The 57671-nt window shown below is 61.3% G+C and carries 49 protein-coding genes, 1 rRNA gene and 1 pseudogene (1 of these 51 running past the window's edge); 16 read left to right on the top strand and 35 right to left on the bottom strand.

Features of this window, described 5'->3' with window-relative positions; all coding sequences use genetic code 11:
* Positions 1-1268, bottom strand: partial view of a DNA recombination protein RmuC gene (gene rmuC, locus BN1139_RS03330; RefSeq protein ID WP_005356196.1) — the 5' portion only. The gene continues 73 nt to the left of window position 1, outside the view; only the first 1268 of its 1341 coding nucleotides appear in the window; it begins with the start codon at positions 1266-1268; its stop codon lies off the left edge, out of view.
* On the bottom strand, positions 1265-1480 hold the full coding sequence (locus BN1139_RS03325) for a hypothetical protein (protein WP_005356194.1): 216 nt from the start codon (positions 1478-1480) through the stop codon (positions 1265-1267). Before BN1139_RS03325 ends, rmuC begins: the two co-directional genes overlap by 4 nt.
* Positions 1481-1620: 140 nt before the next feature.
* On the opposite strand from BN1139_RS03325, the gene BN1139_RS03320 reads away from it, so the two are divergent.
* Entirely contained in the window at positions 1621-2142 is a 522-nt protein-coding gene (locus BN1139_RS03320) for a ferredoxin-type protein NapF (RefSeq protein WP_005339657.1), read from the top strand.
* A 71-nt stretch (positions 2143-2213) separates the two neighbouring features.
* Here the strand turns inward: BN1139_RS03320 and BN1139_RS03315 are convergent, their stop codons facing one another.
* The 6 genes from BN1139_RS03315 to aptA form a co-directional block, all read right to left on the bottom strand.
* Positions 2214-2666 (bottom strand): Rrf2 family transcriptional regulator, encoded by a 453-nt coding sequence (locus BN1139_RS03315; RefSeq protein WP_005339654.1) that lies wholly within the window; start codon positions 2664-2666, stop codon positions 2214-2216.
* Positions 2667-3011: 345 nt separating this feature from the next.
* The gene (locus tag BN1139_RS03310) at positions 3012-3851 is read right to left on the bottom strand and encodes a PfkB family carbohydrate kinase (RefSeq protein ID WP_005356190.1); all 840 of its coding nucleotides are present in this window, start codon (positions 3849-3851) and stop codon (positions 3012-3014) included.
* 106 nt (positions 3852-3957) lie between these two features.
* Positions 3958-4929 (bottom strand): LysR substrate-binding domain-containing protein, encoded by a 972-nt coding sequence (locus tag BN1139_RS03305; RefSeq protein WP_005356189.1) that lies wholly within the window; start codon positions 4927-4929, stop codon positions 3958-3960.
* 183 nt (positions 4930-5112) lie between these two features.
* Positions 5113-5841, bottom strand: a complete 729-nt coding sequence (locus BN1139_RS03300) for a glutamine amidotransferase-related protein (protein ID WP_005356188.1) — start codon at positions 5839-5841, stop codon at positions 5113-5115.
* A gap of 83 nt (positions 5842-5924) precedes the next feature.
* On the bottom strand, positions 5925-7421 hold the full coding sequence (locus BN1139_RS03295; protein ID WP_005356187.1) for a CoA-acylating methylmalonate-semialdehyde dehydrogenase: 1497 nt from the start codon (positions 7419-7421) through the stop codon (positions 5925-5927).
* An 88-nt stretch (positions 7422-7509) separates the two neighbouring features.
* Positions 7510-8841, bottom strand: coding sequence for an omega-aminotransferase AptA (gene aptA, locus BN1139_RS03290; RefSeq protein WP_005356180.1), 1332 nt, complete (start codon positions 8839-8841; stop codon positions 7510-7512).
* A gap of 186 nt (positions 8842-9027) precedes the next feature.
* On the opposite strand from aptA, the gene BN1139_RS03285 reads away from it, so the two are divergent.
* The 6 genes from BN1139_RS03285 (at position 9028) to BN1139_RS03265 (ending at position 15542) form a co-directional block, all read left to right on the top strand.
* Positions 9028-9570, top strand: coding sequence for a cupin domain-containing protein (locus BN1139_RS03285; protein WP_005339643.1), 543 nt, complete (start codon positions 9028-9030; stop codon positions 9568-9570).
* A 124-nt stretch (positions 9571-9694) separates the two neighbouring features.
* On the top strand, positions 9695-11191 hold the full coding sequence (locus BN1139_RS03280; RefSeq protein WP_005356178.1) for an aldehyde dehydrogenase: 1497 nt from the start codon (positions 9695-9697) through the stop codon (positions 11189-11191).
* 126 nt (positions 11192-11317) lie between these two features.
* Positions 11318-11488, top strand: a complete 171-nt coding sequence (locus BN1139_RS21620; protein WP_005341999.1) for a hypothetical protein — start codon at positions 11318-11320, stop codon at positions 11486-11488.
* 125 nt (positions 11489-11613) lie between these two features.
* The gene (gene rarD / locus BN1139_RS03275; RefSeq protein ID WP_005356175.1) at positions 11614-12510 is read left to right on the top strand and encodes an EamA family transporter RarD; all 897 of its coding nucleotides are present in this window, start codon (positions 11614-11616) and stop codon (positions 12508-12510) included.
* Between the two features lie 180 nt (positions 12511-12690).
* Positions 12691-14310, top strand: a complete 1620-nt coding sequence (locus tag BN1139_RS03270) for a methyl-accepting chemotaxis protein (RefSeq protein WP_005356172.1) — start codon at positions 12691-12693, stop codon at positions 14308-14310.
* A 122-nt stretch (positions 14311-14432) separates the two neighbouring features.
* Positions 14433-15542: a YeeE/YedE thiosulfate transporter family protein gene (locus tag BN1139_RS03265; protein WP_005356170.1), complete on the top strand. Its 1110-nt coding sequence runs from the start codon at positions 14433-14435 to the stop codon at positions 15540-15542.
* 79 nt (positions 15543-15621) lie between these two features.
* Here BN1139_RS03265 and ompA read toward each other — a convergent pair whose 3' ends face one another.
* The 6 genes from ompA to ilvG form a co-directional block, all read right to left on the bottom strand.
* Complete coding sequence (gene ompA, locus BN1139_RS03260) at positions 15622-16716, bottom strand: porin OmpA (RefSeq protein WP_005356168.1); 1095 nt, start codon at positions 16714-16716, stop codon at positions 15622-15624.
* A gap of 301 nt (positions 16717-17017) precedes the next feature.
* On the bottom strand, positions 17018-18538 hold the full coding sequence (gene ilvA / locus BN1139_RS03255; protein ID WP_005356166.1) for a threonine ammonia-lyase, biosynthetic: 1521 nt from the start codon (positions 18536-18538) through the stop codon (positions 17018-17020).
* A gap of 3 nt (positions 18539-18541) precedes the next feature.
* Entirely contained in the window at positions 18542-20383 is a 1842-nt protein-coding gene (ilvD, locus tag BN1139_RS03250; RefSeq protein WP_005356164.1) for a dihydroxy-acid dehydratase, read from the bottom strand.
* A 143-nt stretch (positions 20384-20526) separates the two neighbouring features.
* The gene (locus BN1139_RS03245) at positions 20527-21471 is read right to left on the bottom strand and encodes a branched-chain amino acid transaminase (RefSeq protein ID WP_005356161.1); all 945 of its coding nucleotides are present in this window, start codon (positions 21469-21471) and stop codon (positions 20527-20529) included.
* Positions 21472-21483: 12 nt separating this feature from the next.
* Positions 21484-21762 (bottom strand): acetolactate synthase 2 small subunit, encoded by a 279-nt coding sequence (ilvM, locus tag BN1139_RS03240; protein WP_005342011.1) that lies wholly within the window; start codon positions 21760-21762, stop codon positions 21484-21486.
* Entirely contained in the window at positions 21759-23405 is a 1647-nt protein-coding gene (ilvG, locus tag BN1139_RS03235) for an acetolactate synthase 2 catalytic subunit (RefSeq protein ID WP_005356156.1), read from the bottom strand. The genes ilvM and ilvG overlap by 4 nt, the downstream gene beginning before the upstream one ends.
* A gap of 384 nt (positions 23406-23789) precedes the next feature.
* Between ilvG and BN1139_RS03230 the strand changes: the two genes are divergently transcribed.
* From BN1139_RS03230 to BN1139_RS03220, 3 genes are all read left to right on the top strand, one after another.
* The gene (locus BN1139_RS03230; RefSeq protein WP_013724195.1) at positions 23790-25304 is read left to right on the top strand and encodes a YifB family Mg chelatase-like AAA ATPase; all 1515 of its coding nucleotides are present in this window, start codon (positions 23790-23792) and stop codon (positions 25302-25304) included.
* A gap of 126 nt (positions 25305-25430) precedes the next feature.
* The gene (locus BN1139_RS03225) at positions 25431-26330 is read left to right on the top strand and encodes an acyltransferase (RefSeq protein ID WP_005339610.1); all 900 of its coding nucleotides are present in this window, start codon (positions 25431-25433) and stop codon (positions 26328-26330) included.
* A gap of 6 nt (positions 26331-26336) precedes the next feature.
* Positions 26337-27302: an acyltransferase gene (locus tag BN1139_RS03220; RefSeq protein WP_013724196.1), complete on the top strand. Its 966-nt coding sequence runs from the start codon at positions 26337-26339 to the stop codon at positions 27300-27302.
* On the opposite strand, the gene BN1139_RS03215 is transcribed toward BN1139_RS03220, so the two are convergent.
* Both BN1139_RS03215 and BN1139_RS03210 read right to left on the bottom strand, forming a co-directional pair.
* Complete coding sequence (locus tag BN1139_RS03215) at positions 27227-27733, bottom strand: 2-thiouracil desulfurase family protein (protein WP_005356145.1); 507 nt, start codon at positions 27731-27733, stop codon at positions 27227-27229. The two genes, BN1139_RS03220 and BN1139_RS03215, sit on opposite strands and share 76 nt — an antisense overlap.
* Positions 27730-28380, bottom strand: coding sequence for an NUDIX hydrolase (locus BN1139_RS03210; RefSeq protein ID WP_005339607.1), 651 nt, complete (start codon positions 28378-28380; stop codon positions 27730-27732). The genes BN1139_RS03215 and BN1139_RS03210 overlap by 4 nt, the downstream gene beginning before the upstream one ends.
* Positions 28381-28454: 74 nt before the next feature.
* On the opposite strand from BN1139_RS03210, the gene BN1139_RS03205 reads away from it, so the two are divergent.
* Entirely contained in the window at positions 28455-29090 is a 636-nt protein-coding gene (locus tag BN1139_RS03205; RefSeq protein ID WP_005356142.1) for a nicotinamidase, read from the top strand.
* A 101-nt stretch (positions 29091-29191) separates the two neighbouring features.
* Complete coding sequence (gene pncB, locus BN1139_RS03200; protein WP_005339605.1) at positions 29192-30370, top strand: nicotinate phosphoribosyltransferase; 1179 nt, start codon at positions 29192-29194, stop codon at positions 30368-30370.
* 71 nt (positions 30371-30441) lie between these two features.
* On the opposite strand, the gene BN1139_RS03195 is transcribed toward pncB, so the two are convergent.
* The 9 genes from BN1139_RS03195 to rph form a co-directional block, all read right to left on the bottom strand.
* Positions 30442-31050, bottom strand: a complete 609-nt coding sequence (locus tag BN1139_RS03195; RefSeq protein ID WP_005356138.1) for a thiol:disulfide interchange protein DsbA/DsbL — start codon at positions 31048-31050, stop codon at positions 30442-30444.
* Between the two features lie 137 nt (positions 31051-31187).
* Positions 31188-32177 carry a serine/threonine protein kinase gene (locus BN1139_RS03190; RefSeq protein ID WP_013724197.1) on the bottom strand — a complete coding sequence of 330 codons (990 nt, stop codon included), beginning with the start codon at positions 32175-32177 and terminating at the stop codon, positions 31188-31190.
* Positions 32178-32280: 103 nt separating this feature from the next.
* On the bottom strand, positions 32281-33732 hold the full coding sequence (gene ccoG / locus BN1139_RS03185) for a cytochrome c oxidase accessory protein CcoG (protein WP_005356121.1): 1452 nt from the start codon (positions 33730-33732) through the stop codon (positions 32281-32283).
* 155 nt (positions 33733-33887) lie between these two features.
* Complete coding sequence (locus BN1139_RS03180; protein WP_005339598.1) at positions 33888-34151, bottom strand: YihD family protein; 264 nt, start codon at positions 34149-34151, stop codon at positions 33888-33890.
* Positions 34152-34181: 30 nt separating this feature from the next.
* The gene (locus BN1139_RS03175) at positions 34182-35336 is read right to left on the bottom strand and encodes a GGDEF domain-containing protein (protein ID WP_005339596.1); all 1155 of its coding nucleotides are present in this window, start codon (positions 35334-35336) and stop codon (positions 34182-34184) included.
* Between the two features lie 127 nt (positions 35337-35463).
* Positions 35464-35853 (bottom strand): Cu(I)-responsive transcriptional regulator, encoded by a 390-nt coding sequence (gene cueR / locus BN1139_RS03170; protein WP_005356117.1) that lies wholly within the window; start codon positions 35851-35853, stop codon positions 35464-35466.
* Positions 35854-38283 (bottom strand): heavy metal translocating P-type ATPase, encoded by a 2430-nt coding sequence (locus BN1139_RS03165; protein WP_005356115.1) that lies wholly within the window; start codon positions 38281-38283, stop codon positions 35854-35856.
* A 179-nt stretch (positions 38284-38462) separates the two neighbouring features.
* Entirely contained in the window at positions 38463-39116 is a 654-nt protein-coding gene (gene pyrE / locus BN1139_RS03160) for an orotate phosphoribosyltransferase (RefSeq protein ID WP_005356114.1), read from the bottom strand.
* A gap of 341 nt (positions 39117-39457) precedes the next feature.
* A complete protein-coding gene (rph, locus tag BN1139_RS03155) occupies positions 39458-40174 on the bottom strand; it encodes a ribonuclease PH (protein WP_005339589.1) in 717 nt (238 codons plus the stop codon).
* A 147-nt stretch (positions 40175-40321) separates the two neighbouring features.
* On the opposite strand from rph, the gene BN1139_RS03150 reads away from it, so the two are divergent.
* Positions 40322-41185, top strand: a complete 864-nt coding sequence (locus BN1139_RS03150) for a YicC/YloC family endoribonuclease (RefSeq protein WP_005356103.1) — start codon at positions 40322-40324, stop codon at positions 41183-41185.
* A gap of 120 nt (positions 41186-41305) precedes the next feature.
* Here BN1139_RS03150 and BN1139_RS03145 read toward each other — a convergent pair whose 3' ends face one another.
* Positions 41306-42211: a LysR substrate-binding domain-containing protein gene (locus BN1139_RS03145; RefSeq protein ID WP_005356102.1), complete on the bottom strand. Its 906-nt coding sequence runs from the start codon at positions 42209-42211 to the stop codon at positions 41306-41308.
* Positions 42212-42331: 120 nt separating this feature from the next.
* Here BN1139_RS03145 and BN1139_RS03140 point away from each other — a divergent pair, with 120 nt between their 5' ends.
* Both BN1139_RS03140 and fghA read left to right on the top strand, forming a co-directional pair.
* Positions 42332-43459: an S-(hydroxymethyl)glutathione dehydrogenase/class III alcohol dehydrogenase gene (locus BN1139_RS03140; protein ID WP_005356101.1), complete on the top strand. Its 1128-nt coding sequence runs from the start codon at positions 42332-42334 to the stop codon at positions 43457-43459.
* A 48-nt stretch (positions 43460-43507) separates the two neighbouring features.
* The gene (gene fghA / locus BN1139_RS03135) at positions 43508-44344 is read left to right on the top strand and encodes an S-formylglutathione hydrolase (protein ID WP_005356100.1); all 837 of its coding nucleotides are present in this window, start codon (positions 43508-43510) and stop codon (positions 44342-44344) included.
* A gap of 50 nt (positions 44345-44394) precedes the next feature.
* On the opposite strand, the gene BN1139_RS03130 is transcribed toward fghA, so the two are convergent.
* On the bottom strand, positions 44395-45117 hold the full coding sequence (locus BN1139_RS03130) for a head GIN domain-containing protein (RefSeq protein ID WP_005356092.1): 723 nt from the start codon (positions 45115-45117) through the stop codon (positions 44395-44397).
* A gap of 363 nt (positions 45118-45480) precedes the next feature.
* Between BN1139_RS03130 and ovoA the strand changes: the two genes are divergently transcribed.
* Positions 45481-47631, top strand: coding sequence for a 5-histidylcysteine sulfoxide synthase (gene ovoA / locus BN1139_RS03125; RefSeq protein WP_005356091.1), 2151 nt, complete (start codon positions 45481-45483; stop codon positions 47629-47631).
* 79 nt (positions 47632-47710) lie between these two features.
* Here ovoA and BN1139_RS03120 read toward each other — a convergent pair whose 3' ends face one another.
* The 8 genes and pseudogenes from BN1139_RS03120 to rrf all read right to left on the bottom strand — a co-directional run bounded on the left by BN1139_RS03120 (position 47711) and on the right by rrf (position 57626).
* Entirely contained in the window at positions 47711-48661 is a 951-nt protein-coding gene (locus BN1139_RS03120; protein WP_005356089.1) for a bile acid:sodium symporter family protein, read from the bottom strand.
* A 295-nt stretch (positions 48662-48956) separates the two neighbouring features.
* Positions 48957-50402: an amino acid permease gene (locus BN1139_RS03115; RefSeq protein WP_005356086.1), complete on the bottom strand. Its 1446-nt coding sequence runs from the start codon at positions 50400-50402 to the stop codon at positions 48957-48959.
* 166 nt (positions 50403-50568) lie between these two features.
* On the bottom strand, positions 50569-50907 hold the full coding sequence (locus BN1139_RS03110; RefSeq protein WP_005356084.1) for a tRNA-binding protein: 339 nt from the start codon (positions 50905-50907) through the stop codon (positions 50569-50571).
* Positions 50908-50983: 76 nt separating this feature from the next.
* Positions 50984-52429 (bottom strand): annotated as a pseudogene (locus BN1139_RS03105) (amino acid permease).
* A 103-nt stretch (positions 52430-52532) separates the two neighbouring features.
* Complete coding sequence (locus BN1139_RS03095; protein ID WP_005356071.1) at positions 52533-52988, bottom strand: beta-galactosidase subunit beta; 456 nt, start codon at positions 52986-52988, stop codon at positions 52533-52535.
* Positions 52985-56059 (bottom strand): beta-galactosidase subunit alpha, encoded by a 3075-nt coding sequence (ebgA, locus tag BN1139_RS03090; RefSeq protein ID WP_013724199.1) that lies wholly within the window; start codon positions 56057-56059, stop codon positions 52985-52987. Before ebgA ends, BN1139_RS03095 begins: the two co-directional genes overlap by 4 nt.
* Positions 56060-56380: 321 nt before the next feature.
* Positions 56381-57346 carry a transcriptional regulator EbgR gene (ebgR, locus tag BN1139_RS03085; protein ID WP_005356066.1) on the bottom strand — a complete coding sequence of 322 codons (966 nt, stop codon included), beginning with the start codon at positions 57344-57346 and terminating at the stop codon, positions 56381-56383.
* Positions 57347-57511: 165 nt separating this feature from the next.
* A 5S ribosomal RNA gene (gene rrf, locus BN1139_RS03080) occupies positions 57512-57626 on the bottom strand.
* Positions 57627-57671: the final 45 nt, after the last annotated feature.

Genomic DNA, 57671 nt, shown 5'->3' with positions numbered 1-57671 from the left:
CCCAGCTCACGGAAACGCTCGACCTGCGCAATCAGGTTGCCACGGCCGTTGACCAGCCGCCCCATCGCCTTGTCGTAGCTCTCCTGCGCCTTGTGCAGGCTGCCGCCCATCTGCTGCATCTCCTCGACAAACAGCCGCAGCTTTTCGTAGAGACGACCGGCCCGCTCGGCGATCTGGCGGGCATTCTGGTTCTGCCGCTCATAGCGCCACAGATTCTCGATGGTGCGCAGCGCCACCATCAGGTTGGTGGGGCTCACCAGCAGGATGTTGTTGTCGAGGCCGTAACGCACCAGCGAGGGATCGGCTTCCATCGCGGTGAGGAAGGCGGGCTCCACCGCCACGAACATCAGCACATAGTCGAGGGTGCGCACCCCGGGCAACTGCTGGTAATCCTTGCGGCCCAGCTCGCGGATGTGGTTGCGCACCGAGGCGACGTGCTCCTTGAGCGCCACCGCCTTCTCCAGCTCGTCATCGGCGTTGTACCAGCGTTCGTAGGCGGTCAGCGACACCTTGGCGTCGATGATGATGTCTTTCTCTTGTGGCAGGTGGACAATCACGTCGGGCTGGTAGCGCTTGCCCTTCTCCACTTCGATATTGACCTGGGTGTGGTACTCGTGGCCCTCGCGCAGACCGCATTCGCTGAGGATCCGCGCCAGCACCACTTCACCCCAGTTGCCCTGCTGCTTGCTGTCGCCCTTGAGGGCGCGGGTCAGGGCGGCCGCCTCTTCGGTCATGCGGGCATTGAGCTCGGCGAGGCGCTCCAGCTCGAACTTGAGGCTGTGGCGCTGAGCCGTCTCCTGGGCGTGAGTCTCCCCCACCTGACGGCGAAAGCCCTCGAGCTGTTCCTTGAGTGGCGTGAGCAGCAGATCGAGACTGTTCTGATTCAATTCGCGGAAGTTGCCAGAGTTTTTCTCGAAGATCCGGTTGGCGAGATTCTCGAACTGCTGGCTGAGGCGCTGCTCCGCCTCCTGTTGCAGTTGCAGCTTCTCGACGGCGGCCAACCGTTCGCTGCGCAGGGTCGCTTCCGCATCCTTGAGGCGGGCGGTGAGCTTGATGAGCAGGGTCTGCTGCTGATCCAGCTTCTGCTGGCCCTGCATCCGCTCATCCTGCAGTTCGTCAAAACGCTCCTGCAGCGCCTGATAACGCTCCTGTGCCAGCAGCAGCTCCTGAGTCTGCGCCGTGCTGCTGCGCCGGCCAATCAGCCAGCCTGTTCCGAGTGCCAGCAGGGCGGCTGGCAGCAGGATGACCCAGAGCCCGGGCTCGATCATTTACGGCTCCGCTGGCGCAGGAAGAGTTCGAGATAGCGGTTAACCAGGATCCAGATCACCACGTAGATGAGGTAGGCGGCCAGCACCACCCACTTGTGGGTGTTGACGCCGGTATCGAGCTCGGCGAACTCGATGCCCTTGATGCGGCAGTAGGCCCACATCAGCAGGGGAAAGACATAGAGCAGGGACGCACGCCAGAGAAATAGCCACATATGTTTTCATTCAACCACGTAAAAAGACCCGCCTAGCTTACACAAGGGCAACTGCGCTTGCGATCCTGACGGCCGCTATTCTCTGGCCTGCTTCCCGAAACTTCGATAAAATTAACCCCTAATAGGTATCAGGGGCGAGCATGACTCACTATTTCCTCCGTTGGCTGACACAAGGTTGGCAAGCTTCGCGCAAGCCCGCCGTGGTTTGCCATGAAGCGCGCCCGCCGTGGGCCATCGAGGAGTCCCAGTACCTCTCCCTCTGCACCCGCTGTGGCGAGTGTTTCAAGGCCTGCCCGCGCGGTCTGCTCAAACCGGCCACCCAAGAGGAGTACGAAGGAAGCCCCATCGCTGGCACTCCGGTGCTAGATCTCGCCTGCGGCCAGTGCAGCTACTGCGGCAGCTGCGCCAGAGCCTGTCCCACCGGCGCCCTCGACCTTCAACTGGGCCGTCAGGTGCAGACCCGGGTGCAGATTGAAGAGAGCTGTCAGGCACGGCAGGGCTTCTACTGCCTGCTCTGTGAAGATGCCTGCCCGCAACAGGCGATCAAGGCCACAGCCGACGGCATCAACGTCAATATGGATGCCTGCAATGGCTGCGGTGCCTGTGGCCTCGCCTGCCTGCACGGCGCCATCACCCTGATCCGCCAGCCAGGCAGTCGCTAAAAACCACCTGCGTACAAAAGCAAAAGGGGCCATCAGGCCCCTTTCACATCTTGTTCGATATCCGCGCCCTGTCAGGCCATGGTCACAATAGTCTCTTGCTCGATACCCAGCAGGTGGCAGAGACGGTTGGGATCGCGCACCGCATCAGCCAGGGTGTACTCACCCAGCACTTCGAGGAAAGCGTTCATGGCGCGGCGCAGAATGCCCTGAATGCGGCAACCACCGGAGAGACGGCAGTTCTCGCGCTTGCAATCGACCGGACAGAGCACATGCTCCATGTCCATCACCACATCCCGCAAATTGATGGAGACTGCAGAGCGACCGAGGCGGATGCCACCGTGCTTGCCGCGTACCGTCTCGATGTACCCCTTGATGCCAAGCTGGTGCACAATTTTGACCACGTGGTTGCGAGAGATGCCGAAGGTATCGGCCACTTCGGTAATGGTCGACAGACGATCCCCCGGCTGAACCGCCAGGAAGGTCAGGGTACGCAGGGCGTAGTCGGTAAATCGTGTCAGTTGCATGGTCGCACTTGCCTCTTACTACAAGCCAGGAATCAGGACGACAACATTGAGCTAAGAGGCAGGAGACAACCGGTTCGCCTCTGTTTGCCCATTGGCTCGCCAGAGTGGGGCCTGTCTCTTAATCTGAGTTGCGGAGTGACAGGTTAAGAGCAGCACAACCGGGTGTCGATGAAGATGCACATAAATCGACACTTTCTTTGATTGATCGCAAACTTGCCGGGTTAGCCCGGCGTTTACCCGATTTATGGCGGGTAAATCTCCCGAACCATCCCCCTCACCAAGCCCCTTCGACCAGCAGCCAGATGGCCTGCGAACCGCCCCTCAATCGACAGTCAAGGAGGTGGTTCAGTGGGGTTGTTTCAGCCAGTTTTTCAGCGCGATCGAGGGGATGGAACTCTCGGAGGCGACGGCAAACGCCCCCCAGTCCACCGCGCACTGTAGCGAATCCTTGATCGCCATACCCCGCGCCAGACCATGGATCAATCCGCCAGCGAAGGCATCCCCTGCCCCCGTGGTATCGACCACAGATACTGGCCGGGCGGCGACCCGGATCTGCTCGTCGCCATGGATGGCCACCGCGCCCTCCTTTCCTTCGGTCAGCACCAGCCATTCGAGCTGCTCCCCCGCCAGCTGGCGGGCATGTTGCCAGGGGTCGCTCACCTCGCCGAGATCGGAGCGGGAGGCCACCAGCACATGACAGGGGCGGCGCGCTTGGCCGCCCTTGGGATACTGGGCCACCACGAAGCTCTTGCCGAGCATCTGGCGCATGTAGCTGATGATAGCGGTGCCGGGATAGTTCACATAGAGGCAGTCGATCCCCTCCAGTGGCAGATCGCCGGGCAGGTCGGGACGCCGCGGGCGGCGCAGTATGGTGCGTTCACCGGTGGAGTCCACCAGGATCAGCAGCTCGCCGGTCTCACCGCCAAAGCGCTCCACATGGCTGCAATCCAGCCCGTAACCGGCCGCCTGCTCCAGCAGCCAGTCGCCGGTCTCGTCCAGCCCGATACGGGAGGCGATGGTCACCTCGTGACCCGCCCATACCAGCCCTATGCCGGTATTGGCGGCGCCACCGCCGAGCCTGCGCCCCTGATCCACATATTGCAGCCGGGCCCCCGCCACCAGCGGTTCGGAGAGGGAGAGCACATGATCACAGTTGAGATTGGCAAGCAGCAGAATGCGGGACATAGAGACCTCGGACGATGGAGATAGCCCAAAAGAGACAGGCTGAACCCCGAGTAGAGCCCAGCCTGACAGAAGAGACAACCGGCAGCGATCGGGAATCCGATCGGGATCAATAGATGGGCAGCTCCACCCCGGCCAGCAGCTCGTCGATGCGCGCCTGACTCGGCTGCTGCATCACACTCTGGATCACCTCCTTAGTGAGGTGGGGCGAGAAGGAGCTGATGAAGTCATACATGTAGTTCTGCAGCAGGATGCTCTTGCTGAAACAGATCTGCGCCGGGCAGGGCTTGAACAGGTGCTCCAGATTGATGGAGACCAGCCCGGGGCTGTCGGTGTCGTTGGCTACCAGCGAGGAGATGATGCCGATGCCAAAGCCCAGCTCCACGTAGCGCTTGATCACCCCGGCATCCATCACCGTCATGTAGTAGCTCGGGGTGAGACCGGCGGCATGGAATACCTCGTCCTGCACCTGTCGGCCAGTGGCACCACTCTCGTAGCTGAGGATCGGGTAGTGGCAGAGCTGCTCCAGGGTCGGCTTCTTCACCTTGGCCAGCGGATGATCCTGCGGCACCACCAGCGAGAGGGTCCAGAGGTAGGCGGGCAGCGCGATCAGCTCCTTGTCGAAGCCAATTTCGTGGGCAACGATAGAAAAATCGGAGTAACCCTTGCTGATCTGCTCCTTGCTCGCCGACATCACCGGATGAAGGTGAAACGAGATCTTGGGGTACTTCTTGGTGAAGTAGGTGACCGACTTGGGCAGCAGGTAGCGGGCGATGGTGTGGGTGGTGTGAATATTGAGGGTGCCCACGGTCGGATCCAGATACTCGCGGGAGATCGCCTTGATCTTGCTCTCTATGTTGAGCATCGCCTCGGCACACTTGATGATCTCCTCACCCACCGGGGTGATGCGGTGCAGGTGTTTGCCACGACGCTCGAAGATCCGCACCCCCAGCTCGCTCTCCAGCAGGCCAATCTGCTTGCTGACCCCCGGCTGACTGGTGAAGAGCGCATCGGAAGCCACGGACACATTGAGGTTGTGGTCCCGGATCGCGATCAAATACTTCAATTGCTGTAGTTTCAAGGCGTCACACTCTCACACTGGTTTGGCTCAGACAGGTTTGGCTCAGGCCGGGACGGCAATCAAGCCAGACAAACAGGCCGCCACATGGGCGGCCAGTGTACCATCCGCTCCCGACATCTCAGCGCTTGATCCTTCATTTTGCTACAAAATCTAGCATCCGAAGGGGTGGCTGACAAACCTGGCTCAGGCCGCACCAGCCCGCAGCGGCAGGATCCCCAGAAACTGCAGCAGCCACTGCATCATGGTCGCCGAATCCACCTCCCCCTCCAACGAGGAGAGGCTGCTCTGGTAGCGCTCGTCGGGCAACAGGTCGCGGCGCCGCTCGATCAGCGCCCGGTTGTACTCCACCGAGAACTCCGGATGCCCCTGAATGGCGACGATGTGATCACCCTGCAAAAACATGAAGTTGGGACAAAAATCGTTGCCCGCCAGTCGGGTCGCCCCCGGCGGCAGCAGGGCCACCTGATCTTGATGGCTGGCCAGAATGCGGATCTGATCCCGCGCTGGCGCCATCCAGGGCTCATCTGCCAGCATGGGATGCACCGACACTCCCAGCCCCCATCCCTTGGTGGACTTCACCACCTCTCCGCCCAGCGCCTGGGCGATCACCTGATGACCGAAGCAGACACCGGCCAGCTTGACGTCGGCATCGTGCGCCTGACGGATCCACGCCCGCAGAGCCTGAATCCAGGGGATATCGCTGTAAGCATCGTGGCGCGAACCTGTGATAAGCCAGGCATCGCACTCGTGCAGATCCTCCGGCAGCTCCCCATCGAGAGCCGACCAAACCCGAAATTCCAGTTCGGGGGCCAGGGCCGCAAAGCCCCTGATAAACATCTCGGAGTAAACGGGGCCAAAACGATCCGCCAGATCGGGATCGAGCCGGTCACAATCGAGAATTCCCAATCGCATCTGTTGTTCCTTTACAGAGTTCGCCCCCGCCAATCAACGACCGGCGGGGGCAAGAGGTTAGGCCATGAGCACGCGCCAGCGCGTCACTTCATGGTCGGCATGGAGAACTCGGCACCACTGCGCAGGCTCTGGGGCCAGCGCGCCGTCACCGTCTTCATCCGGGTATAAAAGCGAACCCCGTCCGGCCCGTGCATGTTGAGCGGCCCGAAGATGGAGCGCTTCCAGCCGCCAAAGCTGTGAAACGCCATCGGCACCGGAATGGGAACGTTCACCCCTACCATACCGACCTGCACCCGCGCCGTGAAGTCCTGTGCGGTGTCGCCGTCGCAGGTAAAGATGGCGGTGCCGTTGCCGTACTCGTGCTCGTTGATGAGCCGCAGCGCCGTCTCGTAGTCCGGCACCCGTACGATGGAGAGCACAGGGCCGAAGATCTCCTCGCGGTAGATACGCATCTCTGGCGTCACCTCGTCAAACAGGCAGCCGCCGATAAAGTAACCCTCGTCGTGGCTCAGCGTACGGCCATCGACCCGCAGCGCGGCCCCTTCGGCCACCCCCTGATCAACGTAGCCGCGCACCTTGGCCAGATGTTCTTTGCTGATGAGCGGCCCCATCTCGTTTTCCGGGCTCTGGCCCAACCCCGGGCCCACCCGCAGTTTTTCCACAAGCGGCGTCAGCTTGGCTACCAGCGCATCGGCGGTCTCATCTCCCACCACCACAGCCACCGAGATGGCCATGCAGCGCTCGCCAGCGGCGCCGTAAGCAGCCCCCATCAGGGCGGAGACCGCCTGATCGAGGTCCGCATCCGGCATCACCACCATGTGGTTCTTGGCGCCGCCCAACGCCTGCACCCGTTTGCCATGGGCCGAGGCGGTGGCATAGATGTACTGGGCGATGGGGGTGGAGCCGACAAACGACACGGCACCGACCCGCGGATCAGTCAGCAGCACATCCACCACCTCCTTGTCACCGTTCACCACGTTGAGCACGCCATCCGGCAGACCGGCCTCCTTGAGCAGCTCGGCCATCCGCAACGAGAGGGAGGGATCCTTCTCGGAGGGCTTGAGAATGAAGGTGTTGCCGCAGGCGATAGCGACCGGGAACATCCAGAGCGGCACCATGGCCGGGAAGTTGAACGGGGTGATACCGGCGCAGACTCCTACCGGCTGCATCATGGAGTAGCTGTCTACCCCGCGACCGACGTTGAGGGAGTGCTCCCCCTTGAGCAGATGGGGAATGCCGCAGGCAAACTCCACCACTTCCAGCCCGCGGGTCAGCTCACCCTGCGCATCGGAGAAGACCTTGCCGTGTTCGCGACTGATGAGCTGGGCGAGCTCGTCCCTGTGCTGCTCCATCAACTCCTTGAAGCGGAAAAAGACCCGGGCCCGCACCAGCGGCGGGGTTTGCGACCAGTCGGCAAAGGCGCGCTCGGCGATGGCGATCGCCTCCTGACACTCGGCGGCGCTGGAAAGCCCCACGCTCCCCTGTTGCTTGCCACAGGCGGGATTGAAGATGGCCCCTTGCCGCTCGCTGCGACTCTCCTGCGGTTGGCCGTTGATGAAGTTGCTGACCCTGTATGTCATGTATCCTCCGTGATGAATATCGTGGTAGCACAGCGCTCGTCAAAACGAGGCTACGCAAGGCCCCGCCAGAGCGGGGCCACCAAATGGGTTAGGGTTGAGCCTGCAGGGCATCCTGCAGCAGGGTGAAGAGATCGTCGATCTGGCTGCGCTCGATGATGAGGGGTGGCGACAGGGCGATGATGTCGCCGGTCACCCGGATCAGCGCCCCCTTCTCGAAGCAGCGGACAAACACCTCATAGGCGCGTTTGCCCGGCGCATCCGGCACGGATTCCAGCTCGATGCCCGCCACCAGTCCATAATTGCGCACATCCTTCACATGCTTGCAGCCCTTCAGCGAATGGGCCGCCTCCTCCCAGTAGCCAGCCAGATCGGCGGCGCGGCTGAGCAGGTTCTCGTTGCGATAGATCTCGAGGGTCGCGAGCCCGGCGGCAGCAGCCACCGGATGGCCGGAGTAGGTATAGCCGTGGAACAGCTCGATGGCCCCCTTGCCTGCCGCCATCATGTCGTCATAAATGTGCTTCTGCACCAGCACAGCCCCCATGGGGATGGCGCCGTTGGTGAGCCCCTTGGCGCAGGTGATCATGTCAGGGATGACATCGAACTCCTGTGCGGCGAAGGGGGAGCCAAGGCGACCGAAACCGGTGATCACCTCGTCAAAAATCAGCAAGATGCCGTGCTTGGTACAGATCTCACGCAGCCGCTTGAGGTAGCCTTTGGGGGGCATCAGCACGCCGGTACTGCCGGCGATGGGCTCGACGATCACCGCCGCAATATTGCTGGCATCGTGCAGGAAGACGATCTTCTCCAGCTCGTCGGCCAGCGCCACATCCTCCTCGGGCAGCCCTTTGGTGAAGGCGTTCTTGGCGATATTGAGGGTATGGGGCAGATGATCCACCCCGGTCAGCAGGGAGCCGAACCACTTGCGGTTACCGGGAATGCCCCCCACCGAGATGCCGCCAAAGCCGACCCCGTGATAGCCACGCTCGCGGCCAATCAGCCGGGTGCGGGTGCCCTGACCGCGAGTCCGCTGCCAGGCCAGCGCGATTTTGAGCGCGGTATCGACCGACTCGGAACCGGAGTTGGTGTAGAAAACGTGGCCAAACCCCTTGGGAGCGATCTCCACCAGCTTGTTGGCCAGCTCGAACGGCAGGGGGTGGCCCATCTGGAATGTGGGGGCGAAATCGAGGTGGGAAATCTGCTGGGAGACCGCCTCGGCAATCTCGCGCCGACCATGGCCCGCGTTGCAACACCAGAGTCCGGCTGTGCCATCCAGTATCTTGCGGCCATCCTCTGAGTGATAATACATCCCCTCTGCCGACTTCAGGATACGCGGCGCCGCCTTGAACTGCTGGTTGGCGGTGAACGGCATCCAGAAGGCGGACATGTCGGAGGGCGTATTGATGTCGCTGATCGGTTTCATGGTCACCTCATCCTTAAGGTGTTTAGCAACTGTCGGCCAATGCCTATTAAATTAAACACCTGAATCCATAAAAAAGGGCCCGTTATCGCCCTGTCTGGTGCCACCCCTAGCTAGACGCATCAGCAGGGTGGTATAAGATATTTAACACAATTTTAATAATAGTAAACAGTCAAGGAGTGTCTATAGATGGATATCGGTCACCGCCTCAAGGCGGTTCGCACCAAGGCAGCCCTCTCCCAGCGCGAGCTGGCCAAGCGCTCCGGTGTGACCAACGGATTTATCTCCCAGATCGAGAAAAATCAGGTGAGCCCCTCTGTCGCCTCCCTGCGCAAGGTGCTGGAAGGGATCCCCATGTCGCTGGCCAGCTTCTTCACCGAAGAGACCGAAATGGGCACCGAAGTGATCTTCCGCGCCGCCGATATGCCGGATCTCGGCACCCATCCCATCAGCTACCGGCTGGTCGGGCACAGCCGCGCCAACCGCGCCATCGGCATGTTGCAGGAGGTGCTGCCACCTGGCGCCGACACCGGCGACGACATGCTGAGCCACGAGGGTGAAGAGTGCGGCATCGTCATCAAGGGCGAGGTTGAAGTGACCGTGGGCGAGCAGATCTACCTGCTGGGCGCCGGGGATGGCTACTACTTCGACAGCCGCACCCCCCACCGTTTTCGCAATAGTGGCGAACAGGAGTGCGTGCTGATCTCGGCCAACACCCCCGCCAGTTTCTGACATTCAGACGCGCATCGGCAGGGGAGCAATGTTTAATGAATTGTTACAAGGTGGATTTACAAGCGGCAGGATGTTTAGCATATTGATACGCGGAAACTGACTTTTGCCGGTTCAAGGAGTGAACATGAGTGACCTGACCCTGGCCCAGTGGCAACACAAGGCCGCCCATCTGACCCTGCCCTCGCAAGCCTTTATCAACGGCAGCTATCGGGATGCCGTCAATGGCGCCACCTTCGATTGCATCAACCCGGCCAACGGCAAGCTGCTGACCAAGGTGGCTGCCTGCGATGCCGCCGATGCCGAACTGGCGGTGCAGGCCGCCCGTGCCGCTTTCGAGGACAAACGCTGGTGCGGCCTGCCGCCGAAACAGCGCAAGCAGATCATGCAGCGCTTCGCCGAGCTGATGCGCCTCAACAAGGTGGAGCTGGCGCTGCTGGAGTCGCTGGATATGGGCAAACCCATCGGCGATGCCATGGGCTATGACGCTCCCGCCGCCGCCAACTGCATCGCCTGGAACGCCGAAGCGATCGACAAGATCTACGACCAGGTCGCCCCGGTCGAGGAGTCAGCACTGGCGCTGGTGACCCGCGAAGCGCTCGGGGTGGTTGCCGCCATAGTACCGTGGAACTTCCCGCTGGTGATGGCCTGCTGGAAGCTGGGCCCGGCGCTCGCTACCGGCAACTCGGTCATTCTCAAGCCTTCCGAGAAATCCCCCCTGACCGCCCTGCGTATCGCAGGTTTGGCCAAGGAGGCGGGTATTCCGGACGGCGTGTTCAACGTGCTGCCGGGCTTTGGCCACACCGTGGGCGAGGCGCTGGCCATGCATATGGACGTGGACTGCATCACCTTCACCGGCTCCACCAAAATCGGTAAACATCTGGTGGAGTGCTCCGGCAAGTCCAACCTCAAGCGCGCCTTTATGGAGTGCGGCGGCAAGAGCCCCAACATCATACTGGCCGACGCACCGGATCTGGACGCAGCGGCCAAGAGCGCCGCTGGCGCCATCTTCTACAACCAGGGCGAGGTGTGCACCGCCGCCTCTCGCCTACTGGTGCAAAACAGCATCAAACCGCAATTTATGGAGCGACTGCTGGCCCATGCCCGCGAGTGGATCTCGAGCAACCCGCTCGACCCTGCGACCCGTATCGGCGCCATGGTGGATCACATCCAGATGGAGCTGGTGCTGCGCTATATCGAAATTGGCAAGCAGGAGGGGGCCAAACTGCTGCTGGGCGGCAACCGCACCAACATGGAGAGTGGCGGCTTCTATATCGAACCCACCATCTTCGACGATGTGACCCCGCAGATGCGTATCTTCCGCGAGGAGATCTTCGGCCCGGTGCTGGCGGTGACCGGCTTCGATACCCTGGAAGAGGCCATTGCGCTGGGCAATGACACCGACTACGGCCTGGCCGCGGCGATCTGGACGGCGGATCTCAACAAGGCGGTGAAGGGCTCCCGCGCCCTGCGCGCAGGCACCGTGTTCGTCAACAACTGGGACGGTGGTGACATGACCATGCCATTTGGCGGCTTCAAACAGTCCGGTAACGGTCGCGACAAGTCACTTCATGCGCTGGAGAAGTACACCGAGCTGAAAAGCACCTGGATTCAGCTGGAATAACACGACAAAGCAGCAGTATCGGATCAAAAAGGGGGAGAAATCCCCCTTTTGCATTTTTGGCCTTCCATCACCGGGCTCAATCCTTATAATGATAAAAAAGCCAACATGTTAAATATAAAGACAAAAATGCTATTTTTTCTGGGAAGCGTACTTTTTCTGGTGATCGGTTTGCCCCTGCTGTTCTTCGTGCTGGGGCACGGCGAGGCCTACGTGACCTGGGGCCCCTGGATCTCCGCCATCGCCCTGATGTTGTGGCTGTTGATGGACGTCGACAAGATCCGCCGCGGTAAAGGCTGACCGGCCAGTCCCCCTCCCCCTTTCCCTCAAACTTCGTTTATTCGCTTCTTTCCCCGCAAAAGGATCGCTACACTGATTTTTTGCGATGTTTTCCCGCATCCAAAGCTTCAGTAAAGGTCATTCGCATGCCGCAACAGATCCAGCGTCAGGGCGTCATCTACGCCCTGTGCGCCTATACCCTTTGGGGCATAGCCCCCATCTATTTCAAGACCATCTCTGCCGTTCCGGCCGCCGAGATCCTGACCCACCGGATGATCTGGTCCTGCGTGCTGCTGATGGTACTCACCCTGGCAGGCCGTCAGTGGCACAAAGTGCAGGCGGTGCTGCGCCAGCCAAAAGTGTTGCTCACCCTGGCGTTTACCTCGGTCACCGTTGGCGGCAACTGGCTGCTGTTTATCTGGGCCATCAACAACGGCCATATGCTGGATGCCAGCCTCGGCTACTACATCAACCCGCTGTTCAACGTACTGTTGGGAATGGTGTTTCTGAGCGAGAAACTGCGCCGCCTGCAGTGGTGGGCGGTGGCGCTGGCCTTTGCCGGCGTAGCCATCCAGCTTATCGCCTTTGGCTCCTTGCCCTGGATTGCGCTGGTGCTGGCGTCGAGCTTTGCCATCTATGGGCTGGTGCGCAAAAAACTGGCCCTCGATGCCCTCACCGGTCTGCTGATCGAAACCATGATCATGCTGCCGCCAGCAGCCATCTATCTGTGGGGCTTTGCCGATAGTCCCACCAGCCATCTCACCCAGAACGACTGGCACCTCAACCTGCTGCTGATCGCCGCAGGCGCCGTCACCACGGCCCCCCTGCTCTGCTTCACCGCCGCCGCGACCAGGCTCAAGCTCTCCACCCTGGGCTTCTTCCAGTACATAGGCCCCAGCCTGATGTTCATCCTCGCGGTCACCCTCTATGGGGAAGCGCTGGCGATGGACAAACTGCTCACCTTTGCCTGCATCTGGAGTGCGCTGGTGCTGTTCAGTCTGGATGGGCTGCGCAGCGGCAAAGCCGCGCCAAGCCGAACCTGACACCGACTCACCACCATCGACCCCGGCTCATCAGCCGGGGTTCTTTTTCGTGCCACCAGTGACCTTCAGACTGCGACTTCCCCTTCTCCAGAGCCGACTCGCCATCAACAGACCACATCCGAGTCTCACTATCCCGCCAGAGAGCTATGCTATCCATGAACGGAGCCGAATGGAGGCAACATGCTCAAGCACATTCACGACAGATCCCTGCTTTTTGGTCAGATTCTGGGGATCATGGTCATTATCACGCTGATCTCCATCAGCTTTTTCGGGCTTTATTCGGTCCGGAGCGCAGCCGATCAGATGGGACAGGGGAAGGATGTGGTAGCCGATATTCTGCCGCCGCCCCTCTACCTCATCGAATCCCAGTTGCAGGTCTACACCCTGCTCCATGCCAAACCGGAGGAGCGGGAGCCCCTGCTGCAAACCCTCGCCCGACTGCAGCAAGAGTTCGAGAGCCGTAACCGTTTCTGGCAAGAGAGCAGCCTGAACGAGCCCCTCAGGGTGCTGCTGCTGGGGGAGCAAAAAGTGCAGGGGGAACTGTTCTGGCAGTTGCTCAACGACAAGTTTGTCCCCGCCATCAAGGCGGGGGATCTGGCGCAGGCGGGCGCGATTGCGGCACGCCTGCACACCCTCTATAACGCCCACCGGCTAGGGGTGGCCACCACCGTCATCCGCGGCAACCAGTATGCCGCCGAGCAGATGGCCCATCTCGCCAACACCACCCGACTCTGTTACGCCCTGCTGTTGTGCGCTGCGCTGCTGGGGGCAGGGCTCATCTTCTGGCTGGGACGCCCCACCCAACAGCGACTGCTGGCCGCTGGCAAGGCCACCGCCGCCATCGCCGAAGGGGAGTTGAACCGCCCCATGCCGGAGCCGGGGCTTGATGCCATCGGCGAGCTGATCCGCCAGATCGGGGCCATGCGTGACCAGCTGGCAACCCTGGTGGAGTCCCTGCAGCGCAGCGCCAGTACGCTGGATGATCGCGCCACCAGCCTGACCGCCATGGCACAACGGCACACCGATGACAGTCAGGCTCAGGTCGGGGCGGCCCACCATATCGAACAGGCCATCGAACAGCTCACCCACTCCATTGAACAGGCGGGTAGCCAGCTGCATCAGGTGGGGGAGCAAACCCTGCAGTCAGCAGAGCGGGCACAAGAGGCGACACTCGCCATCCACACAGTGGAACAGGTGATCGGGGAACAAGTCACGGGCGTGAAGCAGGTCTCCCATACCATTTCGGATCTGGCTGGCCTCTCGCAGCAGATTGCCGGGCTGGCGGGCGCCATTCACGATATTGCGGATCAGACCAATCTGCTGGCGCTGAACGCCGCCATTGAAGCGGCGCGGGCAGGTGAACAGGGACGCGGTTTTGCCGTGGTAGCTGATGAAGTACGCTCGCTGGCGACCCGCACCGGCAGCGCCACCACCGAGATCAACACCATCATCGGCAAGATCCAGGATGTCAGCCTGCGCGCCGCCAGCGAGATGGATACCGAGCTGGCCCGGGTCGAACAGGCGGTCACTCACACGATGACAGCGCGCCAGAGCGTCGCCCGGATCGCGCAGAGCTGCGAGGAGATCAATCAGCGCATCGCTCAGGTCGATCAGTTGATGAGCGATGAGACCCGGCTGGTGCAAGGGATCCACCATCAGGTCGGGGAGATGTCGCGGTTGGCGGCCGAGGCCAACCAGAGCGCCAGTCAGGCCGCCGAAGAGGCGACCATGGTCGCCCAGCACGCCCGCATCCTGAGCAGACAGACTCACCACTTCCATCTCGACACCACCCGCCATTGATCCCCAGCGCTGACGGGAGTCAGCGCTCCCCTTTTTCTCTGCACTGGTTAAATGGGTAGCATTAGACTCCATGAGGGAATAGGATCCGCCCCTCTAAAAACCAACTGCAAGGATCAACTGACATGACTCGAAAATGGTCGCTCCCCATCGTGGCAATCGCGGGGGGAGCGTTAATCTGGCTTGGCAACACCTTTGGTATGAAATGGGCTCTGATGGCCCTGATCGGATTCGGCTTCGGCTTCACCCTCTCCTTCAGTCGCTTCGGCATCGTATTCGGTTGGCGCGAAATGCTGACCAAGCGCAACAGCTACTACGTGCGGGTTCACCTGCTCACCATCGCCATCGAAATTCTGCTGTTCACCACCTTCCTCTCCTTTAGCCACGCCCTGTTTGGCGATGCCATGGTGGGTAACGTGATGGCTATCGGCATTCCTTTCATCGTCGGAGCCTTCCTGTTCGGCATCGGCATGCAGCTGGCAGGCGTCTGCGCCACCGGCACTCTTTACTGCTGCGGCGAGGGACAACCCCGCTTCTGGCTGGTGCTGATCTGCTACGGCATCGGCACCCTCATCAGCAACCAGTTCCGCCCCGAACTGGAGGCCACCTTCTCCAGCCATGTGGTATTGGCCCGGGATCTGACCGGCAATATCTGGAGCGGCATGCTGCTCAATCTGGCGCTGGTCGCCGCACTGTTCCTGCTGTTTCGCAACAGCGAACTCAAGCGCACCGGCGAACTCAAGCCCCTCTTCAGCGGCGGCAACCTGTTCTGGCGCGATGGCCGCTTCACCGTGCTGACCGGCGGCATCATCATCGCCCTGCTCAACTCGTCCGTGGTCGCTCTGCACGGCTCGGCCTGGACCATCACCGGCGCCGTCTATGACATGGCGCTGCGTGGAGCCTCCCTGTTTGGCCTGTTCGAGGGGAACCCGAAACTGGCCCAGCCGCTCTTTATCAACCCCATGGTCGGCATGTTCTGGCTCGGCATTCTGGGGGCCATGCTGGCGCGCTGCCTGAGCGGTGGCGGTAACTTCGCCCCGATGCGGATCGGCAACAGTCTGGCATCCATCATTGGCGGCCTGCTGATGGGGATGGGGGCCATGTACGCCGCCTGCAACCTCGGCGGCTTCTTCGATGGCACGGCGTCCGGCAGCCTGCACGGCTGGGTCTGGATGCTGATGGCCCTCGCTGGCAGCCTGATCGGCATCCGCCTGCGCCCGCTGTTCGGGCTCTGAGGCACGACATCGTAAACACCCCATAAGAAACGGGAGGCCAAGCCTCCCGTTTTTACATTTATTGCTCCCGTTGCTCTGCTTATTGGACAGGCTGGGAGACCCCTTCCAGATGGATTTCTACCCGGCGATCCGGTGCCAGACAGGCGATCAGCTCCTGCTTGGATCGGCTGGCACAGCTGCTGCCAGTGACCGGATTGGCCTTGCCACGTCCCTCGACTCGTACCTTGTCGGCATACAAGCCTTTGGATACCAGATAGCTGGCCACGCTCTGGGCCCGCTTCTCGGAGAGGGCCAGGTTGTAATTGTCGGAACCAATGCGGTCGGTATAACCGATAACAGTTGCGACACCATCTTTCGGATTGGCCGCCACAATCTGGCTGAACAGGGCATCGAGCGCCTGATTGGCAGCCGGTTTCAGGGTCGCTTTGTTGAACTCGAACAGCACATCGGAACTCAGACTGAAGGTCTTGGGCTCAACCACGGCTACAGGTGCCGGTTCGGCGGCCGGAGCGGGCGCCGGTGCTACGACCTCGCCACCTTGCTGACCGAAGCGATAGAGCATCCCGAACGAGATCAGGCCGTTATCCATCTCGATGCCGGAGCGATCGAGAGAGGCATCTCCCAGCGGCGTGGTGTACTGGTACTCCAGACGGGCGGCCCAGTCACGATCGATGGCATATTCGGCACCCAGCGCACCAACGAAGGCGGCGCCATGCTTTTTACCGGTCTCGCTGGTATTGGCGAAGCTGATCTCGCTATCCGTCCAGGCATAGGCGCCGCCCAGTCGACCATAAAGATCGAGCACATTTGTTGCCGGGAAGCTGATCTTCATGGTGGCCTGAATCATCTGGCTCTTGGCTTCGGTATTGAGGGTATTGGCGCCAGTGCCCGAAGTGGTGTCGTATTTGCCAAGCCAGTCATAACCCAGCTCGAAACCCAGGTTGGGGTTGAGCTGGTAACCGGCGAACAGGCCCAGACCCAGATCATCCGTGTTCTCGCTGGTATTACCCAACGTCTGGGCAATCGACTCGGCATACTGGTTGTGGTCAACGCCATAGTAATTGGACCAACCGGCCTTGCCACCGACATACCAGGTATTGTCCTGAGCGGCGGCCTGCACGGCTCCGGCCGCCAGCAAACCACTGACCAATACGGCAAGCATGGATTTATTCATATTTTCGCCTCTGCAATAAGTCGTTATGGGCGCCTGAGTGCGCACTTTCCCTGTGTGAAGCCGTCAGGCGGCCTCTCCGCTATTCAGGGTATCCCATCCGAACGCAGCCTCAAATGACCAAGCCATCAGGAGTGTGAGCTTGCCAGCAATATCCGGCGTAAAAATCACCTGTGTACCTATTCACACTGTTTTGCCAGTTAAACCATGACGTTGCGTCGTACGGAGTGGACCTATCCACACGCAGCAATAGCAAAGGGAGGCATAACGCCTCCCTCCTGATGAGTTGTTGAAGCCCCCTTACTCAACTGGCCAGAAACAGCCGGTAGGCGGGGTCGTCGCTCACCTCTTTCCAGCCGTAGCCAATCTCGTGCAGGTAGTCGTGGAAGGCGGCCACGTCCTCGTCCGGCAGCTCGAACGCACAGAGCACCCGGCCGTAGTCGGCGCCGTGGTTGCGGTAGTGGAACAGGCTGATGTTCCAGCGACAGCCGAGGGTCTCGAGAAAGCGCATCAGGGCGCCAGGCTGCTCCGGAAACTTGAAGCTGTAGAGGCGTTCACCGAGGGGCCGAGCCGGGCGGCCGCCAATCATGTAACGTACGTGGTTCTTGGCCAGCTCGCTCTCGGTCATGTTGACCACCGGATAACCGTTGCCGCCGAGTTGATCGATGATCTGGCCCAGCTCCTCGTCACCGCCGGTGAGGCGCACCGAGACGAACAGCGACGCCTGCTCGGCATCGGCATAACGGTAGTTGAACTCGGTCACCATGCGGGGCCCAAGCTGACGACAGAAGTCGAGGAAGGCCCCCTTGCGCTCGGGGATGGTCACCGCCAGCATGCCCTCGCGCTTCTCGCCGATCTCGCAGCGCTCCGACACATAGCGCAGGCTGTGGAAGTTGACGTTGGCGCCGGACAAAATGGCCGCCATCCGGCCACCCTTGACCTGCTCCCGCTCGCTGTAGGCCTTCAGACCCGCCAGCGACAGGGCGCCCGACGGCTCGGCAATGGCGCGGCAGTCGTCGAAGATGTCTTTCAGCGCGGCGCAGATCTGGTCGTTGGAGACGGTCACCACTTCGTCCAGATACTGGTTGCACAGCCGGAAGGTCTCCTCGCCGATGCGCTTGACCGCCACCCCGTCCGCAAACAGCGAGACTCGCTCCAGATTAACCGGCTCGCCGGCCGCCAGCGCGGCCTTGAGGCAGGCGGAGCCCTCCGCCTCCACCCCGATCACCTTCACATCCGGCAGCAGCTGCTTGATGTAGACCGCCACCCCGGCGGCCAGTCCGCCGCCGCCCACCGGCACGAACACGTGGGTGAGATGGGTATCCTGCTCCAGCAGCTCCTTGCCGATGGTGCCCTGGCCGGCAATCACCTCGACGTCGTCAAACGGCGGGATCAGGGTGTAGCCCTCAAGCATGGCGAGGCGGCGGCTCTCGCCATAGGCCTCGTCGAAACTGTTGCCAAACAGCATGACGTTGCCGCCCTGCCGGCGCACCGCATCGATCTTGATGTCCGGCGTGGTCTTGGGCATCACGATGATCGCCTTGATGCCAAGCTTGGCGGCCGACAGGGCGACCCCCTGGGCGTGGTTGCCGGCGGAGGCGGCGATGACGCCGCGCGCCTTCTGCTCCTCGGTCAGAGTGGCGATCTTGTGGTAGGCGCCGCGCAGCTTGAAGGAGTGGACCGGTTGCAGGTCCTCCCGCTTCAGGCTGACGTGATTGCCGAGCCGCTCGGAGAGTTTCTTCAGGGTTTGCAGGGGGGTGACCCGCGCCGCCTCGTAGACGGGGGAGAGCAGCACCTTGCGTAGATAATCCGCTGCAGAGACCATGATTTATTCCCCCAGCATCGAACGATCGCGCACCGCACCTTTATCGGCGCTGGTGGCGAACATGGCGTAGGCGCGCAGGGCAAAGGAGACCTGACGCTGGCGATCGAGCGGCTTCCAGCCACGGGCTTCGACGGCGACGCGGCGGGCAGCCAGCACGCTGTCGGCCACCTCCAGCACCATGCTGCGAGCCGGGATGTCGATGTTGATGATGTCGCCATCCTCCACCAGACCGATAGTGCCGCCGGAGGCCGCCTCCGGCGAAACGTGGCCGATGGAGAGGCCCGAGGTGCCGCCGGAGAAGCGGCCATCGGTGATCAGGGCGCATGCCTTGCCGAGTCCCATGGATTTCAGATAGGTGGTGGGATAGAGCATCTCCTGCATGCCGGGGCCCCCTTTCGGGCCCTCGTAGCGGATCACCACCACTTCACCGGCCTTGACGGTGCCATCCAGAATGCCGGCGACCGCCGTGTCCTGGCTCTCGAATACCCGGGCCGGGCCGCGGAAGGTGAGGTTCTCCTCATCCACCCCGGCGGTCTTGACGATGGCACCGTTCAGCGCCAGGTTGCCGGCGAGCACGGCCAGGCCCCCTTCCAGGCTGTAGGCGTTGTCCAGCGAGCGGATGCAGCCTTCGGCTCTGTCCAGATCCAGCTCCGGCCAGCGGCAATCCTGGCTGAACGCCTTGGTGGTGCGGATCCCGGCTGGCCCGGCGCGATAGAAGTCCACCACCTCCTGACTGGGCTGGCGGCTGACGTCATATTCATCGAGCTGCTCGACGAGAGAGCAACCCAGCACGGTACGGGTATCCCCATGCACCAGACCCGCTTTTTCCAGCTGGCCCAGAATGGCGACCACGCCGCCGGCGCGGTGCACATCTTCCATATGGTATTTCTGGGTGGAGGGCGCCACCTTGCAGAGCTGCGGCACCTTGCGGGACATGCGGTCGATATCGGCCATGGTGAAGTCGACACCTGCCTCCTGCGCCGCCGCCAGCAGGTGCAGCACGGTATTGGTGGAGCCGCCCATGGCGATATCGAGCGCCATGGCGTTCTCAAATGCCGCCTTGGTGGCGATATTGCGCGGCAGTGCCGAGGCATCGTCCTGCTCATACCAGCGCTTGGCCAAAGTCACGATGCGCTGACCCGCCAGCTTGAACAGTTGCTCGCGGTCGCTGTGGGTTGCCAGCATTGAGCCGTTGCCCGGCTGGGAGAGGCCAAGCGCCTCTGTCAGGCAGTTCATGGAGTTGGCGGTAAACATGCCGGAGCAGGAGCCGCAGGTGGGGCAAGCACTGCGTTCCACCTGTTCGCTCTGGGCATCGGAGACCTTGGGGTCGGCGCCCTGGATCATGGCGTCTACCAGATCCAGCTTGATGATCTGGTCGGAGAGCTTGGTCTTGCCCGCTTCCATCGGGCCGCCGGAGACGAAGATCACCGGAATGTTGATGCGCAGGGCGGCCATCAGCATCCCCGGGGTAATCTTGTCGCAGTTGGAGATGCAGACCATGGCGTCGGCGCAGTGGGCGTTGACCATGTACTCCACCGAATCGGCGATCAGCTCCCGCGATGGCAGGGAATAAAGCATGCCGCCGTGGCCCATGGCGATGCCGTCATCCACGGCGATGGTGTTGAACTCCTTGGCAACACCACCCGCTGCTTCGATTTCGCGCGCCACCAGCTGGCCCAGATCCTTGAGGTGAACGTGGCCCGGCACGAACTGGGTGAAGGAGTTGACCACGGCGATGATGGGCTTGCCGAAATCCTGATCGGTCATTCCGGTGGCGCGCCACAGGGCGCGGGCCCCGGCCATGTTACGTCCGTGGGTGGTGGTGGCGGATCTCAACTTCGGCATGTCTCTACTCCCTGAATGCCCATATGGGCTCGATGCGTTATGCGGTGATGATACGAGTGGATCGGAATCGATCCTGGTGAAGACTCCTCAGGGAAGCGCTCACCGGAAGCGACTCGGGGAGGCATGACGCCTCCCCTCTCTCATCAGTCGTTGACTGGGGTCAGCCAGCCCCACTTGTCTTCGGTCTTGCCGTTAAACAGGCCGAAGAAGGCGTTTTGTAGCTGCTCGGTCACCGGACCACGGCTGCCAGCGCCCACCGTCATCCGATCGACGGAGCGCACCGGGGTCACTTCGGCGGCGGTGCCGGTCATGAAGATTTCGTCGGCGACATACAGCGCCTCACGGGGCAGCGCCTGCTCGCGCACCTCGTAACCCAAGTCACGCGCGAGCGTCATGATGGTGTCGCGGGTGATGCCGGGCAGGATGGCGGCGGTAGCAGGCGGGGTGAACAGTACGCCGTTCTTCACCAGAAACAGGTTCTCCCCCGCCCCTTCGCTCAGATAGCCGTTCACATCCAGCGCCAGCCCCTCGGCAAAGCCGTTGCGCTTGGCCTCGCGACTGATCAGCTGGGACGACAGGTAGTTGCCCCCGGCCTTGGCGCCTGTGGGTATGGTGTTGGGAGCGAGCCGATTCCAGGAGGTGACGCACACATCCACCCCGTTTTTCAGCCCCTCTGCCCCCAGATAGGCACCCCACGGCAGGGCGGCCACCATCAGGTCGGCCTTGGCATCCAGCGGCGGATGCAGCCCCAGCCCCACATTGCCGACAAAGGCCAGCGGGCGCAGGTAGCCGCTCTTCAGGCCGTTCTCGCGCACCACGGTGCGGCAGGCTTCATTCACTTCGGACTCGCTGTAGGGGACGTCCATCCAGTAGATCTTGGCGGAGTCGAACAGGCGGCGAGTGTGCTCCTGCAGACGGAAAATGCAGGTGCCTTTGGGGGTATCGTAGGCACGCACCCCCTCGAACACCGAGGAACCATAGTGCAGGGCGTGGCTCATCACGTGCACCTGGGCATCCTGCCAGGGCACCAGTTTGCCGTTGAACCAGATGTATTGCGGGTGAGTGGCGGATTGGGAAGGCTGTGACATTGGCTTGGCTCCTTAAGCTCTGATCCGGGGTTGCTGTTCCAGTGCATCGACCCGGGAGACGTCCACCAGCTTTACCAGCTGGCTCCACAACTGCTGGATGGGACGCACCGACTCGACAGTAACCGTGATCCGCAGCTGTTGGCAATCCTGCTCCATATTAAGGGCGCAGAGATTGAAGCCGCGGTGACGCACCACCCGCAGCACCCGCTCCATCACTTCCGGTCTGGGCTGGGCGTGGATATGCAGGGTGTGTTGTGCAAATGCTGGCTGGGCAAGGGTGTGCGGATTCATGGGCGTTGCTCCATCATCTGGTGGTTGGCGACTCCCGGCGGAACCAGGGGCCAGACGTTTTCTTCCTCTGAAATGGCCACATGCAGCAGGTAGGCACTCTCGCTTGCCAGCAGGCGATCGAGGGCACCGGCTATCTGTTCCTTGCATGTGATGGTCTCGCCCGGAATGCCGAAAGCGGCAGCCAGGGCGACGAAATCGGGGTTGTCGGAGAGGATGGTCTCGCTGTAGCGGCCGTCGAAGAACAGCTCCTGCCACTGGCGCACCATGCCGAGGCGCTGGTTATCCAGCAGCACCATCTTCACCTTGAGCTGGGCCCGGCGGATGGTGCCGAGCTCCTGCACGTTCATCATGAAAGAGCCATCACCGCTCACCAGCACCACTTCATCCTCCGGGCGCGACATCTTGGCCCCGATGGCGGCCGGCAGACCGAACCCCATGGTGCCGAGACCGGCGCTGGAGAGGTGGTTGCGCGGGCTGGTGAAGCGCATGTGCTGGGCCACCCACATCTGATGCTGACCCACGTCGCAAGCCACCACGCTGGTCTCCGGCAACTTGGCAGAAAGCTGCTTGAGCAAGGCCGGGGCATAGATGGCCTGACCCGGGTGGTCGTAGCGAAACGCATATTCGCGAGCCATGGCGGCGCAGTGTTCACGCCAGGGGGCGATGTCGAGAGTCATGGCGAGGCGCGGCAGCACCTGTTTGAGATCCGTGGTGATACCCACCTCGGCGGCGCGGCGCTTGCCGAACTCGGCGGCATCCACATCGAGATGGATCACCTTGGCCTCGGGGGCGAACTCCTCCAGCTTGCCGGTCACCCTGTCGTCGAAACGGGCACCCACCACCAGCAGCAGATCGCACTGCTGCACCGCGTAGTTGGCCGCCTTTGTGCCGTGCATGCCTAGCATACCGAGGTAAACGGGACTATCGGGGTCGAGCGCGCCAATCCCCTTGAGGGTGGTGACAGCAGGCATGCCGGTTGCGGCAGCAAAGTCACGCAACTGCTGCTCGGCATTGGCCATGCCCACCCCGCCACCGACGTAGAGTACCGGGCGCTCGGCAGCGGCTAGCAAGGAGCGGGCAGCAGTCAACTCCGAGGGGTTGAGCACCTCCGGCTCTTCCACTGCAAACAGCGGGCTCTGGGCAGGCACCGCGGCCAACTGCACATCCTTGGGCAGATCGATCAGCACAGGGCCGGGGCGACCTTCGGTGGCGATGGCGAAAGCTTCTGCCAGCACGCGCCCCAGATCGGCGGCATCGGTCACCATGAAGGAGTGCTTGGTACAGGAGAGGGACATGCCGAGCACGTCGACCTCCTGAAACGCATCGGTGCCGATGGCGGCACAGGGCACCTGACCGCTGATGGCCACCAGCGGCACCGAATCGAGCAGCGCCTCTGCCAGACCGGTCACCAGATTGGTGGCGCCGGGGCCGGAGGTGGCGATGCAGACCCCCACCTGACCGGAGGCGCGGGCGTAGCCCACCGCCGCCATGGCGGCGCCCTGCTCATGGCGGCAGAGCTGATGGGCCAGACCACCGTCATACAGGGCATCGTAGACCGGCATGATGGCCCCGCCCGGGTAACCAAACACCTGGGTCACACCCTGTTTCTTGAGAGCCTGTACCAAAAACTGCGCGCCGTTCATGTGGAAAATCCTGTCCTTTGGTCGAAAAAAAACCCCCGAGCTGTGAGGCTCGGGGGTCGCTTGTTTCGTTCTGTCCGGTGGTGGGTCTATCCCTTGTTCCGTACAGCTAAACGAGCCCCGAGCGGTGAGATAATAATCACCACTAGGACCACAATAATGCTGACGAAACGGGAGGCCATGTTCATAGTTACAACCGGAAATCCTGTGAAATTGGGGCGGTTTCTACCGCGAATGGCTATTAGAACTAGCACGGTGATTTTTATTGGGCAAGCCTTTTTTCTGTGACAACCCACTGATTTTGGCTATTCCCCAGCCGGAACTCTGGAATAAAAAACCAACAACAAGCAGTTAGTCAGAACATATATCAACTCAAGGACGGGATTTATGTCATTAGCTGTGGTTTATAGCCGTGCCAGCCTCGGGATCGCGGCCCCGCAAGTTACGGTGGAAGTTCACCTCTCCAACGGCCTGCCCGCCTTCAATATGGTCGGCCTGCCGGAAACCTCGGTGAAAGAGTCGCGAGATCGGGTCCGCAGCGCCCTGCTCAACGGCAATTTCGAGTTCCCGAGCAAACACATCACCGTCAATCTGGCTCCCGCCGATCTACCCAAGGAGGGGGGCCGTTTTGATCTGGCCATCGCCATCGGTATTCTCGCTGCTTCCAAGCAGATACCGGCAAAATATCTGCTCGATCACGAATTTTTGGGGGAATTGGCCCTGACCGGAGAGATCCGCCCTGTGCTCGGGGTGCTGCCCGCCGTGCTCGCCTGCCGGGATGCGGGGCGCACCCTGCTGGTACCGCGAGAGAACGGCCCGGAAGCCTCTCTCATTCAGGATGCCGAGGTGCGCACCGCCCATCAGCTGCTGGCCGTCACAGCTTGGCTGGCAGGCCAGTACGAACTGCCACTGCCGGCTCCCCAAAGCGCGGAGAGCCTGCCAGATGTGCCGGACCTGCAGGATGTGATCGGCCAGTCACAGGCCAAGCGGGCGCTGGAGATCGCCGCCGCTGGCAGCCACAACCTGCTGTTCATCGGCCCACCCGGCACCGGCAAGAGCATGCTGGCGAGCCGTCTGCCCGGCATTCTGCCGCCGCTGAGCGAACAGGAGGCGCAGCAGACCGCCGCCATCCACTCCATCGGTGGCCTCACACCGCGCGCTGGTCACTGGCACCACAGGCCATACCGCACGCCGCACCACAGTGCCTCGGCAGTGGCGCTGGTGGGAGGCGGCAGCCACCCGCGGCCCGGCGAAATTTCGCTGGCCCACAACGGGGTGCTGTTTCTGGATGAATTGCCCGAGTTCGAGCGCAAGGTGCTCGACTCCCTGCGCGAGCCGCTGGAGACGGGCCACATCACCATCAGTCGGGCCGCCCGTCAGGTGGATTTTCCCGCTCGCTTCCAGCTGGTCGGCGCCATGAACCCCAGCCCCTGCGGCCACTATGGTGACGGCCAGACCCGCTCCAGCCCGGATCAGATCTTGCGCTACCTCGGCAAGCTCTCCGGCCCCTTTCTCGACCGCTTCGATCTGACTGTGGAAGTGCCACTGCTACCCAAGGGGAGCTTGACCGGCAAGGCGGAGCGGGGGGAGTCTAGTCAGCAGATCCGCGATCGGGTACTGGTGGCGAGAGAGCGCATGCTGAGTCGCAACGGCAAGCTCAACAACCTGCTAGATAGCCGTGAGATAGAGGATATTTGCCGCCTATCACCGCAAGATGCCGAATTTTTGGAGAACGCCATCCAGAAGCTGGGGCTCAGCATCCGGGCCTGGCATCGCATCCTGCGGGTGTCACGCACCATCGCCGATCTGGCCGGGCAACCCGCCATCGGCAAGGAGCATCTTATCGAGGCGCTCGGTTATCGCGCCATGGACCGGCTGCTGTCGCGACTGCGCAGCAGTTGACAGAAGGGAAAGGGTGAGTCCGACCCCGTAACGGCTCTGAATGGTCTCACGGGCAATCGGCTGATATTATGGCCACAGATCTGACCACTTGATGGCCCTTTATCGACAGCAAGACGGACCCGACTCATGCCCAACAAGCTGACAGAGCGACTGCGCGGCAGCCTCTCCACCCTGCTCTATTTTTTCAACACCCTCTTCTGGTTTGTCCCCATCTTTTCGCTGGGTCTGCTCAAGCTCCTGCTCCCCCTCAAGGGGTGGCGCACCCTCTGCAACTGGCTGCTGGATGGCTGTGCCAGCTGCTGGATCGGTTTCAACAATCTGATCCAGAAAACCATCATCAAAACCCCTTTCGAGGTGGTCGGAGTGGACAAAGGGCGCCGGAATGAGTGGTATATGGTGATTGCCAACCATCAATCCTGGGTCGACATACTGGTACTGCAGCGGGTTTTTAACCAAAAAATCCCCTTCCTGAAGTTTTTCCTCAAGAAAGAGCTGATTTGGGTACCTTTTCTCGGTCTGGCATGGTGGGCGCTCGACTTCCCCTTCATGCGGCGATATTCCAGGAAATTTCTGGAAAAGCATCCCCATCTGAAGGGAAAAGACATAGAAACAACCCGTAAAGCCTGTGCCAGGTTCCGCCACATTCCGGTGAGTGTGATGAACTTCGTCGAAGGCACCCGCTTCACCAAGGGCAAACATCAGAAGCAGGGTTCGCCCTATCGTCACCTGCTCCACCCGAAAGCAGGCGGCATCGCCTTTACCCTGGCAGCCATGGGTGATCAGTTGCATCAACTGGTGGATGTCACCATCGCCTATCCGGACGGCATTCCCAGCTACTGGGACTTCATGTGTGGCCGGGTCGGGCAAATCAAGGTTCAGGTCCGCTATTTGCCGATCGACCGCAAGCTGGTGGGGGATTACTTCAATGACCCCGAGTTCCAACAAGAGTTTCAACAGTGGTTGAACGGGATCTGGCACGAAAAGGACCAGACCCTGAGCCAACTGCTGGCAACCAAGGCGCAGTAAACATTCATGCTATCCCTGCTTCCCGGCCCGCTGGTGCTGATCATCAGCACGGGCCTGACCATCCTTTTCACCGCCTTGTGCGCCAGTCTGATCCTGCTGGTGTCGCTGGCCAAACTGTTGCTGCCGATCCCGGCCTTTAGCCGCGCCTGCAGCCGGCTCAACAACCGCTTCATGCGTCTGTGGCTGGCCTGCAATGCGCTGGTGATCCGCCTCACCACCCGTATTGACTGGCAGGTGGAGGACAATACCAAGCTGCGCAAGGATGGCTGGTATCTCATCATCAGCAACCACATGAGCTGGACCGATATCGTGGTGCTCGGTCACCTGTTCAGGGATAGGTTGCCGGTGCCCAAGTTCTTCATGAAGCACGAGCTGATCTACATCCCGCTGCTGGGGCTCGCCTGCTGGGGGCTCGATATGCCCTTTATGCGCCGCTATTCGCGAGAATTTCTGTTAAGAAATCCGCACCTACGCGGCAAGGATATCGAGACCACCCGCAACGCCTGCGAGAAGTTTCGCCACATCCCCACTACCGTCATCAACTTCGTGGAAGGAACCCGCTTCACCGAGCAGAAACGGGATGCGGCCCGCTCCCGCTACCGCCATCTGATGCCCCCCAAAGCGGCGGGGCTAGCCTTTACGCTGGCAGCCATGGGCGAGCAGTTCGACAGCCTGATCAACGTCACCATCCGCTATCCGGACAACGCCGAGACCCCGTTCAAGGACTTCCTGATGGGACGGGTAAAACGCATTCAGGTGCGGATTGAGGAGCTGCCGGTGAATGAACAGCTGATAGGAGATTACTTCAACGACAAGCAGTTCAAGCGCGGTTTTCAGGAGTGGCTAAACCAGCGCTGGCAGGAGAAGGACGAGGTGCTGGAGGGGTGGCAGAGCGGTCAGGTGCCGCTGCCTGTTGCCGCCAAATCCGGGGAAGAATCCAAAGAGAGCGCAGAAGCCAACTCGGCCAACTGATCTTCGGAAAAGACTGCAATCCCGTGGCGGCGCAGCAGGGCAGTGGTCTTGCCCTCGCCCGCTACAGAAACACCTTCAAAGCGGCCGTTATAGATACGGCCGCTGCCACATGAGGGGCTCCCCTCTTTCAGCAGGGCGAAGCGAATGCCCTGCGCCTGACAAATAGCCAACGCCAGCTCGGCGCCGCGATCAAACTCTTCAGTCACATCCAGCCCGCTCGCCGTCACTACACGCTCGCCCTGCCGCTCGGCAGGAGGACGCGGGGTCGGCAGACCGCCCGCCACTTCGGGGCAGAAGGCCAGCGCCCGCCCCTCGGCACCCAGTGCACTCAGCCAGTCGCTGACGATCCCCTTGCTCTGACCGTCGTAACGCACCGGCTGACCCAGCAAGCAGGCACTCACCAGCACCTTGTGCACGCCGGTCTCACTCATGCTTCCGCTCCATGCATCACCTGATCGAACATCACGCAGCAGGGACTCTCCAACCGGTAGAGAATAGCGGGGCGCTGTTTGCCGGTGCGCTTGCGGCCGGTGTCTACAAGAATGTCGGCGCGATGGATCCGCTTGCGAAATGCCGCCGTATTCATGGGTGTTTGCAGGATGATTTCGAAGGCGCGCTGCACCTCGGAGAGGGTGAACTCGGGCCCCAGCAGTTGCAGCGGCAGGGTGCTGTAGCGGCTCTTGATCCGCAGCCGCTCCAACCCCTTGGCGATGAGCTGGACATGGTCGAAAGCGAGGCTCAGCCCCGGCAGGTTGGCGAGCGGATGCCAGCAGCCGTGGATCGCTTCCACTTCCGGATCCACCAGACAGAGATAGACCAGGGTCGTGGACCAGCCGCGGGGATCCCGCTCCAGATTGCCGAGGGTGCAGACCTGCTCACTGTAGCAGTGACCGAGCCCCCACTCCGCCAAAAGACGGCGCTGGGCGGCATCCAGATCCCGATCCCGGGTCTCGTCGATGCGCAGCGCAGGCAGTTGCCAGCAGTGGGCAAAGGGGGGGCGATCGCGGGTCTCGAGCAGCAGTTCGAGCCGCTCCTCATGCAACCGCAGCACCACCATATCCAGACTCATTCTCAGCATGCCGATCGCCCTGCTCGCCTTCGATTAATGTTTGGTAGATAATATCACACGAATAGTATGTGCAGGAGCCAATCATGGGAACCGTCGCCAGCCTGGATATTGATGCGCAGAAGGGCTTTACCCCCCTCTGCCCGAACGAACTGCCCGTCGCGGGCGGTGATGATATTGTGGCTGCGCTAAACGCTCAGGCCACCCTCGCCACGCTGCGGATCGGCAGCAAGGACTCTCACCCTGCCAATGCCGACTGGGCCGTTTCTGACCCCGCAGGTATGCTGCTGCCGCTGGATCTGCCCAACGCCGACCTCACCTGGCCGGTTCACTGCGTACCGGGCAGCAAGGGCTTCGAGCTGCTCGACGGCCTGCCCGCCCCCATCGACTATGACTTCTTCGTCTGGAAGGGGGTCGAGCCTGATCTGCATCCCTACGGCACCTGCTTCCACGACCTGGCTGAACGGCGCAGCACCGGACTCATCGAATTCCTGCAAGCCCGCCAGGTCGATACCGTACTGGTCGGCGGCCTCGCCACCGACTACTGTGTCAAAACCAGCGTGCTGCAACTGCGCCGCGCCGGTTTCCGGGTGATCGTCCATCTCGATGCCTGCCGTGGCATCGCCCCCGCGACGGTTGCCAGCGCCCACACCCAGATGATCGAGGCAGGGGCCGAACTGGCCCAGACCCTGATCGATGTACAACGCCTGCTGGACGCCTGATATGCCACCGATTCTTACCAGCCTGCTCGACACCGATGCCTGCACGTTACATATGCGGCAGGGGAGCACCATCGTGCTCACCAGTCTGCGAGGAGCCTGATATGCCCCCAATCCTCACCAGCCTGCTCGACACCGATGCCTACAAGTTGCATATGCAGCAGGCGGTGTTCCATCGCTATCCGGATGCCGAGGTGGTGGCCGAGTTTCACAGCCGCAATGAAGAGGATCTGCTGCCCATGATGGGGCAGATCGAGGAGCAACTGCGCCTCGCCGGATCCCTGCGACTGACCAAGCCAGAGCTCGATTTTCTGGCCGAGCGTCCCTTCTTCACCCCTGACTACCTCGACCACCTGCGCCGCAAGCCGCTCGACGCCTCGCTACTCAAAGTGTTCGAGCAGGATGGCCGCATCAATGTGCGGGTCGAGGGCCCTTGGCAGGATGTGATCCTGTGGGAAATCCCGGTGCTCGCCATCATCAGCGAGATGCGCAACCGCTTCCGCTATCCCCAGTTCGGCGTCAGCCACGCGCTGGAGCGGCTCGATCAGAAGATCGACAAGCTGGAGAAGGAGCTGAGCAGCGACGAGATGAGCGAGTTCAACCTCATCGACTTCGGCACCCGCCGCCGCTTCTCTCACGCGGTACAGGATGCGGTAGTGGGTCGCCTCAAGGAGCGGCTGCCGGCGTTTCGCGGCACCAGCAACTACATGCTGGCCCAGAAGTACAAGCTGCCCGCGGTCGGCACCCAGGCCCATGAGTGGTTCCAGGCGCACCAGCAGCTCGGCTTCCCGCTGGAGCACAGCCAGCGCGCCGCCCTCACCAGCTGGCTGGACGAGTTCACCGACCATCTCGGCATCGCCCTGACCGACTGCATCACCATGGATGCCTTCCTGCGGGACTTCGACTTCGAGCTGGCCAGCAGCTACCAGGGCTTGCGCCACGACTCCGGCGATCCCGTAGTGTGGGGCGAGAAGGCGATCAGCCACTATCAGCGCCTCGGCATCGACCCCACCGACAAGACCCTGGTCTTCTCCGACGGGCTCAACCTCGACAAGGCGGTGCAGCTGTTCCGCCACTTCCGTGGCCGCATCAATACCAGCTTCGGCATCGGCACCAAGCTCACCTGCGATCTGCCCGGCGTCAGCCCGATGAACATCGTCTTCAAGCTGATCGAGTGCAATGGCGGCCCGGTTGCCAAGATCTCCGACAGCCCGGGCAAGACCCTCTGCCGGGATGCGGAGTTTATCCGCAACCTCAAGCAGGCCTTCCACGTCGGGGTCTGACCTGCCAGATTGCCAGAAAACAAAAAGCCCGCCGGTTCACACCGGCGGGCTTTTTATCGACTCAAGGGGTATCAGTCTTTCTTGGCCAGCAGGAACTGCACCAGCTTGTTGAACTGCTCTTGAGAGGTGATGGATTCAATCTTCACCATGTACTTGCCGTTCACCAGGAAAGCCGGTACACCGCGAATGTTGTAGCTCTCGGTGTTGCGATCGAACTGGGAGACCATGCCGGAGACGGCAAAGCTGTCGACGGCACCGTCGAACTCTTCAGCCGGTACGCCGTTGTCCACGAAGATCTTCTTCACGTCATCACGGCTCATCGGCGGCTGACGCTGGGTGTGGATCTTGTTGAAGATGGCCGGAGTCAGCTTGGCTTCGGCATTGAGCAGGCTGGCAACAGCGTAGGCACGCTGCATCTCGGGGCCCATCTCGCGACCGAGGAAGGCAACCGGGTTCTTCTTGAGGGGCACACCCTCTGGCAACCCGGCCTTCAACTGTTCAACGATCGGTTCGAAGGTAGCGCAGTGCGGGCAGTAGTAGGAGAAGAACTCCATCACTTCCGGCTGGGCACTGCCAGTCTGTTTGACCACATCGTAGTTGACGCCTTCCTTGAACTCGGGGGCGGCGTGAACCATGGGGATCATCAGCATGGCAGCAAGGAAAAATAGAACTTTTTTCATGATGTTTCCTGTTAAGGGATCACTGTGAGGCACGCCCGGCGAACCGAAGCAGTGCCAAGCCTATTGTTTCGCCATGCTGACGTCAATGGTCAGGGCCGGAGATCGAGTCCCCCTTGCCGCGCAAGATCCCTTCTATTTCACCAGTTTGGCATCAGGCTCAACGGTGGCGCCTTGAGTGCCTCCAGCTGATCGTGCAGGGTCGCTATCTGTTGACGCCAGTAGTGATCGGTATTGAACCAGGGGAAGTGACGGGGGAAGGCGGGATCTTCCCAGCGCCGCGCCAGCCACGCCATGTAGTGAACGATGCGCATCGCCCGCAGCGGCTCGATCAGCGCCAGCTCCCGCGAGTCGAACTCCATAAACTCCTCGTAGCCTGCCAGCAGGGTATCGAGCTGGATCTGCTGCTCGTGGCGCTCGCCGCTCAGCATCATCCAGAGATCCTGAATCGCGGGGCCGGTACGGCAATCATCGAGGTCGACAAACATGGGGCCATCGCGCCAGAGGATGTTGCCCGGGTGGCAATCGCCATGCAGGGAGATCTGCGCCACATCCAGGGCCATGGCGTCGCTGACATGCTTGATCAGCTCGTCGAGTACCCCGAAGAATTGCTTCGCCAGCCCGCTTGGCAGCCACTCGCCAGACGCCAGCAGCTGACGCGGCTCATGCAGCATGCTCTCCACATCGAGTCGCACCCGATGGTGGAACGGCTTGCTGGCGCCGATCTGATGAATGCGGCCGAGGAAACGCCCCACCCACTCCAGTTGATCGAGATTATCCACTTCGAACTGGCGGCCACCGACGCTCTGCCAGATGGCAAAGGGGTAGCCCTCGTGCTCCAGCAGGGTCTCGCCCGCGAAGGCGAGCGGTGCGGCGACCGGGATCTCAGCCTCCGCGAGACGGGTGGCAAACTCGTGCTCCTCGAGGATCTGGGCCCGGCTCCAGCGGCCGGGACGGTAGAACTTCACCACATAGCGGCGACGATCCTCATCCTGAAACTGGTAGACCCGGTTTTCGTAGCTGTTGAGCTCGATAAGGCCGGAGTCGAGCCGCAGGCCACTGAGATCGAGCGCATCCATGATGAGGTCGGGATTGAGGTCGGAATAGTTGAAACGCATGTCATCCACCATAAGAAAGGGGCGCCGTTGCGCCCCATTCTATCACTACTGACCGGCATTGCCGTGCTCGCTGGTGACCGGACTGGTGTCACGCCCCGCCCGCAGCCACACGCAGTTACAACCGGCTGATAAACTTGCTGCCCTGGCGCAGGTTGCCCTTGCTGTCATCGGGCGCCGCACCCTCCCGTTTCAGCACGAACTGGATATCCAGCGCCGGCCGTTTCAGGTTGTAAGGATCGACCGCCAGACTGACCGGCAGGGTGTAGATCTCGCCCGCCTTCAGGGTCACTTCACGGGGGCCGAACCACTGATACTCGGGCAAGCCCTCCACATCCAGCTGGTAGGTCTGGGACTGCAGGGTCTTGTTGAGGATCTTGAGGGTGTAGGTGTTCTCAATCAGCCCCTCGCTGTTTTCGCGGAACAGCTGGTTGCGATCCCGCAGGATATCGAGCCCCATCGGCATGATGGACATGGCGTTGTAGACAAATACCCCCAGCATCACCGCCATCACCAAGCCGTAACCTATCAGCTTGGGCCGCGCCACATGGGTGGAGTCGTTGGCCAGCTTGTGCTCTGTGGTGTAGCTGATAAGCCCTTTCGGGTAGCCCATCCGCTCCATGGTCTGGTCGCAGGCATCGACGCAGGCACCGCAGTTGATGCACTCGTACTGCAGGCCGTCGCGAATATCGATACCGGTCGGGCAGACCTGCACGCAAAGATCGCAGTCGATACAGTCGCCCAGCCCCATCGCCTTGGGATCCGCCTTGCGGGAACGGGCGCCACGGGTCTCGCCACGCTTGGTGTCATAGCCGACGATGAAGGTGTCCTTGTCGAACATGGCGGACTGGAAGCGGGCATAGGGGCACATGTGGATACACATGATGGCACGCATCCAGCCTGCATTGCCGTAGGTGATGATGGTGAAGAAGAGCACCCAGAACAGTACCCAACCGCTGGCCTGCAGGGTGAAGAGGTCCGGCACCAGTTCAGTTACATCCTGGAAGTAGGCGACGAAGGTCAGGCCGGTCACCAGCGAGATCGCCAGCCAGGCCAGATGCTTGGCCCCCTTGCGAGCCAGCTTCTCGCCGCTCCAGGGCGCCTCGTCCAGCTTGCGCCGTTTGTTGGCGGGCCCTTCCAGCTTCTCTTCAAACCAGATGAACATGAAGGTCCAGACTGTCTGCGGGCAGAGATAGCCACACCAGACCCGACCGAGGAAGGTGGTAATAAAGAAGAGTCCGAAGGCGGCGATCATGAAGAGCCAGGCGAGCAGGGTCAGATCCTGCGGCCAGATGGTGGCGCCAAAGATATGGAACTGCTGGTGACCGAGGTCGAACAGCACCGCCTGTCGCCCGTCGTAACGCAGCCAGGGCAGCAGCACGAACAGCGCCACAAAGAACCAGCCCATGGCCTTGCGCATCCGCTGCCAATACCCTTTCTGGGCCCGCACATAGATGCGGTTACCCGGGTTGAATCTGTCGTCGCTGGCTTTGAACGTATTGGGGTTGAAGGTCCCGGTTACGCCCTTGTCGGTGACGTCCTTGATATCGATTTTATCGTGGTCGGCCATTGCAAGACATCGCTCCCTTATTTGTTATGGAGCGGATTATATCTTAAACAGCATGCTAATTGTGTGGATTAGATGTATCTAATATTGGGGTTGGATCGCAATTTTCGGCAACAAAAAAGCGCATCACCCCGGGGTGATGCGCTTCCGCTAAAGATTCACTTGATTCCGCGGGCCTTGAGCAGTGCCTCTTTGAAATCGGGCACGTGATCCTTGGCCAGACCGGGGATCATCGCCTGCTTGTCGGATTCCCGCATCTTGAGGTGATAGATCAGCATGTCGTCGGTCAGCTCGGACAGAGGCCCTTCAAATCCCGCTTCTTGGGCCAGTTTGGCAACAAACTGCACCAGGCTGAGATCCTGTTCCTTGATCCAGGCAGGCTGCAACAACTCCAGCAGCTCTTCGATACGATGACATTGCATAGACAACCTCTTTAATCTGTCACGTTAAATTCAGGCAACCTTACCCATCAAGGCTACTTCGATTCGATCCCGCCCATTATGCTTGGCCTGATAGAGTGCCGCATCCGCTTTTTGGATCAAATCGGCGATTTTCATGCTGTTGTCCGGTATCAGTGTCGCAACACCAAAACTACATGTGACCCGACCGGAGACCAGTGACTTCTGGTGCGGGATGGCCAGCTCCTTGAGCGCCTGCCGCACATTGTCCGCCACCTGCAGTGCCCCCTGCATGCCGGTGCAGGGCAGCAGCAATGCAAACTCTTCGCCACCGTAACGGGCCGCCAGATCGTCCTCGCGCCGCTCCACCTCGGCCAGCAGCCCCGCCACCTGTTGCAGGCAGTCATCCCCCAGCTGATGGCCGTAGAGATCGTTGAACTGCTTGAAGTAATCCACATCCACCAGCACCAGCGACAACGGCGCCCGGGCGCGGTGACAGCGCCGCCAGGCCCGCTCCAGAGAGTCGTCGAGATGGGCGCGGTTGGCGATGCCGGTCAGTCCGTCGAGGCGGGAGGTGAGGCGCAAATGCTCGGAGACCGCCTTCAGTTCGGCAACCAGCTCGGCGTTGGAGAAACGGTGGTGGAGCGAGGCGATCTGATCCCGCCGCATCCGGCGCAGCAGGGTCGGCAGAAAGACAAACAGATAGCCCGCCAGCATGCAGGAGACGATCCGCTCCTGCTCGTTGCCATTGCCCAGCTCGAACAGCATCGCCATGCCCAGCGGCAGGGCGGAACCATAGAGGGTACGGCGGCTGCCAAACAGCATGATGGCGCTGCCGGTAAGAATGAGGCTGGAGAGCATCATCATGGCGGCCCGGTAGGTATCGGGCAGCTTGTCCATGTAGAGCAGTACCCCGAGGGCCCAGATGATGGAGGTGATGGTGGCTCCGATAAAGAGCTCCCGCTCCAACACCGGCAGCGGAGTCTGGTGCAGGCGGGCTCGACGCCAGCGCAGGTGCCAGCCCCGACCCAGCAGCCACAGGAAAGTGCCTGCCAGCCAACCGAGCGCTTCGATGGCGGGTAGATAGTCGTGAAACAGCAGACTCCAGCCAAATGCCAACACGCCCAAACAGGGGAGACTGAACGATGCATGGGTATAGAGCTGGGCCATAATGGCCTGCTTAACCTGGCGTGTCACACTCTGGGTCAACTGAGTACTCCTGTACAAGAGCCGAGCAGTCTACCATTACCCCCTGACCCGCAACAATAAAGCGCCGCTTATTAAGAAGTTAATCAATCAATAACGATTTCTTCTGCGCTGGCAGGTGAGTCCTTGCTCACCCCTTCTCCAATTCGTCGAGGATCGGGCACTCGGGATTTTCATCCCCGTGGCAGCAGCAAACCAACCCTTCCAGGGAGGTAAGCATGGCCTGCAGCCCGGCAATGCGGGCGCGCAGATCGACGATCTTCTCCTGCGCCAGCTTCTTCACCTGGGCACTGGTTCTGTGCTCGTCCCGATAGAGCGCCAGCAGCTCCTGACACTCCTCCAGATTGAAGCCGGTCTCCCGCGCCCGCTTGACGAAACGCAGCTCGCGCAGCGCCCCCTCGGTGTAACTGCGATAGCCGTTGTCACTGCGTACCGGGGCTGTGATGAGGCCAATGCTCTCGTAATAACGGATGGTCTTGGCAGTCAGCCCTGTGGCCTTGGCAACCTTGCTGATGTTCATTTATGCCTCCTTATTGATCGGGTTGGATGCTGGCCCGTGCGCCGCCCTGGGCTGCCAGCGTTTCAATAACAGGGAATTGCTCAAAACTGTGATGCTGCTCAGGGCCATGGCCGCCCCCGCCAGCTCGGGGCTGAGATAACCCAGTGCCGCCAGCGGAATGCCGATGATGTTGAACACGAAGGCCCAGAACAGATTCTGCTGGATAGTGCGCCAGGTCGCCGCCGAGATGTCGATGGCATCGGCCACCAGCCGCGGGTCGGATCGCATCAGGGTGATGGAAGCGGTCTCCATCGCCACATCGGAGCCGGAGCCCATGGCAATGCCGACATCCGCCGCCGCCAGCGCCGGGGCGTCGTTCACCCCGTCCCCCACCATGGCCACCAGCCCGCGGGTTTGCGCCCGCAGCGCCGCGACCTTCTCCACCTTGCCGGCTGGCAGTACAGAGTCGAAGGCCCCGTCCAGCCCCAGCTTGGCGGCGATATGGGCCACCGGCGCCGGTGCATCGCCGCTCACCAGCCAGCTGGCGATGCCGCGCTGGCGCAGGGTGGCGATGGCTTCAGGACTCTCGGGACGCAGGGTATCGGCCAAGGCAGCTATGCCAGCCACCGCACCATCGATGGCCACCCAGACCCGGGTAGCGCCATCGGCGACTTGTTGATCCTGTTGTGGCACTGCAATGCCGAGCTGGGCCAGCAGTGCTCCATTACCGATGGCGACCCTGTGACCGGCGACCTGACCGACAATACCGGCACCGACCCGCACCTCCACCACCTCCGGCTGGGGCAGCACCGCCTCTTTGTCGACCGCCTCGCGCATCGCCAGCGCCAGCGGGTGTTCACTCGCCTGCTGCAGGGCGGCAGCGAGGCGCAGCTGCTCGTCGTTGCCACTCCAGCTCGCCAGCACCGGCTTGCCTTGAGTGAGCGTGCCGGTTTTGTCGAAGATAAGCGCCTTGATGGCGTGGGCCTTCTGCAGGGTATCCACGTCTTTGATCAGGATGCCGTGGCGCGCCGCGACTCCAGTACCGGTGACAATGGCCGCAGGCGTTGCCAGCCCCAGCGCACAGGGACAGGCGATCACCAGCACCGCCACCGCTGCCAGCAGCGCCTGACCGAAGTCGTTGCTGATGGCGTACCACATCAGCAGGGTGAACAGGGCAATGGCCATCACCACCGGTACGAACACGGCGGAGACCTTGTCCACCAGCTGTTGCAGCGGCGCCTTGCCCATCTGGGCGCTCTCCACCAGCGCGATGATCTTGCTGAGGCTGGAATCCTCCCCCACGGTAGTGGCTTCGATCTCCAGCACACCGGAGCGGTTGATTGCACCGCCCAGCACCTTGTCGCCCACACTGCGCGGCACCGGCAGGCTCTCGCCGGTGAGGATCGACTCGTCCAGCTCGCTGGCGCCGCTCACGATTTTGCCATCCACCGGCACCCGCTCACCCACCAACACCCGCAACCGATCGCCGCGCAGCACCTCGTCAATGGCGACGCTCTGCCAGCTCTCGCCACGCCAGACGGTGGCGGTTTCCGGCCGCAGCGCCATCAGTTCGCGAATGGCGGACTGGGTGCTGCGGCGGGCTCTCGCCTCCAGCAGTTTTCCCAACGAAATCAGGGTAATGATGATGGCGCTCGCCTCGAAATAAAGCTTGCCGCTGGCGGCCATCCCCAACGTCAGCAGCAGATAGAGGCTGTAGAAGTAGGCGGCGCTGGTACCGGTTGCCACCAGCACATCCATATTGGCTGCGCGGTTCTTGATGGCGAGCCAGGCACCGCGATAGAAGCGTCTGCCTACCCAGAACTGCACCGGGGTGGCGAGCAGCAGCTCCAGCCAGGCGGGCAGATGCCAGGGGAACAGTCCGGCCATGGCCAGCATCCCCACTAGCAGCGGCAAGGTCAGCCAAGCCGAGACGATGACCCGGGTTTGAGCCTGACGGGCTGTGGCGGCCTCCTGCGCTTCCCGCTCCAGCAACTGCTGGCGGCGGCCGCTGGCCGAACCCTGTGCCAGTTGGGCGCCAAAGCCAAGCGCCTCGATCTGCTCGCGCAAAGCGGCTGGCGTCTGCATCCCGGGGACCAGCACGATGCGGGCCTGTTCGATGGAGAAGTTGACCTCGGCCGAGATAACGCCGGGCAGCGCGGCCAGCATCTTGTTCAGTCGAGCCGAACAACCGGCACAAGTCATGCCGGTAATTTGAAACAAAAAGGTCTCGCTGCCGTAGTCGTAACCCTGACTCTTGATGCTGTCGAGCACCGCAGACAGGCGATCGGGGCTGGCCAGCTCGATGGCCGCCTGCTCCAGCGCGAAGTTGACTGTGGCCTCGACCCCTTCAAGCTTGTTGAGGGCGGTCGTGATGCGGCCTGCGCAGTTGGCGCAGCTCATGCCGCTGAGCGGCAACTGCAGATGAATGGGTGATTGAAGATGAGTGGTCATGTTGTTCCTCCCCGGAACCCGTCGGCACCACAAAACGCCGACGGGCAAACCCTAACCTTTACTGTAAGGGCAAGCTCAAGCCACATGATCCACTTTTTGCAGATGAAAAAAACGGCGCCCGTTTGCTGCCAGAGAGCAAACGGGCGCCGCATTCAGCTATTGCGCGGTGTGAGCGGAGTTCAGATACCGTACTGGGCGCGGTAAGCCTTCATGGCAGCCAATTGCGCCGCCAGCTCCGGCTGCTCGGCCTGCTTCTCTTCCAGATAGGCAATCAGGTCGCTCATCTGGATGATGGCGATGATGTGGGCGCCGTAGTCACGCTCCACCTCCTGAATGGCGGAGAGCTCACCCTTGCCCTTCTCCTGACGATCCAGCGCGATCAGCACACCCGCCAGCGAGGCGCCGTTGGCCTGGATCAGATCCATGGATTCGCGGATGGCTGTACCGGCGGTGATGACGTCGTCCACCAGCATGATGCGTCCTTTGAGCGGGCTGCCCACCAGATTGCCGCCCTCGCCGTGATCCTTGGCCTCCTTGCGGTTGAAGCACCAGGGCACGTCCACATCGTGCTGCTCCACCAGCTGCACGGCGGTAGCGGAGGCGATGGGGATCCCCTTGTAGGCCGGGCCAAACAGCACATCAAACTCGATACCGGCATCCATCAGGGCGGCGGCATAGAAGCGGCCGAGACGGGCCAGATCGCGGCCGCTGTTGAACAGACCGGCGTTGAAGAAGTAGGGGCTTTTACGACCGGATTTCAGGGTAAATTCACCGAATTTGAGGACCTGTTTCTCCAGGGCGAACTCGATAAATTGACGCTGGTAGGCTTTCATTCTGGCTCCTTGCTTGGCTTGTCGTTGTCTTGTGTGAGGGTATAAAAAAACGCGGTCAATGCCGCGTTTGCAGGATCTGTTGACGCTTCGTCACAGCCGCGACGGAGTCGGTTTTTGCGCAGAACTAGGCATGAGATGCGAAGTTTGGTAATCCAAACGAGGCATCGAATAACGACGTTATGCACAAAAACCGCCCCGTCCCTACGGGTTGCGTGGCAAAGGATGCCATGCGTTGTTGCAGGACTTGCCAAGGGAATAACCATTGGCGGCATCCTGCGCCTAGCCTGGCATCCTTTGACACTGCAACGCGACTTGTGCCGAAACATCAACAGGTCCTGGTATCAGGAGAGCGACTGCTTCTGCAGCGCAATGATGTCGGCGATGCCGCCCTTGGCGAGCGCCAGCATCTCCAGCAGCTCTTCATGGGTGAAGGGCTCGGCCTCCGCGGTGCCCTGCACCTCGATGATGCGACCATCTTCGGTCATCACCACGTTCATGTCGGTCTCGGCGGCGGAGTCTTCGATATACTCCAGATCGCAGATGGCTTCGCCCTGATACATGCCGACGGAGACGGCGGCGATCATCTGCTTGAGCGGGCTCTGCTTGATCATGCCCTTCTCGACCATCCAGTTCAGCGCATCCACCAGCGCCACGCAGGCACCGGTAATGGAAGCAGTGCGGGTGCCGCCATCGGCTTGCAGCACGTCACAGTCAACTGTGATGGAGTGCTCGCCCAGTGCAGTCAGGTCTACCGCGGCGCGCAGGGAGCGGGCGATCAGACGGGAGATCTCCAGAGTACGGCCACTCTGCTTGCCGGAGGCCGCTTCGCGGTTCATCCGGGAGTGGGTGGAGCGCGGCAGCATGCCGTATTCGGCAGTCACCCAGCCCTGGTTCTTCCCTTTCAGGAAGCGCGGCACGCTGGTGTCAACGCTGGCGGTGCAGAGCACGCGAGTGTTACCGAACTCCACCAGCACTGAGCCTTCTGCATGTTTGGTGAAATTGCGGGTAATGGTAACCGGGCGAAGTTGCGCGGCACTGCGATCGCTTGGACGTGACATGGAACGGACCTCTGGGCTGGCTCAAATTGGCGGGGAATTATAAGTGATCCCGCCCCAAATATCAGCCGCTAAAACCACGGCATCGGCTGACGAGCAGGGCCGGGCTGAGTATACTGGCCGCACACTTCATCAAGCCCGGAACAATCAATGATTCACAGCATGACCGCCTACGCCCGCAAGGAATTCAAGGGCGACTGGGGCACAGCCGTTTGGGAAATTCGTTCGGTCAACCAGCGCTATCTGGAAACCTACATTCGCCTGCCGGAGCAACTGCGCAGCCTGGAGCCGGTTCTGCGTGAGCGTTTCCGCGCCAAACTGCAGCGCGGCAAGGTGGAGTGCAACCTGCGCTTCGAGGCCGCTCAGGCCGCAGCCAGCCAGCTCCATATCAATGAAGAGCTGGCCAAGCTCATCATCGACAGCGCCAGCTGGGTAATGAAAGAGGCGGGTCAGGGCCAGCTCAATCCGGTCGACGTGCTGCGCTGGCCGGGTGTCATGGCTGCCGCCGAACAGGACATGGACGCGGTCGCCACCGAGCTGCTTGGCGGTTTTGACCAGACCATGGAAGATTTCCTCGCCTCCCGCGCCAGCGAAGGGGCCAACCTCAAGGCGCTGATCGAGCAGCGTCTGGCCGGTATTCAGGTGGAAGTGAAGAAGGTGCGCGAACACCTGCCACAGATCATCGAATGGCAGCGCCAGAAGCTCACCGACCGTCTGGCCGAAGCCAAGGTGGAGCTGGATCCGGCTCGCATCGAGCAGGAGATCGTGCTGCTGGCCCAGAAGATCGACGTGGCCGAAGAGCTGGATCGTCTGGAGATGCACATCAGCGAAACCAACAAAATCATGAAGAAGGGTGGCGCCTGCGGTCGTCGTCTCGACTTTATGATGCAGGAGTTCAACCGCGAGTCGAACACCCTCGGCTCCAAGTCCATCAATGCCGAAGTGACCCAGTCCGCCGTCGAGCTGAAAGTCCTTATCGAACAGATGCGCGAGCAGATCCAGAACATCGAATGATGGGTCGCTGACTATCCGGTTGTTACCTGCAAAAGAGCCCTTGATTCCTCAAGGGCTCTTTTATTTTCAGGCCATCGCACCTGTCGCCCGCCGCCGGTGAGTCAACGGCTGGGGAGAGCCCTAGCCTATCGGCATCACCAGCGTCGGTTGGTGAGGGTCGCTCAGCCGCTCGGCCAGATAGTCCACCAGCAGCCGCACCTTGGGGGAGAGGTGGCGGTTGTGGGGATAGAGGGCCCAGATTCCCTCCGCCGGGGCCCGCAGTTCAGGCAGCAACTCGATCAGCTCCCCTCGGGCCAGATGGTCGCTCACGTAGTAGTCCGGCAGCTGGATGATGCCGATCCCCTTGAGCGCCGCGTCCAGCAGGGCGTGGCCGCTGTTGCACTGCAGCAAGCCGCGCACCCGCACGCTGTGGGGGCGGCCATCCAGGGTGAAGTGCCACTCGTCGCTGTTGCCCACCAGACAGGTGTGGCGGGTCAGCTCGGAGAGGCTGTTGGGGATGCCGTGGCGGGCGGTATAGGCCGGTGAGGCGCACACATAGGGCACCCGCTGCGCCAGCTTGCGCGCCACCAGCGTCGAATCCTTGAGATGGCCGAGCCGCAGCGCCAGATCGTAACCCTCATGCACCAGATCCAGCAGCTGGTTGGTGAGGTTGAGGGTCACCTCCAGCTGGGGGAAACGCACCATGAAGTCGTTCACCAGCGGGGCGATGCGGCTCTCGCCGTAGGAGACGGGGGCCGTGATGCGCAGGGTACCCTGCGGCACCGCCTGATGACGCCCCACCGCCAGCTCCGCCTCGTAGAGGTTGTCCAGCAGCTGACGGCAGTGGCGATAGTAGATCTCGCCAAGCTCGGTGAGCCGCACCTGACGGGTGGTACGCAGCAGCAACTTGGCCTGCAGCCGATCTTCCAGCTGTGCCACCTGACGGCTGACTTGCGCCACCGACACTCCCAGCTTGCGCGCAGCCGGGGTAAAGCCCCCCTGCTCCGCCACGCTGACAAATTCACAGATCCCTTCCCAGCCGAACATTATTACCTGTGTGTAAAAGTGATTTGAGATTTGCCCTCATTATCACCAAATCGACGGGAAACTACACTGAATGTCCGAACTCATATCTGTTCACCCTGCTCAACAAGAAGGATGTCATTCATGGCACAGGTTCAAAGCATCAAGTGTAAGGCCGCCATCGCCTGGGGTCCGGGTCAGCCCCTCTCCATCGAAGAGGTCGAGGTCATGCCACCGCAAGCGGGCGAAGTGCGGGTGCGCATCGTCGCGACCGGCGTCTGCCACACCGATGCCTTCACCCTCTCCGGTGAAGATCCGGAAGGGGTCTTCCCCTGTATTCTCGGCCACGAGGGGGGCGGCATCGTCGAATCGGTCGGCGAAGGGGTCACCAGCGTCAAGGTGGGCGATCACGTGATCCCGCTCTACACCCCCGAGTGCGGCGAGTGCAAGTTCTGCAAATCCGGCAAGACCAATCTCTGCCAGAAGATCCGCGCCACCCAGGGCAAGGGGCTGATGCCGGACGGTACCACCCGCTTCTCGAAAGATGGCCAGCCCATCTATCACTACATGGGCACCTCCACCTTCAGCGAATACACGGTACTGCCGGAGATCTCCATCGCCAAGGTGGACCCGGCCGCCCCGCTGGAAGAGGTCTGTCTGCTCGGTTGTGGCGTCACCACTGGCATCGGCGCCGTGATGAACACCGCCAAGGTGAAGGAGGGTGAGAGCGTCGCCATCTTCGGGCTGGGGGGCATCGGCCTCTCCGCGGTGATCGGCGCCCGTCTGGCCAAGGCCGGCCGCATCATCGCCATCGACATCAACGAGAGCAAGTTCGAACTGGCCCGCAAGCTGGGTGCCACCGACTGCATCAACCCGAACGATTACGACAAACCGATTCAGGAAGTGATCGTCGAGCTGACCGATGGCGGCGTCGACTTCTCCTTCGAGTGCATCGGCAACGTCAAGGTGATGCGTGCGGCGCTGGAGTGCTGCCATAAGGGTTGGGGCGAGTCGGTCATCATCGGCGTCGCCGGAGCGGGTCAGGAGATCAGTACCCGTCCGTTCCAACTGGTGACCGGTCGGGTCTGGCGCGGCAGCGCCTTCGGCGGGGTACGCGGTCGCAGCGAGCTGCCGAGCTATGTACAGCGCTACATGCAGGGTGAGTTCCGCCTCGATGACTTCATCACCCACACCATGGGGCTTGAGCAGATCAACGAGGCGTTCGAGCTGATGCACCAAGGCAAGAGCATCCGCACCGTCATCCACTACTGAGCATGATCACCCCGCCCGCCATCGTGGGCGGGGTGCAGGAGTCCTTCGATGAATCTGGAGATTATCAGCAGCAACAAGAGCTTCGGCGGCTGGCACAAGCGCTATCGCCACCACGCCAGCGTGCTCGGCTGCGAGATGAATTTTGCCATCTATCTGCCACCTCAGGCTCTCACCGGCCAGAAGGTGCCCGTACTCTACTGGCTCAGCGGCCTCACCTGCACCGATGAGAACTTCATGCAGAAGGCGGGTGCCCAGCGCATCGCCGCCGAGCTCGGCATCGCCCTGGTGGCGCCGGACACCAGCCCCCGCGGCGATGGCGTAGCGGACGATCCCGGTTATGACCTCGGCATGGGAGCAGGCTTTTACGTCAACGCCAACCAGAGCCCCTGGCAGGCGCACTACCAGATGTATGACTACGTCACCCGCGAGCTGCCCGACTTGATAGAGACTCACTTCCCGGTCTCGACCCGCCGCGCCATCAGCGGCCACTCCATGGGCGGTCACGGTGCGCTTATCGCCGCGTTGCGAGAGCCCGGTCGCTACCGCTCGGTCTCGGCGTTCAGCCCGATCTGCCATCCAAGTCGCTGCCCCTGGGGCCAAAAGGCGCTCGGCGCCTACCTCGGCAGCAATCCTCTGCTGTGGCAGGAGTGGGATGCCTGCCAGCTGCTGCGCCACCAGCCGGTCACGCCGCTGCCAACCCTGGTGGATGTGGGGCTGGATGATCCCTTTCTCGCCGAGCAGTTGCATATCGATGCGCTGGCCGAGGTGGCAGCCAGCAAGGAGTGGCCGCTGGAGCTCAACCGCCACGAAGGCTATGACCACAGCTACTACTTCGTGGCGAGCTTTATCGAGGCGCACCTGCGCTTTCACGCCCGCCACCTCTGATCAACACAGGCCCGTAACGGGCCTGTTTCAGTTGTGGTGATCGGTTGATATCAACTGCCCGCTCGGGTCACTCCGCCGGAGCCTGCGATCTGCTGCTCTACCTTGGGATCACCCCAGTAGGCGATGTTGCCTGAGCCGGCGATGCCGACTTTCAGCGTCTCCTGCGCCCGCACCGCCACATCACCGCTGCCGGCGATATTGACCTCTACCTCGTTGCCGCGCATCTCGCTCCCGAGCACATCACCAGATCCGGCAATGTTCAGCTCGATGGCCTGTGCCGAACCGCTGCCCAGTTCCAGACTGCCGGTGCCAGCGATATTCCCTTCCAGCCGTTTCAGCTCCAGCTGACTAGCAACGATGTCACCGGTACCGGCCACTGACAGCACCAGCTCATCCCCCTTGAAGCCGCTCAGATCGCCGTTGCCGGTCCCGGCCAATGCCAGTTCGTTCAGCACCGGCAAGGTGATGGTCAGCTCCAGCGGCTCGGTGGGATCGAGCCGGTAACCCTCCTTCACCTCGATCTCCAGCTTGTCGCCACTCTCGGTCAGCACCAGATAGGGCAGCAGGTTCTCCTGCCCCTTGATCAGGATACCGCGCGGCTCCCCCGCTACCAGATGGAGGGTGGCAGGCACCCCCGCCAGCACCCGGGTCACCCCGTCACCGAGCCCCTGCTGGCGCTCGACCACAGCCCCCGCGCCGGTCACTCTGGTCTGATCCAGCCAGTGACACCCACTGAGCCCAACCATCAACATGACAACCATCATCCATTTCATCACTACTCTCCTCCTTATGTGTTGGCCATCCAGGGCCAATTGGTTTTCATGCTCTGCAAAGCGTGAGCCAAAAATTAACATGATGATTGAAAAGGAAATAACCATTTCAACCAGAACAGACAGAAGAATTTAGAGAGCCATTTAGACCATATTTTGGTGAAAATAACCATTCTCGAACGGATATGATTGTGGCTGATTGGCGGGTCGTCCTGCCGGTCACTATGCTGACAGCCCGTGGAAGTTTTTAATTGCCCTGCCGGCCTGTTGAGCCAATAGTGGTACTTCGTGCGTACCAAGCTCTCCATTGCGGTAATGTCATTACCACTGTCTTGTCAGTCTTCACTGCCAACAAGGAGTCAGAGCGTGACCCAAGCAAGCCCTCTCTATGCCACTGCCACCGGTCTGCCGGAGCCGACTCGCACCCCGTTGCTGACCGGCAGCGATCCCGAGCAGAAACGGCGCGAGCTGCTCACCTACTTCTGCCAGACCTTCGATCTCTACGACTCGCTGTTCGACTGTCTGGCCGATGAGCGGGCCTGGTTCAACAAGGCGATCCCGCTGCGCCACCCGCTCATCTTCTACTACGGCCACACCGCCGCCTTCTTTATCAACAAGCTGCTGGCGGCACGCCTGATCGATCAGCGGCTGGATGCCCGCATCGAGGCCATGGTCGCCATCGGGGTGGACGAGATGAGCTGGGACGATCTGGACGAGACCCACTACGACTGGCCCAAGGCCAGCGAGCTGCGCAGCTATCGGGCCAAAGTCCGTTCGCTGGTGTGCGACTTCATTCGCCAGATGCCGCTCACCCTGCCCATCGACTGGCAAAGCCCGGCCTGGGTGATCCTGATGGGGATAGAGCACGAGCGCATCCACCTCGAAACCTCCAGCGTGCTCATCCGCCAGTTGCCGCTCGCCTGGGTGCGACCGCAGCCTTATTGGCCCGCCTGCACTGAAGCCCGCCACCGGATTGAGCTGGTGCCCGCCAACAGCCTGCTGCCGGTGGCCGGCGGCAAGGTGTGCCTGGGCAAGCAGGATGCTACCTACGGCTGGGACAACGAATATGGCGATCGCCATATCGAGCTGGCCCCGTTTCAGGCCAGCCGCATGCTGGTGAGCAATGCCGAGTACCTCGCCTTCGTCCAGGCGGGCGGCTACGGCCAGCAACAGTGGTGGGATGAGGAAGGCTGGGGTTGGTGTCAGTATGCCTGGGCGCAGATGCCCACCTTCTGGGTGGGTGATTCCACCAAGCCCGAACAACTGCAGCTGCGGCTGATGACCGAGCAGGTCGCCATGCCCTGGGACTGGCCGGTCGAGGTGAATCAGCTGGAAGCGGCTGCCTTCTGTCGCTGGAAGGCGGCTCGGACCGGACTCCCCATCCAGCTGCCAAGCGAGGCGGAGTGGATGCTGCTGCGCGAGCAGCTACCCGGCGATCAGCCGGACTGGACACAGGCCCCCGGCAATATCAATCTGGCCCGTTTTGCCTCCTCCTGCCCGGTGGATGCCTGCCCGCAAGGGGAGTTCTTCGATCTGGTGGGCAATGTCTGGCAGTGGACCAGCACCGCCATCGATGGCTTCGACGGCTTTAAAATCCACCCGCTCTACGACGACTTCTCGACCCCCACCTTTGATGGCAAGCACACCCTGATCAAGGGTGGCAGCTGGATCAGCACAGGTAACGAAGCGCTCAAATCATCCCGTTACGCCTTCCGGCGTCACTTCTTCCAGCATGCGGGTTTCCGCTATCTGGTCTCCCGTTATCAGGAACCCGTTATCGTGAATCCCTATGAAACCGACACGCTGGTCGCTCAGTACCTCGACTTCCAGTACGGCCCGAGCCACTTCGGGGTAGCCAACTACGCCAAGACGCTTGCTGATCTTGCTGGCGAGCTGTGCAGCAACCACCAGCGGGCGCTGGATATCGGCTGTGCCACCGGCCGCGCCAGCTTCGAACTGGCCCGCCACTTCCAGCATGTGGACGGGGTGGACTACTCGGCCCGCTTCATCGATGTGGCGCTGGCCCTCGCCAGCCAGGACAGTTTCCGCTATGCCATTCCGCTGGAGGGTGAACTGGTGGAGTATTGCGAGGCACGCCTGTCGAGCCACGGGCTGGGGGCGAGTCAGGCTGAGCGCATCCACTTCAGTCAGGGGGATGCCTGCAACCTCAAGCCCAAATATGACCACTACGATCTGGTGCTCGCCTCCAACCTGATCGACCGGCTGCGGGAGCCCGCCCGCTTCCTGCGGGATATCGCTCCCCGGCTGCGCAGCGGTGGCCTGCTGGTGCTCACCAGCCCCTATACCTGGCTGGCGGAATATACCCCGCCCGCCAACTGGCTCGGCGGCATTCGCGAAAACGGCGAGGCGCTCACCACCTATCAGGCACTGCAACGGCTGCTGGCGGCGGAGTTCGAGGAGCACTGCCCGCCGCGGGATGTGCCTTTCGTCATCCGCGAGACCGCCCGCAAATACCAGCACACGGTGGCGCAGCTCACCGTCTGGCGCAAACGCTAGCACACCGGTCGACATGCAGATGAGAAGAGGGAGGCCAACGGGCCTCCCTCTTGTTATGACAGCAAAAACGGCGCGAGTATCAATCTCCCTGCTCGTGATAGCGGCGCGCCAGTACGGCGCAGACCATCAGCTGGATCTGGTGGAAGATCATCAGCGGCAGCACCATCACCCCGACGCTGGCGGCGGGGAACATGACGTTGGCCATCGGCACCCCGTTGGCGAGACTCTTCTTGGAACCGCAGAAGACGATGGTGATCTCGTCCGCCTTGTCGAAGCCGAGACGACGGCTGATCCAGACGTTCCAGCAGAGCACCAGCGCCAGCAAGACGCAGCTCAGCAGCACGATACTGGCCAGATCATACCAACCGACCTGGTGCCAAATCCCCTGCACCACCGCCTCGCTGAAGGCCACATAGACCACCAGCAGGATGGAGCTCTGATCCAGCTTGCCGATGATCGGACGGTGGCTGTCGACCCAGCGACCGATGAGCGGACGCGACAGGTGGCCGACCACGAACGGCAGCATCAGCTGCATCATGATGGACTGGATGGAGTGCCAGGTGTCGATCCCCTCCCCTTGCACGTGGATCATCATCCCCACCAGCACCGGCGAGAGGAAGATACCGAGGATGCTGGAGGCCGAGGCGCTGCACACCGCCGCCGACACATTGCCCCCCGCCATCGAGGTGAAGGCGATGGCCGACTGCACGGTGGCAGGCAGGGCGCAGAGATAGAGGAAGCCGAGGTAGATGGCCGGGCTCAGCCAGCCCGGCACCAGCGGGGTGAGCAGCAGCCCGAGCAGCGGAAACAGCACGAAGGTGCTGAGCATCACCACCAGATGGAGCCGCCAGTGGCCGAGGCCTGCCAGCAGGTTCTGGCGCGACAGCTTGGCGCCATGCATGAAGAACAAGAGCGCCACCGCCAGCTTGGTCAGCAGACCGAACCAGACAGCCACCTGCCCCTCGCAGGGAAAGAGGGAGGCCAGAGTGACCACCGCAATCAGCACAACAGTAAAGGGATCCAGACGCACGAAAGGTCTCCATCAGAAGGGCATCCTGCAGCCATGGCGACAGTCAGGATTGGGGAGGACAAGAAACAGAGCGGGAGATGTCTGGCACCTCCCGCTAAAGCGAACCTCCAGCTTACCCCGATAACGGAGAGGCGCAAAGTTGAGCGGCGAATAATTGTTCATCAATGCTTAACGCCTTCGCCATATCGAGTAGCGAAAGTTGACGATAAAGCGGCCCTGACAGCTCCCAAACGGCTAAAAATGGATAAAAAAACGGGCGACCAAGGCCGCCCGTTCCGCTTTCTCACCCAGCCGATCAGCGCTGGCTGGCCAGCTTGCCGTTGCCGCCTTTCTTCTCATTGCCGGCAAGCTTGCGGGCCTGCCGCTTCTCGAAGCGGGAGATCCACCAGTAGGCCAGCGCCGAGAAGACCGCGGTCATAAAGACGTTGATGAAGAAGGCACGCACCAGATCCACCCCGGCCGGGAAGGCGGAGGCACTCATGCTCACCACGAAGATGGCGATCAGCACCGACACCACGCCCATCCCGAACTTGCGCGACCCCATGCGGAAGTCGCGCGGGGTGTCGTCATGTTTCCAGCGGAACACGAAGTAGGCCACCATGATGAAGATCGGCGGCAACATGGCGGTGCCGGCGGTGAGGTTGATGGCGGTGTTCATCATCTGCTGCACCGACTCGGAGCCGAAGCCGTTGACCACCAGCATCGCGAACACGAAGACAAACTGCCACCAGGCGGCGCGCACCGGCACGCCGTGCTCGTTGAGCTGGGTGGTCTTCTCGCCGTAAACCCCCTGCGGGATCTCGGAGAAGTGGATCTTCACCGGCGCCGAGGTCCACATCATCATGGAACCGAACATGGCGATAAACAGCACCACGCCGACGAAGCGGCCCACCAGCGCCTCGGAGAGCCCGAAGTACTGGGCCATGCCGGTGAAGATCTCCACCATGCCGCCGGCATAGGTGAGGCTCTCGCGCGGCACGAACACGTTCACCAGCAGGGAGCCGACCGCATACATGGCACCGATGACGATACCCGCGCTGATGATCACCTTGATAAAGGACTTCTGGCCGCCCTTCACATCATTGAGATAGGCCGCTGCGGTCTCGGCACCGCCCGCCGCCTGGAAGATCCAGCACATGATGCCGAGCGTCGCCCAGTTGACGGTGGGAGTCATCGCCTCCAGCGTGATGGGCTGGGCCGGCACATGATCGCCACTCAGAGCCATCAGGGCGCCCAGCACATAGATGGCGAACAGGGCAAATACACCGTAGGCCACTATTTCGGCAATCTTGCCGAGCCAGCTCGCCCCCTTGGTGGAGATGTGGGTCGCCGCTGCAAACAGCACGATGGAGATGATCGAGGTGACCATGGGCGAGAAGCTGTACTCATAGCCCAGCATGGCGTAGGAGGCGTAGGCGATGACGTTGGGCAGCAGGGAGACAAACCAGAACAGGTTCACGAACCAGTAGAGAAACGAGCCCAGATAGGCCATCCGGGTGCCGAGCGGCTTTTTCAGCCAGTCGTACATCCCCGACTCGGAGTTTTTATTGGCCGAGACGAACTCGGCGATGATGAAGACGAACGGGATGAAGTAGACGATGGTCGCCAGCAGGAAGATGGGGGCGGAGCTGAGCCCCAGCTCGATGTTGTTGTTGACGATGTTGCGCACATTGAACACGGCGGCAAAGGTCATCGACAACAGGGCAAACTTGCCTATGGTGCCGCGTACGGATTCAGACATGGTGTCCTCCAGTGGACTTGCGCTCCCTGCGGGGAGCGCTGTGACTCTGTGATGTGTTTGGCAAGGGTCTGTCGGCCCCGCGCTTTACTCTCTTGTTATGATCGGGCCGCGTGGACGGTCTCGCTGGTGAACCGGTGCCGTCTCCCGCACCGGCTCGCAATACCGTTCAGACGATCGGGGTGCCCGGCGCCATCGGCTCCCGCGGCTGCAACAGTACGCTCTGGCTCTCGTCCGGGGTCTCGGCGCAGAGCAACATGCACTCGGATCGCTCACCGCGCATCTTGGTGGGCTTGAGGTTGGTCAGTACCACCACCTCGCTGCCCATCAGCTCATCTTCGCTGTAGTAAGGCACCAGACTGGTGACGGTCTGCAGCGGCCGCTCGCCACCCACGTCGATCTGGACGATGTAGAGTTTGTCGGCCCCGGGGTGACGCACCACCTCCAGTACCTTGCCCACCTTCATCTCGACCCGCTTGAATTCGGCAAACTCGATCGTCTCGCTCATTCTCTTTTCCTTTTCTGGTTCAACGGTTTGCGGGTGGCCAACGGCCACCCGATTTGATTGGAATTCAATGCAGTACCTATGGCGTCTGCATGGCAACCTGCGCTGTCGGCTGGGCCTCTTTCGCACGCGCCTCGGCACTGAGGGAGGCCTCGTATCTGTTGTATTTCCACCAGGCGAAGCCGAGGAAGATCACGATCCCGCCGACGTTGTAGAAGATGATGGTCATGATGTCGGCGCCGGTCGGGAAGGTGGAGGCGAGGAAGCCCACCGAGAAGATGGCGATCAGCACCGAGACCACGGCGATGCCGGTGGTACGCGAACCCATCTTGAACTCCCGCGGCAGGTGGTCGAGCTTCAGGCGCAGATTGAGGTAGGCCAGCATGATGAACAGCGGCGGCAGCATGGAGGCGGCGGCGGTCATGTTGATGACGGTGTTCATCAGATCCTGCGCTGTGTTGGAGCCCAGGGTCGGGATCACCATCAGCGGCAGCACGATAAGGTACTGGATCCAGGCTGCACGGGCAGGCACGCCGTTCTCGTTCAGCTCGACCGTCTTCTTGCCGAAGATGCCGGCCGGGATCTCGGAGAAGAAGATCTTCACCGGGGTCGCCGTCCACATCAGCAGGGAGCCGAACATGGCGGTGAAGGAGACCAGCCCGACGAAGCGGTTCATCAGGATCTCCGGCAGGCCGAAGTAGGCTGCCAGCCCTTCAAACACCTGCACCGAGCCGCCGGTATATTTCAAGGTACCGCTCGGCACGAACACGTTGATCAACAGCGAGGCGATGGAGTAGAGCACGCCGATAAAGATCCCGGCGATGATGATCACCTTCACGAAAGACTTGGAGCCCCCTTTCACGTCATTGACGTAGACCGCCACCGACTCGGCGCCACCGGCTGCCATAAAGATCCAGGTAGTGATGCCGAGGAAGGCCCAGCTGAAATCGGGGACCATCGCCTCTACCGTGATGGGGTCAGCCGGCTGCACGCCGCCCACCAGTGCCGCACCTGCCAGCAGGATGTAGGAGAGGGTCAGCAACAGCATCAGGGACGAGGTCACCGAAGTGATGGGCCCCAGCATCTTGGCGCCGTTGGTGGAGACGTAGGTGGCAAAGGCGAACAGCACCATGCTCAATGCCGTGGTCGCCACCGGGGTGAGAATGTACTCGTAACCGAGGAAAGCATAGGAGGCGTAGGCGATGACCCGCGGCAGCAGCGAGGTGAAGAAGAACAGGTTCACGAACCAGTAGGTGTAGGCGGAGATAAAGGCCCAGCGACCGCCGAGGGAGCTCTTCACCCAGGCATAGACGCCCGCTTCGGAGTTCTTATTCAGTGACACGAACTCCGCAATGATCAGGCAGAACGGAATGAAGTAAAAAATGGTAGCCAGAAAGAACATCGGGGCCGAGGCCAGACCGATCTAGATGTTGTTGTTGATGACGTTGTTGAAGCTGAATACCGCCGCGAAGGTGAGCGACAGCAGACCAAACTTGCCTATCGTATTGCGTTTGGAATCAGACATGGTGCATCTCCAGACCTGTAGTTATTGCAGCGAAAGGGCGGGGCATGATTTGTAGGGTGAACCCCGCCCTTCCGGCTTTTGTCAGTGCAGAACCGGCGGCTTGTTATTTGTTCTTGAAGTAGCCGCCTTCGACGGTGACCTTGATGATCACCTTGCGCACCGGCCCGTCGCCGACGAAGCGGTAGGCCTCGTCGTTCTCGAAGATCACCACCTGACCGTTGCCGACTTTCTGGCGCTCACGCACCTCGCCGGCCAGCCACTCGCGGTCGGTGGTGTCGTCATAAACCTGCTCGACCTGCAACTCCGACTTGGCTGCCCACTCCACTGTCTCTTCCCCTTCCAGGTAGTAATGAACGTCGAAGTAGCGGCGCTGCCCCTCGAACAGGGAGGTGGCCGGGCTGGCCCCCTCCTGCAAGCGGTAGGTGAGAGAGTCACCGATGGAGTGGCAGATGCCGGGCTTGAGGTTTGGCAGGTTGTTGATGGCCTCCACGCAGCGGCCCCACTTCTTGCCCTCCCGGTAGATGTTTTTGAACAGGGTCAGGTTGTCCAGGGTGATCATGCGAGGTTCCTCCCGCCGTTGATGGTGAGATCGAGCCCGGCCAGCGCAGCCGGATTGAGGTTGCCGCGGGCGATGGGCAGCAGGGTCAGGCCGAAGCTGAATGGCTCGAAGCGCACCCGCCAGGAGTCCAGCACCTCGGAGCCCCAGGAGTTGGAGCCCAGCCCCAGCACCTTGTGATCCAGATTGAGGGTGAGATAACCGCTCGGCTCCAGCTCATTGATGTGCTGCGCCGCGTGGATATGCTCCCAGCTGTAGGGCCAGACGCTCAGGTTGATGGGAGCATCGGGCCGCACGTAGAGACCGGCACCGTGGCGGTTGGTCAGGGTCGCCCAGCGCACCTGCTGGCGGTTGCCGTTGTCCTGCGGGAACGGGTAGTGCTCCCACATCTCGCTGACTGTGCTCTGGAAGTTGTCGATCCAGTTGCTCTGGCGGCTGTCCTGATAGTTTTCGCCCGGCCCCATGCCGTAGTAGTTCACCCGGTCGAGATCCTGACGAATGCCCAGCTCGAAGCCGATCTTGGGAATGATGTCGTCATAACCGCCGTAGGGCTGACCGGAGAGGGCCACATGCAGCTGGCCATTCGGGCTCAGGGTGTAGACGTAGCGGCAGCGCATACCGAAATCGAACACCGGCGGCGCGATCAGGCTCTCGACCGTCACCTCGACCGCCTCCCCCAGCTGGCGCCAGCTCAGAGTGCGGAAGTGCTCCTGCATGATCTGCAGGTGGTTCGGGTGCCACAGGCTCTCGTACTCCTGCTTGTGGTTGTCGATCATCGGCTTGAAGAAGGTGAGGCGTGGCGCCCGCTCTATCAGCTCATTGCCATCCTGCTGCCAGCTCACCAGCTTGCCATCGAGGCGCGAGAAGCGCAGGTCAAAGCCGCTGCCGCTCAAGGTCAGCGCGAGGCGCTCATCGGCAATCTGCAGCGGGGTGGCGTTGGGATTGGCAAAGGGCTGCAGCTGGCGAGTCGACTCTTTCAGCTGGAACTGGTACTGGCCCAGCTGGTGCTCCGCCGCGCTGTAACGGGTGGCGGTGGCCTTGATGACCCGCAGCTGGACGAAGGCTTCCCGCCCATCGAGGGATGGCAGTTCGAGTTGCAACTCGGTGATGGCACCGGGGGCAACCCCTTCCAGCCGGATTTGCTGGCTGGCCAGCAGCTCGCCTTCGGCCTTCACCTCGACCAGCAGGCGGATGTCGTCGAGAGTGGAGAACCAGTAGCGGTTTTCCACTTCCAGCTTGCCGCTCGCCAGATCCAGCGCGCGCACCTTGACCGGGCAGATCACCTGCTTGTATTCACGCAGGCCCGGCCCCGGGGTCTGATCCGGATAAATGAGCCCATCCATGCAGAAGTTGTAGTTGTTGGGGTAGTCGCCATAGTCGCCACCGTACTTGTAAACGGGGCGGCCCTGCTCGTCCTGATCCAGAATGCCGTGATCGCACCACTCCCAGATGTAGTGACCCTGAATGTGGGGATGACGGTCGAACACCTGCTGATATTCGCTGAGGCCACCCGGGCCGTTGCCCATGGCGTGGGCGTATTCGCAGATAATGCGCGGCTTCGCCATCGGGAACTCGCCGAAGCAGTTCATCTGGGAGACCCGGGAGTACATGGTACTCACCACATCCACCACCTCGGCATCGCGATCCTCTTCGTAGTGCACCAGCCGGGTCGGGTCGATCGCCTTGCAGCGCTGGTACATAGCTCTGATGTTGCAGCCGTAGCCGGACTCGTTGCCGAGCGACCAGATAATGATGGAGGGGTGGTTCTTCTGGGCGTGCACGTGGCGCTCGATGCGATCCACGAACACCCGCTCCCAGAAGGGGTCGTCGGTGATGCGGCTGAGATCGCCGACGTTGGCAAAGCCGTGGGTCTCCACGTCGGTCTCCGCCATCACGAACAGGCCGTACTGGTCGCACAGCTCGTAGAAACGCGGGTCGTTCGGGTAGTGGGCGGTGCGCACCGAGTTGAGGTTGTGCTGCTTCATCAGCACGATATCGCGCTCTACCCGATCCATGCCGACCGCACGGCTCTTGAGGTGGTCGTTGTCGTGGCGGTTCACCCCGTGCAGCTTGAGGTAGTGACCGTTGACATGGAAGAGGCCATCCTTGACGGTAATTTCACGCACCCCGACCCGCTGCGGGATCACCTCCAGCAGCTCGCCCTGACCGTTGTAGAGGGAGAGTTGCAGCTGATAGAGGTAAGGGTCTTCGGCGCTCCACAGATGGGGGTTGACCAGATCCAGTGTGAAGCGGCAATCACACTTGCCGTCGATGACGAGATGGTCGAGTGTGCCACTGGCGATCTCGCTGCCCTGATCCAGCAGGGACCAGACCAGACGGTGATCACGGGCGGGAGCCCCCAGATTTTCCAGCTGGATATCGCAGCTCAGGGTAGCGCTCTGATTGTCATCGGCCAGCGCGGTGCGGATGAAGAAGTCCTGCAGATGGGCGGCCGGTTTGCCCACCAGATAGACGTCGCGGAAGATCCCCGCCATCCACCACATGTCCTGATCTTCGATGTAAGTGGAGTCGGCCCACTGCATCACCCGCACCGACAGCAGGTTCTCGCCAACCTTGGCGTAGGCGCTGATATCGAACTCGGCGGTGAGACGGCTGCCCTTGCTGAAGCCAACGTAGTGGCCGTTCACATAGACCTCGAAGTAGGTCTCCACCCCGTCAAACTTGATGATCACCTGCTCGCTGTCCCAGGCCGGGCTCAGCGTGAAGCTGCGCTGATAGGCGCCGGTGGGGTTGTTGGTCGGCACGAAGGGCACGTCGATGGGGAAGGGAAAACCTTCGTCGGTGTACTGCAGCTGGCCATGTCCTTCCATCTGCCACATGTTGGGCACGGTGATCTGGCCCCACTCGCTCATGGGGCTGTGATAGAAGGCCTCCGGCACCTGCAGGGGGTGGTCGAAGTAGTGGAACTGCCACTGGCCGCCAAGGCTCAGAAAACGGCGGCTCAGCTCGCGCTGCATGGTGGCCGCCAGCGCGTGGTCGGCATAAGAGAAGAAGTAGGCACGCGGGACCAGCCTGTTTTCACCAACGAATTGGACGTTTTCCCAGTTATTCACATGTCCTCCCGGAACAAGGCAATGTTAACTGGGTAAACTCTAGATAAACATTTACTAAATATCAGCTTTAGATTGGTAAAGTTTTAACCTGATCACAATGAACAGATGGTTTTGTGAGCGAGATCAGAAGCGGGAGATAAAGGAGGGCAAGATATGGATGAGTGGCATAGATGTTGATAGCCGTTGGCTGAACTGCAATAAAATCAGCTATAAAACAATATGATATGAAGTTACTGGATGATATGGGAAAGAGGTTTGCTTGGGAGAGGTGTCGCACCACCGCAAGATGGCGCGACTAAAAAGTGACTTATTTTACTAAAATCAGCGGGTGGTACCACGCAGGGTCAACTTGCTCGGTACCAACACCCGGAGTGGAATATCACGCTCGTCTCGCAGCCGCTCAACCAGCAAATTGACCCCCTGGGAGCCCATCAACTCGGAGTGGATCCGCACCGTAGAGAGCGGCGGGAAGGTGAACTTGGCGGTCGGGATATCGTTGACGCTGATAAGCTCGATCTGCTGGGGAATCGCCAGTCCCTTCTCATGAATGGCACGCAGCACACCGATGGCGATGGAGTCGGAGGCAACGAAAAGCGCCTTGGGCCAATCCCCTGCCAGCATCTCCTTCGCCAACTGGTAGCCGGAGGCGCTGGAGAAGTCGCCACGATAGAGATCGCTCTCCTGCACCACCCCCAACCGCTGGCCATAATCGCGGAAGGCCATTTCGCGCAGATCCGGACTCTCATCCTGGCCACCGATATAACCGATGCGCTGATGCCCCTGCGCGATAAAGTAATCAACCACTTGCTGGCTGATCAGGGCAAGATCCACATCCACCGAGTCGAATTCTCCCTGTGAACAGCAGTCGACAAACACCAGCTGGCTGGAACAAGCCCTTAGCTGGACGAGACGCTCGGCTGTTAGGGTGCCGACCACCAGAATGCCATCCACGGCACTCAATTCACGCCCTTCACCACAGTTGTAGAGATGGGTCAGCTCGATATTGAGGCGGGCACTCTGGGTCTCGATACCATAACGGATGGCGAGATAGTAAGGGTCGTTGACCTCGGTACTCTGGGGATAGGCATAGACCACCAGAAAGTGCAGCTTGCTCTTGTGTACCCCCTTGCGGGCGCTGCTGGTCTTGTACTCCAGCCGTTCGGCAATCTCGAAGATCCGCTGCTTGGTCTCTTCCTTGACGCTCAGGCTGGGATCCTCGTTCAGTACCCGGGATACCGTGGCGAGAGAAACTCCCGCTTCCTGTGCAATTTCCTTCAACGTAGCCATCAATACCTCGCTGGCAGCATCACGTGTTAATCGGCAACGGCTAAAGAGTAACGGGCAATCCCTTGATAGCCCAGCACTTTTACTAAAATCCCGGTGGCATGGCAGATTTTTGGAAGACAGAAATGCAAAAAGGCCTCCCGAATGGGAGGCCTCTTCTAAATAGTTGCCTGACAGTGTCCTACTCTCGCATGGCGAATGCCACACTACCATCGGCGCTACCGCGTTTCACTTCTGAGTTCGGCATGGGATCAGGTGGTTCCACGGCGCTATTGCCGTCAGGCAAAAGCTTTTAAAACTAACTTGAAAATGGTGCTGATACCCAGAA

Source organism: Aeromonas veronii bv. veronii, assembly GCF_000820225.1.
Taxonomy (GTDB): Bacteria; Pseudomonadota; Gammaproteobacteria; order Enterobacterales; family Aeromonadaceae; genus Aeromonas; species Aeromonas veronii.
This window is presented reverse-complemented; position numbering and strand designations above follow the sequence as displayed.

What these genes read in the sequence shown, in the direction of transcription:
- BN1139_RS03325 (WP_005356194.1), bottom strand. Translation starts at nt 1,480, where the DNA reads ATGTGGCTATTTCTCTGGCGTGCGTCCCTGCTCTATGTCTTTCCCCTG.
- BN1139_RS03320 (WP_005339657.1), top strand. Translation starts at nt 1,621, where the DNA reads ATGACTCACTATTTCCTCCGTTGGCTGACACAAGGTTGGCAAGCTTCG.
- BN1139_RS03315 (WP_005339654.1), bottom strand. Translation starts at nt 2,666, where the DNA reads ATGCAACTGACACGATTTACCGACTACGCCCTGCGTACCCTGACCTTC.
- BN1139_RS03310 (WP_005356190.1), bottom strand. Translation starts at nt 3,851, where the DNA reads ATGTCCCGCATTCTGCTGCTTGCCAATCTCAACTGTGATCATGTGCTC.
- BN1139_RS03300 (WP_005356188.1), bottom strand. Translation starts at nt 5,841, where the DNA reads ATGCGATTGGGAATTCTCGATTGTGACCGGCTCGATCCCGATCTGGCG.
- BN1139_RS03295 (WP_005356187.1), bottom strand. Translation starts at nt 7,421, where the DNA reads ATGACATACAGGGTCAGCAACTTCATCAACGGCCAACCGCAGGAGAGT.
- aptA (WP_005356180.1), bottom strand. Translation starts at nt 8,841, where the DNA reads ATGAAACCGATCAGCGACATCAATACGCCCTCCGACATGTCCGCCTTC.
- BN1139_RS03285 (WP_005339643.1), top strand. Translation starts at nt 9,028, where the DNA reads ATGGATATCGGTCACCGCCTCAAGGCGGTTCGCACCAAGGCAGCCCTC.
- BN1139_RS03280 (WP_005356178.1), top strand. Translation starts at nt 9,695, where the DNA reads ATGAGTGACCTGACCCTGGCCCAGTGGCAACACAAGGCCGCCCATCTG.
- BN1139_RS21620 (WP_005341999.1), top strand. Translation starts at nt 11,318, where the DNA reads ATGCTATTTTTTCTGGGAAGCGTACTTTTTCTGGTGATCGGTTTGCCC.
- rarD (WP_005356175.1), top strand. Translation starts at nt 11,614, where the DNA reads ATGCCGCAACAGATCCAGCGTCAGGGCGTCATCTACGCCCTGTGCGCC.
- BN1139_RS03270 (WP_005356172.1), top strand. Translation starts at nt 12,691, where the DNA reads ATGCTCAAGCACATTCACGACAGATCCCTGCTTTTTGGTCAGATTCTG.
- BN1139_RS03265 (WP_005356170.1), top strand. Translation starts at nt 14,433, where the DNA reads ATGACTCGAAAATGGTCGCTCCCCATCGTGGCAATCGCGGGGGGAGCG.
- ompA (WP_005356168.1), bottom strand. Translation starts at nt 16,716, where the DNA reads ATGAATAAATCCATGCTTGCCGTATTGGTCAGTGGTTTGCTGGCGGCC.
- ilvA (WP_005356166.1), bottom strand. Translation starts at nt 18,538, where the DNA reads ATGGTCTCTGCAGCGGATTATCTACGCAAGGTGCTGCTCTCCCCCGTC.
- ilvD (WP_005356164.1), bottom strand. Translation starts at nt 20,383, where the DNA reads ATGCCGAAGTTGAGATCCGCCACCACCACCCACGGACGTAACATGGCC.
- BN1139_RS03245 (WP_005356161.1), bottom strand. Translation starts at nt 21,471, where the DNA reads ATGTCACAGCCTTCCCAATCCGCCACTCACCCGCAATACATCTGGTTC.
- ilvM (WP_005342011.1), bottom strand. Translation starts at nt 21,762, where the DNA reads ATGAATCCGCACACCCTTGCCCAGCCAGCATTTGCACAACACACCCTG.
- ilvG (WP_005356156.1), bottom strand. Translation starts at nt 23,405, where the DNA reads ATGAACGGCGCGCAGTTTTTGGTACAGGCTCTCAAGAAACAGGGTGTG.
- BN1139_RS03230 (WP_013724195.1), top strand. Translation starts at nt 23,790, where the DNA reads ATGTCATTAGCTGTGGTTTATAGCCGTGCCAGCCTCGGGATCGCGGCC.
- BN1139_RS03225 (WP_005339610.1), top strand. Translation starts at nt 25,431, where the DNA reads ATGCCCAACAAGCTGACAGAGCGACTGCGCGGCAGCCTCTCCACCCTG.
- BN1139_RS03220 (WP_013724196.1), top strand. Translation starts at nt 26,337, where the DNA reads ATGCTATCCCTGCTTCCCGGCCCGCTGGTGCTGATCATCAGCACGGGC.
- BN1139_RS03215 (WP_005356145.1), bottom strand. Translation starts at nt 27,733, where the DNA reads ATGAGTGAGACCGGCGTGCACAAGGTGCTGGTGAGTGCCTGCTTGCTG.
- BN1139_RS03210 (WP_005339607.1), bottom strand. Translation starts at nt 28,380, where the DNA reads ATGCTGAGAATGAGTCTGGATATGGTGGTGCTGCGGTTGCATGAGGAG.
- BN1139_RS03205 (WP_005356142.1), top strand. Translation starts at nt 28,455, where the DNA reads ATGGGAACCGTCGCCAGCCTGGATATTGATGCGCAGAAGGGCTTTACC.
- pncB (WP_005339605.1), top strand. Translation starts at nt 29,192, where the DNA reads ATGCCCCCAATCCTCACCAGCCTGCTCGACACCGATGCCTACAAGTTG.
- BN1139_RS03195 (WP_005356138.1), bottom strand. Translation starts at nt 31,050, where the DNA reads ATGAAAAAAGTTCTATTTTTCCTTGCTGCCATGCTGATGATCCCCATG.
- BN1139_RS03190 (WP_013724197.1), bottom strand. Translation starts at nt 32,177, where the DNA reads ATGGTGGATGACATGCGTTTCAACTATTCCGACCTCAATCCCGACCTC.
- ccoG (WP_005356121.1), bottom strand. Translation starts at nt 33,732, where the DNA reads ATGGCCGACCACGATAAAATCGATATCAAGGACGTCACCGACAAGGGC.
- BN1139_RS03180 (WP_005339598.1), bottom strand. Translation starts at nt 34,151, where the DNA reads ATGCAATGTCATCGTATCGAAGAGCTGCTGGAGTTGTTGCAGCCTGCC.
- cueR (WP_005356117.1), bottom strand. Translation starts at nt 35,853, where the DNA reads ATGAACATCAGCAAGGTTGCCAAGGCCACAGGGCTGACTGCCAAGACC.
- BN1139_RS03165 (WP_005356115.1), bottom strand. Translation starts at nt 38,283, where the DNA reads ATGACCACTCATCTTCAATCACCCATTCATCTGCAGTTGCCGCTCAGC.
- pyrE (WP_005356114.1), bottom strand. Translation starts at nt 39,116, where the DNA reads ATGAAAGCCTACCAGCGTCAATTTATCGAGTTCGCCCTGGAGAAACAG.
- rph (WP_005339589.1), bottom strand. Translation starts at nt 40,174, where the DNA reads ATGTCACGTCCAAGCGATCGCAGTGCCGCGCAACTTCGCCCGGTTACC.
- BN1139_RS03150 (WP_005356103.1), top strand. Translation starts at nt 40,322, where the DNA reads ATGATTCACAGCATGACCGCCTACGCCCGCAAGGAATTCAAGGGCGAC.
- BN1139_RS03145 (WP_005356102.1), bottom strand. Translation starts at nt 42,211, where the DNA reads ATGTTCGGCTGGGAAGGGATCTGTGAATTTGTCAGCGTGGCGGAGCAG.
- BN1139_RS03140 (WP_005356101.1), top strand. Translation starts at nt 42,332, where the DNA reads ATGGCACAGGTTCAAAGCATCAAGTGTAAGGCCGCCATCGCCTGGGGT.
- fghA (WP_005356100.1), top strand. Translation starts at nt 43,508, where the DNA reads ATGAATCTGGAGATTATCAGCAGCAACAAGAGCTTCGGCGGCTGGCAC.
- BN1139_RS03130 (WP_005356092.1), bottom strand. Translation starts at nt 45,117, where the DNA reads ATGAAATGGATGATGGTTGTCATGTTGATGGTTGGGCTCAGTGGGTGT.
- BN1139_RS03115 (WP_005356086.1), bottom strand. Translation starts at nt 50,402, where the DNA reads ATGTCTGAATCCGTACGCGGCACCATAGGCAAGTTTGCCCTGTTGTCG.
- BN1139_RS03110 (WP_005356084.1), bottom strand. Translation starts at nt 50,907, where the DNA reads ATGAGCGAGACGATCGAGTTTGCCGAATTCAAGCGGGTCGAGATGAAG.
- BN1139_RS03095 (WP_005356071.1), bottom strand. Translation starts at nt 52,988, where the DNA reads ATGATCACCCTGGACAACCTGACCCTGTTCAAAAACATCTACCGGGAG.
- ebgR (WP_005356066.1), bottom strand. Translation starts at nt 57,346, where the DNA reads ATGGCTACGTTGAAGGAAATTGCACAGGAAGCGGGAGTTTCTCTCGCC.